At 60.0% G+C, this 57,671-nt stretch carries 42 protein-coding genes, 4 tRNA genes, 1 rRNA gene and 3 pseudogenes (1 of these 50 running past the window's edge); 28 read left to right on the forward strand and 22 right to left on the reverse strand.

The genetic code is table 11. The annotated features are described in order from the left end of the window. The first annotated feature begins 1 nt into the window (after position 1). The 7 genes from rrf (at position 2) to MHJ63_RS00035 (ending at position 8,243) form a co-directional block, all read left to right on the forward strand. A 5S ribosomal RNA gene (gene rrf, locus MHJ63_RS00005) occupies positions 2–116 on the forward strand. A gap of 218 nt (positions 117–334) precedes the next feature. After that, a complete protein-coding gene (locus MHJ63_RS00010) occupies positions 335–2,368 on the forward strand; it encodes a M13 family metallopeptidase (protein WP_035757275.1) in 2,034 nt (677 codons plus the stop codon). 99 nt (positions 2,369–2,467) lie between these two features. Further along, entirely contained in the window at positions 2,468–4,003 is a 1,536-nt protein-coding gene (lysS, locus tag MHJ63_RS00015; protein ID WP_239445759.1) for a lysine--tRNA ligase, read from the forward strand. Positions 4,004–4,005: 2 nt separating this feature from the next. Further along, complete coding sequence (locus MHJ63_RS00020; protein WP_070490856.1) at positions 4,006–4,233, forward strand: hypothetical protein; 228 nt, start codon at positions 4,006–4,008, stop codon at positions 4,231–4,233. A gap of 118 nt (positions 4,234–4,351) precedes the next feature. Then, positions 4,352–4,651, forward strand: a complete 300-nt coding sequence (locus MHJ63_RS00025) for a histone-like nucleoid-structuring protein Lsr2 (protein WP_035757283.1) — start codon at positions 4,352–4,354, stop codon at positions 4,649–4,651. 143 nt (positions 4,652–4,794) lie between these two features. Further along, entirely contained in the window at positions 4,795–7,497 is a 2,703-nt protein-coding gene (locus MHJ63_RS00030) for an ATP-dependent Clp protease ATP-binding subunit (RefSeq protein WP_239445760.1), read from the forward strand. A 173-nt stretch (positions 7,498–7,670) separates the two neighbouring features. Further along, entirely contained in the window at positions 7,671–8,243 is a 573-nt protein-coding gene (locus MHJ63_RS00035) for an amino-acid N-acetyltransferase (RefSeq protein ID WP_052048623.1), read from the forward strand. Between the two features lie 109 nt (positions 8,244–8,352). Here the strand turns inward: MHJ63_RS00035 and MHJ63_RS00040 are convergent, their stop codons facing one another. Next, positions 8,353–9,387, reverse strand: coding sequence for an HhH-GPD family protein (locus MHJ63_RS00040; protein ID WP_239445944.1), 1,035 nt, complete (start codon positions 9,385–9,387; stop codon positions 8,353–8,355). Positions 9,388–9,436: 49 nt separating this feature from the next. On the opposite strand from MHJ63_RS00040, the gene MHJ63_RS00045 reads away from it, so the two are divergent. Then, positions 9,437–10,162, forward strand: a complete 726-nt coding sequence (locus MHJ63_RS00045; protein WP_239445761.1) for a DUF4834 family protein — start codon at positions 9,437–9,439, stop codon at positions 10,160–10,162. Between the two features lie 31 nt (positions 10,163–10,193). Here MHJ63_RS00045 and disA read toward each other — a convergent pair whose 3' ends face one another. The 3 genes from disA to MHJ63_RS00060 all read right to left on the reverse strand — a co-directional run bounded on the left by disA (position 10,194) and on the right by MHJ63_RS00060 (position 14,086). Next, entirely contained in the window at positions 10,194–11,318 is a 1,125-nt protein-coding gene (gene disA, locus MHJ63_RS00050; protein ID WP_269634101.1) for a DNA integrity scanning diadenylate cyclase DisA, read from the reverse strand. A 130-nt stretch (positions 11,319–11,448) separates the two neighbouring features. Beyond that, the gene (gene radA, locus MHJ63_RS00055) at positions 11,449–12,843 is read right to left on the reverse strand and encodes a DNA repair protein RadA (protein WP_035757291.1); all 1,395 of its coding nucleotides are present in this window, start codon (positions 12,841–12,843) and stop codon (positions 11,449–11,451) included. Between the two features lie 97 nt (positions 12,844–12,940). Beyond that, complete coding sequence (locus MHJ63_RS00060; RefSeq protein ID WP_035757294.1) at positions 12,941–14,086, reverse strand: FUSC family protein; 1,146 nt, start codon at positions 14,084–14,086, stop codon at positions 12,941–12,943. 178 nt (positions 14,087–14,264) lie between these two features. On the opposite strand from MHJ63_RS00060, the gene MHJ63_RS00065 reads away from it, so the two are divergent. From MHJ63_RS00065 to pstB, 4 genes are all read left to right on the forward strand, one after another. Further along, complete coding sequence (locus MHJ63_RS00065) at positions 14,265–15,380, forward strand: phosphate ABC transporter substrate-binding protein PstS (protein ID WP_035757297.1); 1,116 nt, start codon at positions 14,265–14,267, stop codon at positions 15,378–15,380. A gap of 98 nt (positions 15,381–15,478) precedes the next feature. Next, entirely contained in the window at positions 15,479–16,426 is a 948-nt protein-coding gene (pstC, locus tag MHJ63_RS00070; protein WP_083285333.1) for a phosphate ABC transporter permease subunit PstC, read from the forward strand. Positions 16,427–16,559: 133 nt separating this feature from the next. After that, a complete protein-coding gene (gene pstA, locus MHJ63_RS00075) occupies positions 16,560–17,639 on the forward strand; it encodes a phosphate ABC transporter permease PstA (RefSeq protein WP_052048627.1) in 1,080 nt (359 codons plus the stop codon). Positions 17,640–17,754: 115 nt separating this feature from the next. Continuing rightward, positions 17,755–18,534 carry a phosphate ABC transporter ATP-binding protein PstB gene (gene pstB / locus MHJ63_RS00080; protein WP_035757300.1) on the forward strand — a complete coding sequence of 260 codons (780 nt, stop codon included), beginning with the start codon at positions 17,755–17,757 and terminating at the stop codon, positions 18,532–18,534. 181 nt (positions 18,535–18,715) lie between these two features. Here pstB and MHJ63_RS00085 read toward each other — a convergent pair whose 3' ends face one another. The 3 genes from MHJ63_RS00085 to MHJ63_RS00095 all read right to left on the reverse strand — a co-directional run bounded on the left by MHJ63_RS00085 (position 18,716) and on the right by MHJ63_RS00095 (position 21,316). Then, positions 18,716–19,729, reverse strand: coding sequence for an inorganic phosphate transporter (locus MHJ63_RS00085; protein WP_052048605.1), 1,014 nt, complete (start codon positions 19,727–19,729; stop codon positions 18,716–18,718). After that, positions 19,730–20,290, reverse strand: a complete 561-nt coding sequence (locus MHJ63_RS00090) for a hypothetical protein (RefSeq protein WP_141739798.1) — start codon at positions 20,288–20,290, stop codon at positions 19,730–19,732. A gap of 390 nt (positions 20,291–20,680) precedes the next feature. Beyond that, the gene (locus tag MHJ63_RS00095; protein WP_239445762.1) at positions 20,681–21,316 is read right to left on the reverse strand and encodes a hypothetical protein; all 636 of its coding nucleotides are present in this window, start codon (positions 21,314–21,316) and stop codon (positions 20,681–20,683) included. Positions 21,317–21,439: 123 nt separating this feature from the next. Here MHJ63_RS00095 and MHJ63_RS00100 point away from each other — a divergent pair. Next, a tRNA-Lys gene (locus tag MHJ63_RS00100) sits at positions 21,440–21,512 on the forward strand. 104 nt (positions 21,513–21,616) lie between these two features. Here the strand turns inward: MHJ63_RS00100 and MHJ63_RS00105 are convergent. Further along, positions 21,617–23,011, reverse strand: coding sequence for a D-arabinono-1,4-lactone oxidase (locus tag MHJ63_RS00105; protein WP_239445763.1), 1,395 nt, complete (start codon positions 23,009–23,011; stop codon positions 21,617–21,619). Next, positions 23,008–24,285 (reverse strand): type III PLP-dependent enzyme domain-containing protein, encoded by a 1,278-nt coding sequence (locus MHJ63_RS00110; RefSeq protein WP_239445764.1) that lies wholly within the window; start codon positions 24,283–24,285, stop codon positions 23,008–23,010. The genes MHJ63_RS00105 and MHJ63_RS00110 overlap by 4 nt, the downstream gene beginning before the upstream one ends. Positions 24,286–24,492: 207 nt before the next feature. On the opposite strand from MHJ63_RS00110, the gene MHJ63_RS00115 reads away from it, so the two are divergent. The 3 genes from MHJ63_RS00115 (at position 24,493) to MHJ63_RS00125 (ending at position 30,549) form a co-directional block, all read left to right on the forward strand. Continuing rightward, positions 24,493–25,824: an endonuclease/exonuclease/phosphatase family protein gene (locus MHJ63_RS00115; protein WP_239445765.1), complete on the forward strand. Its 1,332-nt coding sequence runs from the start codon at positions 24,493–24,495 to the stop codon at positions 25,822–25,824. Positions 25,825–25,855: 31 nt separating this feature from the next. After that, on the forward strand, positions 25,856–26,716 hold the full coding sequence (locus tag MHJ63_RS00120; protein WP_052048611.1) for a hypothetical protein: 861 nt from the start codon (positions 25,856–25,858) through the stop codon (positions 26,714–26,716). A gap of 239 nt (positions 26,717–26,955) precedes the next feature. Then, entirely contained in the window at positions 26,956–30,549 is a 3,594-nt protein-coding gene (locus MHJ63_RS00125) for a DUF7507 domain-containing protein (protein ID WP_239445766.1), read from the forward strand. Between the two features lie 216 nt (positions 30,550–30,765). Here the strand turns inward: MHJ63_RS00125 and MHJ63_RS00130 are convergent, their stop codons facing one another. After that, complete coding sequence (locus tag MHJ63_RS00130; RefSeq protein ID WP_239445767.1) at positions 30,766–32,148, reverse strand: DUF445 domain-containing protein; 1,383 nt, start codon at positions 32,146–32,148, stop codon at positions 30,766–30,768. 90 nt (positions 32,149–32,238) lie between these two features. On the opposite strand from MHJ63_RS00130, the gene MHJ63_RS00135 reads away from it, so the two are divergent. After that, positions 32,239–33,057: a glycerophosphodiester phosphodiesterase gene (locus MHJ63_RS00135; RefSeq protein ID WP_035757310.1), complete on the forward strand. Its 819-nt coding sequence runs from the start codon at positions 32,239–32,241 to the stop codon at positions 33,055–33,057. Between the two features lie 180 nt (positions 33,058–33,237). Then, a complete protein-coding gene (locus tag MHJ63_RS00140) occupies positions 33,238–34,296 on the forward strand; it encodes a D-2-hydroxyacid dehydrogenase (RefSeq protein ID WP_239445768.1) in 1,059 nt (352 codons plus the stop codon). Positions 34,297–34,389: 93 nt separating this feature from the next. Here MHJ63_RS00140 and MHJ63_RS00145 read toward each other — a convergent pair whose 3' ends face one another. The 4 genes from MHJ63_RS00145 to MHJ63_RS00160 form a co-directional block, all read right to left on the reverse strand. Next, positions 34,390–36,192 carry a dipeptide ABC transporter ATP-binding protein gene (locus MHJ63_RS00145; RefSeq protein ID WP_239445769.1) on the reverse strand — a complete coding sequence of 601 codons (1,803 nt, stop codon included), beginning with the start codon at positions 36,190–36,192 and terminating at the stop codon, positions 34,390–34,392. 336 nt (positions 36,193–36,528) lie between these two features. Beyond that, positions 36,529–37,659, reverse strand: coding sequence for an acetate/propionate family kinase (locus tag MHJ63_RS00150; RefSeq protein ID WP_070490835.1), 1,131 nt, complete (start codon positions 37,657–37,659; stop codon positions 36,529–36,531). A 102-nt stretch (positions 37,660–37,761) separates the two neighbouring features. After that, a complete protein-coding gene (pta, locus tag MHJ63_RS00155; protein WP_239445770.1) occupies positions 37,762–39,867 on the reverse strand; it encodes a phosphate acetyltransferase in 2,106 nt (701 codons plus the stop codon). A 297-nt stretch (positions 39,868–40,164) separates the two neighbouring features. Then, positions 40,165–41,301 carry a hypothetical protein gene (locus MHJ63_RS00160; RefSeq protein WP_239445771.1) on the reverse strand — a complete coding sequence of 379 codons (1,137 nt, stop codon included), beginning with the start codon at positions 41,299–41,301 and terminating at the stop codon, positions 40,165–40,167. Positions 41,302–41,498: 197 nt separating this feature from the next. Here MHJ63_RS00160 and MHJ63_RS00165 point away from each other — a divergent pair, with 197 nt between their 5' ends. The 3 genes from MHJ63_RS00165 to MHJ63_RS00175 all read left to right on the forward strand — a co-directional run bounded on the left by MHJ63_RS00165 (position 41,499) and on the right by MHJ63_RS00175 (position 44,126). Next, the gene (locus MHJ63_RS00165; protein WP_070490829.1) at positions 41,499–41,813 is read left to right on the forward strand and encodes a thiamine-binding protein; all 315 of its coding nucleotides are present in this window, start codon (positions 41,499–41,501) and stop codon (positions 41,811–41,813) included. 82 nt (positions 41,814–41,895) lie between these two features. Then, positions 41,896–43,206 (forward strand): GNAT family N-acetyltransferase, encoded by a 1,311-nt coding sequence (locus MHJ63_RS00170; RefSeq protein ID WP_052048620.1) that lies wholly within the window; start codon positions 41,896–41,898, stop codon positions 43,204–43,206. A gap of 98 nt (positions 43,207–43,304) precedes the next feature. Beyond that, positions 43,305–44,126 carry a fused MFS/spermidine synthase gene (locus tag MHJ63_RS00175; protein ID WP_052048621.1) on the forward strand — a complete coding sequence of 274 codons (822 nt, stop codon included), beginning with the start codon at positions 43,305–43,307 and terminating at the stop codon, positions 44,124–44,126. Between the two features lie 376 nt (positions 44,127–44,502). Here MHJ63_RS00175 and MHJ63_RS00180 read toward each other — a convergent pair whose 3' ends face one another. Together MHJ63_RS00180 and MHJ63_RS00185 are read right to left on the reverse strand one after the other, a co-directional pair. After that, positions 44,503–45,477 (reverse strand): hypothetical protein, encoded by a 975-nt coding sequence (locus MHJ63_RS00180; RefSeq protein WP_239445772.1) that lies wholly within the window; start codon positions 45,475–45,477, stop codon positions 44,503–44,505. A gap of 124 nt (positions 45,478–45,601) precedes the next feature. Further along, positions 45,602–46,315, reverse strand: a complete 714-nt coding sequence (locus MHJ63_RS00185) for a DUF6318 family protein (protein ID WP_239445773.1) — start codon at positions 46,313–46,315, stop codon at positions 45,602–45,604. A gap of 79 nt (positions 46,316–46,394) precedes the next feature. On the opposite strand from MHJ63_RS00185, the gene MHJ63_RS00190 reads away from it, so the two are divergent. Further along, on the forward strand, positions 46,395–46,535 hold the full coding sequence (locus tag MHJ63_RS00190) for a hypothetical protein (RefSeq protein ID WP_239445775.1): 141 nt from the start codon (positions 46,395–46,397) through the stop codon (positions 46,533–46,535). A 302-nt stretch (positions 46,536–46,837) separates the two neighbouring features. Here the strand turns inward: MHJ63_RS00190 and MHJ63_RS00195 are convergent, their stop codons facing one another. Then, entirely contained in the window at positions 46,838–48,283 is a 1,446-nt protein-coding gene (locus tag MHJ63_RS00195; protein ID WP_035754401.1) for an NCS2 family permease, read from the reverse strand. Between the two features lie 418 nt (positions 48,284–48,701). On the opposite strand from MHJ63_RS00195, the gene MHJ63_RS00200 reads away from it, so the two are divergent. Beyond that, a complete protein-coding gene (locus tag MHJ63_RS00200) occupies positions 48,702–49,514 on the forward strand; it encodes an SDR family oxidoreductase (RefSeq protein ID WP_239445776.1) in 813 nt (270 codons plus the stop codon). 397 nt (positions 49,515–49,911) lie between these two features. Next, the gene (locus MHJ63_RS00205; protein ID WP_083289475.1) at positions 49,912–51,036 is read left to right on the forward strand and encodes a universal stress protein; all 1,125 of its coding nucleotides are present in this window, start codon (positions 49,912–49,914) and stop codon (positions 51,034–51,036) included. A 182-nt stretch (positions 51,037–51,218) separates the two neighbouring features. Here the strand turns inward: MHJ63_RS00205 and MHJ63_RS00210 are convergent, their stop codons facing one another. Beyond that, positions 51,219–53,210 (reverse strand): C40 family peptidase, encoded by a 1,992-nt coding sequence (locus MHJ63_RS00210; RefSeq protein WP_239445777.1) that lies wholly within the window; start codon positions 53,208–53,210, stop codon positions 51,219–51,221. A 450-nt stretch (positions 53,211–53,660) separates the two neighbouring features. Here MHJ63_RS00210 and nagB point away from each other — a divergent pair, with 450 nt between their 5' ends. Continuing rightward, a complete protein-coding gene (nagB, locus tag MHJ63_RS00215; protein ID WP_035754395.1) occupies positions 53,661–54,452 on the forward strand; it encodes a glucosamine-6-phosphate deaminase in 792 nt (263 codons plus the stop codon). Between the two features lie 141 nt (positions 54,453–54,593). Here nagB and MHJ63_RS00220 read toward each other — a convergent pair whose 3' ends face one another. Beyond that, entirely contained in the window at positions 54,594–54,962 is a 369-nt protein-coding gene (locus MHJ63_RS00220) for a metallopeptidase family protein (RefSeq protein WP_239445778.1), read from the reverse strand. Positions 54,963–55,097: 135 nt separating this feature from the next. On the opposite strand from MHJ63_RS00220, the gene MHJ63_RS00225 reads away from it, so the two are divergent. From MHJ63_RS00225 to MHJ63_RS00235, 3 genes are all read left to right on the forward strand, one after another. Then, positions 55,098–55,170: transfer RNA gene (locus MHJ63_RS00225), tRNA-Glu, on the forward strand. A gap of 74 nt (positions 55,171–55,244) precedes the next feature. Further along, positions 55,245–55,318 (forward strand) — tRNA-Asp (locus MHJ63_RS00230). Positions 55,319–55,367: 49 nt separating this feature from the next. After that, positions 55,368–55,440, forward strand: a tRNA-Phe gene (locus tag MHJ63_RS00235). A gap of 131 nt (positions 55,441–55,571) precedes the next feature. Here the strand turns inward: MHJ63_RS00235 and MHJ63_RS00240 are convergent. The 3 pseudogenes from MHJ63_RS00240 to MHJ63_RS00250 form a co-directional block, all read right to left on the reverse strand. Then, positions 55,572–56,090 (reverse strand): annotated as a pseudogene (locus tag MHJ63_RS00240) (IS1249 family transposase); the annotation flags it as partial. 25 nt (positions 56,091–56,115) lie between these two features. After that, positions 56,116–57,338: pseudogene (locus MHJ63_RS00245) on the reverse strand (IS3 family transposase). 57 nt (positions 57,339–57,395) lie between these two features. Then, positions 57,396–57,671 (reverse strand): annotated as a pseudogene (locus MHJ63_RS00250) (IS1/IS1595 family N-terminal zinc-binding domain-containing protein); its annotated part runs 378 nt beyond the window's last position; the annotation flags it as partial.

Raw genomic sequence — 57,671 nt, forward strand, 5'->3', positions numbered from 1 at the left:
ACGGCGGTTATAGCGTGGGGGAAACGCCCGGTCCCATCCCGAACCCGGAAGCTAAGCCCCACAGCGCCGATGGTACTGCAACCGGGAGGTTGTGGGAGAGTAGGACACCGCCGAACACACTTCACGAACGTGACAGGAGAAGAGACCGATTATCGGTTCCGCTTGAGCCACCCCACCACCACCGGCTCGCGACCGATAGCCCCTTTCGGTCCTTCTCCTGTCACTTTTCTTTTTAACCAATCGCACAAACACAACCACGCAAACACCAACACATCATCCACAGCCCACCGCTGCACTTTGGAGCCCGTGCGCGGTGCCCGGTAGCGTTATATACATGACCGCTACAGCTAACACTCACATCGAAGCCACCGACGTGCCGCGTCCGCAAGACGACCTGTACCGTTGGGTCAACCACGAATGGCTCACCAGCAACGAGATCCCCTCAGATCGCGGAGCTTACGGTGTCTTCCACGAACTACGCGACCGCGCAGAAGCAGACGTGCGGAACATTATCGAAGAAGCTGTAGCACGCCACCATCAACGCCAAGCCAACAACGGCAGTAGCAATACCGCCGAAAGCAACGGCGGCAACACTGCCGATAGCAGCGACGAAGAAGCCGCGCGCGACGCCCGCATCGCTGGCCTATGGGACTCCTTCATGGACGAAGAACGTATCGAAGCGCTCGGAACCAGCCCCGTGGGCGACCTGCTGGAGAAAATCGACAACGTCCACGACGTCGAACACCTTATGAAGCTCGCAGGAGAGTTCGCGACCGTTGGGATCGAGGCGTTCTTCAGCATCGGAGCCTCCAACGACGCCAAAGACACAGATGTAAACCTCTTCACGATCCTCCAAGGCGGCATCGGCCTACCAGACGAGGCCTACTACCGCGAAGACGCCTACCAGGACATCCGCGAGGCCTACCGCGCCCACATCGAACGGATGCTGACCCTCTTCGCATACCCAGACCCAGCAGGTACCGCTATCCGCATCTTCGATCTTGAAACAGCGATCGCCAAGCACCACTGGGACATCGTGAAAACCCGCGACGCCCAAGCCCGCTACAACAAGATGAACAGCGACGAACTGCTCGAGCTGGCCCCGCTGTTGCGGAACTGGTTTGACGGCTCACGCATCTCAGAAAAATACTGGTCCGTTGTAGACGTGTGGCAGCCAAGTTTCCTCGAAGGGCTCAACAAAGAGCTCACCGAACAACCCCTTGAGGCATGGAAGGATCTGCTCGCGTTCAACGTGATGCGCGCACGCGCCCCGTACCTCAATAAAGACGTCGTGACCGAAAACTGGTCCTTCTACTCCCACACCCTCGGCGGGGCCACCGAACAGCGCGAACGCTGGAAACGCGGCGTAGCGTTCGTCGAATCCGGCGTTGGTGAGGACATCGGTCAGATCTTCGTGGCCGAACACTTCCCGCCGGCAGCGAAAGAACGGATGGACCATCTTGTCGACCGTCTGATTGAGGCATACCGCACCTCGATCACCGGGCTGGACTGGATGGGTGAAGACACCCAGAAGCGAGCACTCATCAAGCTCGAGAAATTCCGCACCAAGATCGGCTACCCGAGCGAATGGATCGACTACAGCACCCTCGAGGTCGACCCTGAAAACCTGGCGGGCAACGTCGCCGCGATCGCCCAATCCACGCTCAAGCGAGAACTGAAGAAAATCGAGGACGGCGTGAACCGTGAACTGTGGTTCATGTACCCGCAGACCGTCAACGCCTACTACCACCCGTTGCTCAACGAAATCGCGTTCCCTGCAGCGATCCTGCGGCCACCGTTCTTCGACCTCAACGGCGATGACGCAACCAACTTCGGTGCGATCGGCGCGGTGATCGGCCACGAAATCGGGCACGGCTTTGACGATCAAGGCTCCCGCTTCGACGGCGACGGAACCCTCACCGACTGGTGGACCGAAGACGACCGCAACGCCTTCGAAGCCCGCACCAAGAACCTGGTTGAACAATACGGGGCACTCGTCCCGCCAGAAGCGCCGGAGCACACCGTCAACGGCGAGCTGACCCTCGGTGAGAACATCGGCGACCTCGGCGGGCTCGGAATCGCCCATAAGGCTTATCTTGCCGAAATGAAAGCGACCGGCCGCGACCCTGGGGAAGAGACCGATGGGCTCAGCGGCAACCAACGCTTCTTCACATCGTGGGCAAGGGTGTGGGCGAGCCTCACCCGCCCAGAGTCCATGGTCACCATGGTCTCGACCGACCCGCACTCACCAACCGAGTTCCGGGCCAACCAGACCGCCCGCAACGTGGACGCCTTCCACGAAGCGTTCGGCACCAAGGAAGGTGATGGAATGTGGCTGGCACCCGAAGAACGCGTCAGCATCTGGTAGCCAGTTAGCCGGCAGACTCACGCCCGCCTTGAGTTACGGTCAGCGACTGGGTTCTATACAGCGCTTTGAGTTCTATCTAGCGCAGAGGTGCCAGCTAGAATGGTGGGCGTGACTGCCAACGCTAACTCTTCTGAAACGACATCGACCGTTGACAACCGTGACCAGCGCGCCGTGCGCCTGGCCAAGCGTCAGGAAATCCTTGACTCCGGTAAGCCGGCGTACCCGGTAGGGGTCCGCCGCACCCATTCACTGGCGACCGTGCGCGAATACTGGGCGCATCTTGCAAGCGGTGAAGAAACCGACGATGTGGTTGGTGTCGTGGGGCGCGTTGTGTACCAGCGCAACACGGGTAAGCTCTGCTTCGCTACCCTCCAAGAGGGCGGCGAAGACGGCTCGACCGTGCAGTTGCAGGTCATGATTTCGCTCGCGGAGGTCGGTCAGGAAGCGCTTGAAGACTTCAAGCACCTCGTTGACCTTGGCGACCACGTGTTCTTTGAAGGACGCGTGATCTCATCCCGCCGCGGGGAACTGTCCATCATGGCTCAGCGGTGGCAGATGGCCTCCAAGGCGCTACGTCCGTTGCCTGTTTTGCACGCTGACCTCAACGAAGAAACCCGCGTACGTCAGCGTTACGCAGACCTCATCGTGCGTGAAGAAGCGCGCCAGATGATCTATAAGCGGGCCGCAGTCACCCGCGCGATCCGCCGCGTACTCGATTCCCACGGCTATGTGGAAGTCGAAACGCCGATGTTGCAACTCATCCACGGCGGCGCCGCGGCGCGTCCGTTCGAGACGCACCTGAACGCGTTCGATCAGGACATGACGTTGCGTATCGCGACCGAGCTGTACCTCAAGCGCACCGTGGTGGGTGGGGTGAACCGCGTCTATGAGATGGGCCGTATCTTCCGCAACGAAGGTGTGGATTCGACCCACTCGCCTGAGTTCACGACACTCGAGTTCTATGAGGCGTACGCGGATCAGTTCGTGATGGCCGCACGCCTCAAGGAGATCATTCTCGCCGCCGCCGAGGAAATCGGTTGCGGCCTACAGATCCCCGGACCAAACGGCACCACGATCGATCTTTCCGGTGAATGGGCTTGGGTGAGCGTCTACCCGGCGCTATCTGAAGCTGTGGGCCGCGAGATCACCCCAGAAACCGGCATCGACGTGTTGAAGGAAGTCGCTGCTGAAAAGGATGTGGCCTGGGATGAGAACTGGGATGAGCAGAACGCTGTGATCGAGCTGTTCGGGGAGATCGTCGAACCAACCCTGATCAACCCGACGTTCGTCTACGACTACCCGCCGGCAGCCCAGCCGCTCGCGCGCCAGCACCGCTCCAAGGACGGTGTCATCGAAGCGTGGGACCTCATCATCGGAGGTATGGAGCGCGGCACCGCGTTCTCCGAACTGATCGACCCGGTGATCCAGCGGGAACGCCTCACGCATCAGTCCGAGCTCGCCGCAGGTGGCGACCCCGAAGCGATGCAGCTCGATGAAGACTTCCTGCGTGCACTCGAATACGGTGCGCCACCGATGGGCGGCACCGGCCTGGGTGTGGACCGCCTCGTCATGCTGTTCACCAACGTAGGCATCCGCGAGACCATCCTCTTCCCGCTGCTGAAACCGGAGGCATAGCCATGGCCGAAATCTGGGACGCTATTTACCCATACGTTTCAGTACTGTTGCCGACCATTACCCTCGCCCTTATTTTCTGGTGGGTTATGCGCTCGATTGTCAACGCCGACCGCCGCGAGCGTGAAGCCGCAGCTAAGGGCAAAGAGCTCACGGACGCGCGGTTCGAAGACGCCGTTGAGAAGCGGATGAAAGAAATCGAATCCGAAATGGCTGCTAAGAACCAAAAATAGCGAAAACCCGTCAGAAAATATCTGACACCCTCAACGGCGTAGCGTAGTATTTTTATTCGAAGCTTATTTTGATGACCTTTCAATTTAAGCGAACTCAATAATGAGTGGAGAAGTATTTATGGCACGCCAAGTTCAAGTCACGCTGATCGACGATATCGACGGCACGCCAGCAGAATCGACGGTTTATTTCGGCCTCGAAGGCATGCACTACGAAATCGACCTTTCCCAAGACAACCTCAACAAGCTCCGGGAATTCTTACGCCCCTACATCAAAGCCGGCCGCCGCTCCGCGCCGCACTCATCCGATGAAGCAGCGCGCATCCGCGCATGGGCCAAAGAAAAAGGCTACGACGTCTCCGACCGCGGACGCCTCAGCCACGAGATCATCGTGAAATACCGCGAAGCACACCGCAGCTAAGGCGTCCACAGACTTCGAAGCCAAGGCACAGACTTCTGCTATCTGCGTACACGGTCACAAACTGTTCACCTGATGGTGAACACAGACCAATCGACTGCTTTCGATGCGTAGCATCGGAAATAAGTCATTAAAGGAGTGTGCGCATGTTCGAACGTTTCACGGACCGTGCCCGTCGTGTTGTGGTGCTCGCCCAAGAAGAGGCGCGCATGCTCAACCACACCTACATCGGCACCGAACATATCCTGCTCGGCCTCATCCACGAAGGTGAAGGCGTAGCAGCAAAAGCCCTGGAATCCCTCAACGTGTCACTCGGAGCGGCACGCGAACAGGTCCAGGAAGCCATCGGTCAAGGCTCGCAAGCGCCAACGGGACACATCCCCTTCACCCCGCGCGCCAAGAAAGTCCTCGAACTTTCCCTACGTGAAGCCCTCCAACTGGGCCACAACTACATCGGCACCGAACACATCCTGCTCGGCCTCATCCGTGAAGGCGAAGGCACCGCAGCCCAGGTACTCGAAAGCCTCGGCGCCGACCCACAAGCCGTACGCCAAGAAGTCATCCAACTCATCTCCGGCTACCACTCCTCCAAGGAACCAGCCGGAGCCGGCGGCGGCTCCCGCGACCAGAAAGACGGAACCCCGTCCGGTTCCGCCGTCCTCGACCAGTTCGGTCGCAACCTCACCGCCGCAGCACGCGAGAACAAACTCGACCCCGTCATCGGGCGCGAACACGAGATGGAACGCGTCATGCAAGTTCTATCTCGCCGCACCAAAAACAACCCCGTGCTCATAGGTGAGCCAGGCGTCGGTAAGACCGCGGTCGTTGAGGGGCTCGCGCAAGCGATCGTGCGCGGCGATGTGCCAGAGACCCTCAAAGACAAGCACCTCTACACGCTTGACCTGGGTTCCCTCGTGGCTGGCTCCCGCTACCGCGGTGACTTCGAAGAACGCCTCAAGAAGGTCCTCAAAGAGATCCGCACCCGCGGCGACATCATCCTGTTCATCGACGAAATCCACACCCTCGTCGGTGCCGGCGCCGCCGAAGGCGCGATCGATGCCGCGAGCATCCTCAAGCCGATGCTCGCCCGCGGTGAACTCCAGACCATCGGCGCAACCACGCTCGATGAATACCGCAAACACATCGAAAAAGACGCGGCACTGGAACGCCGCTTCCAGCCGATCCAGGTACCGGAACCATCGGTCGAGCTCACCGTCGAAATCCTGCGCGGCCTACGCGATAAATACGAGGCACACCACCGCGTATCCATCACCGACGAAGCGCTGCAGTCCGCAGCCCAGCTCGCCCACCGCTACATCTCCGACCGCTTCCTGCCGGACAAGGCCGTCGACCTCATCGACGAAGCCGGCGCCCGCCTGCGCATCCAGCGCATGACCGCCCCGCCAGAGCTCAAAGAGATGGACCAGAAAATCGCGGAAATCCGTCGCGAAAAAGAATCCGCGATCGACGCCCAAGACTTCGAAGGAGCGGCCAAGCTCCGCGACGAAGAGCAGCGCCTGATCACCGAGCGCCAAGAAAAGGAAGCCGCATGGAAGAACGGCGACCTCGACGAAATCTCTGAGGTCACCCCAGAGGTCATCGCCGAAGTCTTGGCTTCCTCGACCGGCATCCCGGTTGTGCAACTCACCGAAGAAGAGTCCACGCGACTACTCAACATGGAAGAGGAACTGCACAAGCGCGTCATCGGCCAGGACGAAGCGATCAAGTCGATCGCCCGCTCGATCCGCCGCACACGCGCCGGCCTCAAAGACCCGAACCGTCCAGGCGGCTCGTTCATCTTCGCAGGCCCAACCGGTGTAGGTAAGACCGAGCTCGCTAAAGCGCTCGCCGAGTTCATGTTCGGTGACGAGGACGCCCTCATCACCCTCGACATGTCCGAATACGCAGAGAAGCACACCGTTTCCCGCCTGTTCGGTGCGCCTCCGGGCTACGTCGGGTACGAAGAAGGCGGTCAGCTGACCGAAAAGGTACGCCGCCGCCCGTTCTCGATCGTGCTGTTCGACGAGGTTGAAAAGGCCCACGCTGATCTGTTCAACTCGCTACTGCAGATCCTCGAAGACGGCCGCCTGACCGATTCGCAAGGCCGCGTGGTCGACTTCAAGAACACGATCATCATCATGACCACCAACCTCGGTACCCGGGACATCTCCAAGGGCGTGATGACCGGCTTCCAATCCACCACCGACGTCCAAACCGGTTACGAACGCATGCAGGCCAAAGTCCAGGAAGAGCTACGCCAGCACTTCCGGCCAGAGTTCCTCAACCGTGTTGACGACATCGTAGTCTTCCCGCAGCTGCAGCACAGCGAGATCGTCCAGATCGTGGACCTGTTCACCAACCGGCTTGCCGAACGGCTCGTCGAACGTTCGATCTCGCTGTCCGTCACGCAACCTGCACGCGACCTGCTCGCAGACCGCGGCTTCGACCCAGCGATGGGCGCCCGCCCACTACGTCGCACCATCCAACGCGACGTCGAAGACCCACTGTCCGAGAAGATCCTCTTCGGAGACCTGCTGCCAGGCCAGACCGTTGTTGTAGACGTCGAAGGCGAAGACGACGCTCGCAAGCTGACCTTCACCGCAGTCGACGGGCCAGACCAGCTCGAAGGCAAACCAACCCCAGCCGCGATCCTCGCCGGCTCCACCGAACCAACCGGCTCGGAAGAGACCGGTTCAGGTTCGGACGAGACAGGTTCGGGTTCAGGCGAGTCAGGCTCGGGTACTGGCGAGTCAGGCGCCGGCGCAAATGGCCAGGGTGAGGATGGCACCGGCGAGTCAGGCTCCGGTGAGGCAGGCACCGGCCGCCACGCCTACAGGCCAGGCACCTAGCGCATCGAACGCATGAGTGAGCTGTGCCCCGCGTCCCGTGAGGGAAGGGGGCACAGCTCAGTCAGTTAACAGGGCATAGTCTTAACAGGGCCTAGTCATAATACGGCCCAGTCATAACTGAGCGCAGCCTTAACAGGCCTTTATATTGAGGCCACCAAACTACGATGGACACCATGGCAACCCCAGCAACACACAACCCCAACGCGATCACCGTCCGGCCAGCGCGCTCACAAGACGTGAAATTCATCCGAGACCTCGTACGCCCATACGCCGAACAGCGGATCCTGCTGGAAAAAGAAGCCGTCGCCTACTACGAATCCTTACAAGAATTCAGGGTCGCCGAAGACGCCGACGGGCGCATCATCGGTTGCGGAGCCTTCCACGTCATGTGGGAAGACATCGGCGAAATCCGAACACTCGCCGTCCACCCAGACGCCGCCGGACGCGGATGCGGCGCAATGCTGCTGGAACACCTACTCCAAGACGCCAGAGACCTCGGCATCCACCGGGTCTTCTGCCTCACATTCGAAGTCGATTTCTTCAAAAAACACGGATTCGAAGTTATGGACCAACAAGACGCCGTAGCCCCCGAGGTGTTCCAAGAACTCCTGCGCTCACCCGACGACGGCGTCGCCGAGTTCCTAGACCTCGCACGCGTCAAACAAAACACCCTCGGCAACACCCGCATGATCACCTCGCTCAAAGACGTCGAAGAACGAATCACCCCGCTCATGAGCCAAAATTAAGGTGCGTCAGGGCTGAGCTGCGCGGGAATTGAGCTGGAGTTGAGCGGTGCCGGAATTGAGGGGTGCGGGGCATATATCCACGCTCTCAGCGGTCGCCGCCGGAAGCCACCTAGCCGGGAAGTGACACCTCACCGTAAGTAGTCAGCACCGCCAGCCCATCCTCAATAAGTCCGCGGGCGCACGAAGCCCGCTGCGCATCGTCGGCACCAAGCAAAGCTAACTGAGCCAAAGCAGAACGCAAATGCGCCTCCGCGACTTCCTGCGCGGCCCCTTCCGCACCATCACGCGTAACGAGCACACCGTACGGAACCGGGCCATCGGACTCCCGTAAAACCGCCATCATCCGGCCACGCACCTGTCGGTCCGTCCCATGCCACGCCTGCCCACGCGGAACGTAATCCGCTGCCGGCTTCCCTGCAGCAACCCACGCACACACAGACTCCACGGGGCACTCACCACACCGCGGATCCCGGGCCGTGCACACCAGCGCACCCAACTCCATCGAGGCCGCATTCCACGTATTCGCCTCAGCGACCTCCGCAGACGTGAACGACGCATCCGCCGCATCCCCCGCCTCATTCGGGTGAGCCGGCATCAATGCTTGAGCCTCACGATACTGCGCCCGAGTCATCGAAGGCCCCGGCAGCGCCTTAGCGTGAAAAGCGCGACCCACAACCCGGCGAATATTCGTATCAACCACGGTCGCCGGGACCTGGTATGCGAAACACGCGACCGCCGCGGCCGTGTACTCGCCGATACCGGGCAGAGAAAGCAGGGTCGGAAGATCGCGGGGAACCACGCCAGCGTGCTCCGTGACGATCGCCTGTGCACAAGCATGTAAACGCAACGCACGGCGCGGATAGCCTAAGCGACCCCAAGCGCGCAGGACCTCACCGGCGGGCTCAGCCGCGAGATCATGCGGGGTAGGCCAGCGTCGCATCCACTCCTCCCACACCGGCTGAACCCGCACCACCGGGGTCTGCTGCAACATGATCTCCGAAACGAGGATGCTCCAGGGGCTCGCCTCAGGACGGCGCCACGGAAGGTCACGGCCGTGGGCTTGGAACCATTCGTTGACGCGTGCGCGGACCACGCTGGCGGAGGGCGTTGTGGGGACTGGGTTCTGGATGGACACGTGTGTCATCATACGGCGGCTAGCTCGTCAGGGATGGTTAGCCGATTATCCTGGAGGCATGGCCACCGAGAACCAGAAACCGTCTGCAGCCACGTATCGACGTCGCCGTATTGTGGCACTGATTATTCTGCTGATCCTCCTCACTTTAATAACCTTGGGCATCGTGAGTGTCGTTAAATGGGTTTCCGGAGTCTTCGGTGGAGGCAAAACCCAAGCGCAAGAACAAAGCCAGCAGCAGCAAGCCGCGGAAGGCTCGAAACAGTCGGGCGAAGAAAATAGCAGCACTGGCGATGCTAAAGATAAGAACACTGGTGATGCCGAAGATAATAAGAGCACTGGTGATGCTAAAGATGAGAAAGAGGGGGAGGGGCGGCCCAGCCCTCGGCCCGACGGCAGTCAAGAATGCGCGGACGGCGACATCAAAGTCAGCGCAGCAACCGACAAGAAATCCTATGGCGCGGGTGAAAACCCCGTACTGATCCTCAAAATCAAAAACACCGGTGACGTCCCCTGCACCATGAACGTCGGCACCAGCCAACAAGAGTTCGTAGTGACCTCCGGCTCCGACCGGATCTATTCGACCCGCGACTGCCAAAAAGACGCAGAAGACATCAAGCTCAAGCTTGAAAAAGGCAAAGAGGAAAACGCCCGTTTCACGTGGAACAGAGAACGGTCCCTGCCGGAATGTCAACCGATTTCCGCAAAACCGCTACCAGGTACCTACAAACTCAAAGTCAGCCTAGGCTCCAACGAATCCGAACCGGCCGCGTTCCTGCTGAAGTAGCCACCGCGCCAGCCCCCACCTGCCGGCAGGGTCAGCGGTAGCGCTCCAACAGACTGTCTTCAGCGAAACGGCTGAGCCCCTCGCGTACGCTGCGGGCGCGGCTTTCGCCGACCCCTTCAATCTCTTGTAGCTCATCGACGTTCGCGGCCATGAGCTCCTGCAGGCCATCGAAACGCTGAACCACCCGCTCCACAAGATGCTGAGGCAGCGAAGTAATACCGGACAGCAGCCGGAAACCGCGCGGTTCAACATGACGGTCAAGATCCGAGGCGCCCTCCGGGAAACCCAAAAGCATCGCGATCTGCCCAAGGTCCACCAGGTGTGGAGAGTCCATGGCAGCAAGTTGTTGCTCTACCTGGTTGATGTCCACAAGCGTCTCACCGATACCGGCACGGCGTGCCGCGTTCGCGTAGTCCCGCAAAACAACCGAAAGCGACGGCCCAGCGCCCGTGCTGAGCTCTTCAAGGTGCAAATCAACGAGCCGCCCGTTAACACCCAGTTCAAGGATGTCGTCACGGATCTCCTCTGAAATACGGCGCACCATCTCAAGCCGCTGGAGCACCATCGCGACATCGCGCACCGTGACAACGTTCTCGATCTCCTGATTCGATAACGCGTTCGTCACCTCAACCAGGCGTGCCTTATACCGCTCCAGGGTCGAAAGCGCCTGCGTTGCCCGCGCAAGAATCGTCTCAGAACCCTCAAGCTGGTGACGCTGCCCATCAACATAGATGGTGATGGTGTTCATCGACTGCGATACCGCGATCACCGGATAGCCGGTCTGAACCGAAGTCTGCTCTGCCGTGCGGTGTCGGGTTCCGGTCTCCGTCGCGGGAATAGTCGGGTCAGGAACCAGGTGGATTCCGGCATGCAAGATGCGGGTGACATCCCGGGAGACGATGATCGCGCCATCCATCTTGGCAAGCTCCCGCAGCCTAGTCGGAGAGAACTCAATATCGATCGGGAACCCGCCAGTGATCAGTTGCTCAAGCCCGCGGTCGAAACCCAGCACGATGAGCGCGCCGGTGCGACCGCGCACAATCCGTTCAAGCCCGTCGCGCAACTCAGTGCCGGGCGCGAGCCTGATCATCGTCTGCCGCAGAGCCTCAGCCTGCTCAGGCCGAAGGTCATCGGCCCGGTAGTGCTCGGCTCGCACATGTTCTGAATAACGAGGCGTCACGTGGGTTGGGTACCTTTCACATCGCGATGCGCAGCCCCGAGCCAGCGGAGCGCGCACGAACATTCATCTTTATTCTAGAAGCGCTCGCCGGCGGATGGGGCCTCATTTAGGATGAGCCGGCCGGTGTGAAACCTGCTAAATGTAGAGCTTCCGCGAGGCTCGTTACGGTCCTGACTTCCATTCCGTCAGGGATTTTCCCGGGCCCGTTGGGGGAGGTGGGGACGATCGCTCGCTGATACCCCAAACGGTGCGCTTCAGCGATGCGCCGGTTAACATCCTGTACCGCACGCACCTCGCCTGCAAGACCGACTTCACCGAACACGATCATGCGTTGGTCCAGAGGGTGGTTCGCTACCGCCGAGGCCACGGCGAGGCACGCCGCAAGGTCGATCGCGGGCTCAGTCAACCGGACACCGCCCACGGTTGCTACGAAGCAATCTGTCTGGCCTAAGGCGAGCCCTGCTCGGGATTCCAAGATAGCTAGCAGCATCGAAACCCGGGAAGAATCGAGGCCGGTTGTACTACGACGCGGTGACGGCGTGGTCGCCGCCGTCACTAGCGCCTGGACTTCAGCGATGAGTGGGCGGCGGCCTTCAACGGTCACGGTGAGGCACGTGCCGGCAACGGGTTGGATGGTGCGTGTACGAAACAGCCCGGACGGATCGGCTAGCCCCTCGATACCGGAGTCAGTCAGGTCGAAGCAGCCGACCTCATCGGTGGGGCCGTACCTGTTCTTGACCGCGCGTAGAAGCCGCAGGCGTGAGTGTTTCTCGCCTTCAAACTGACACACCACATCCACCAGGTGCTCAAGTAGACGCGGCCCGGCGATGGTGCCTTCCTTGGTCACGTGCCCCACAACGATTGTGGTGATGCCTTTAGTTTTAGCGGTACCGATCAACGCGGACGCGACTTCACGCACCTGTGAGACCCCGCCCGCTGAACCGGAAACCTCGGCAGATGCCAGGGTTTGAACCGAATCCACGATCAACAAGTCCGGCTCAATCTGTTCAACCTGGCCCAACGCGGTCCCCAGGTCTGTTTCCGAGGTTAGATACAGATCATCCGAGATGGCTCCGATACGCTCAGCCCTCAACTTCACTTGCGCGGCGGACTCTTCACCCGAGATATAGAGGACCTTCAAACCAGAACGGGCAGACCGTGCCGCCGCATCGATCAACAGGGTCGACTTACCCACGCCAGGCTCCCCGGCGAGCAGAATCACCGCGCCTGGAACCAAGCCTCCACCTAAGACCCGGTCGAATTCACCCACGCCAGTAGCCCGATGCACCGCCGGCTGCGAATCGATGTCAGCGATTTTCTGAGCCGGCTTAGCCGCTGAACGCACCTGAGTCAGCTGACCCAGCTCAGGGCCAACTTCTTCAACAGATCCCCACGTCCCGCACTCAGGGCAACGACCAACCCACTTGATGGTCGCCCACCCGCACTCCTGGCACCGAAACTCACTCGACTTTCGGGACGCCTTTTTCCCAGAAGAACTCATGCCCCAACCCTACGCAGATACCCTGACACTTTGTTCACGCAGGCCCGCTCCGCCAAAGCATCCCGCCACAGCAGCAACCCCGCCGCAACAACGCACGCTAGATGCGGGGCAGGTATTCCGATGCGGCGTCGCGCGGGACTCCGGTTGCGTGCAGAATATCCACGGCAGTAGGCCGCAACAGCATAATCAGCGTGGTCAACTGCATGGTCTCGGCACGCCACGAGGCCGCATCCAAGTCGCCCACGACCTCCTCCATGATCGAGCGGGCACGGCGCCGCATCATGTTCGCAGACCCCGTTGAGGTCTCCGCTGCCGAGTTCGCCAAAGCGTTCATCGCATCAGCGAACCCCTCAAACAGAGTGTGTAAGCGTTCCCGTTGTTCCGCATCGGGCGCCAAGGTGTTCAAAAGCCCCGCGGCACGCCGAGCCACCACGTTGAGCCCACGCAGAATCAGGTCAGCAACCTCCAAAAGCTGCTCCTGATCACTCAACTCATGACGGTGCCGCCGCCCCAAAACACTCAACTTCGCGTAATCGTTGGAGGTCTTGATCTCTTGCCGCGCCTGATCAACCAGCGTGCTAGCGTTACGCACCCGCACCAGCGTGTGCCACGCGGCCTGCGAATCTGAACGCTCAAGCGCTTCACCCAACTCACGGAAACACTGACTGACCTCCCGCAGCAGGCCCGAAAGTTTCGCCGCTGGCGCTCGCCGTGGGTCGCGTGGCCACATCAGCATCAAGAGTAGGCCCACGGTGCCGCCGATGATCGCGTCGATGGATCTGGTGAACGGGCCGCCGTAGGGGATGGGTAGCAGCACAACCAGCAGGGATTGGACGCCGAGTTGGGTTGCGAAGATCACGCCGGGGTCAAGGAAGCGTGCAAGCACGAGGGAGAGGAACACGACGATCGCGGCCTGCCATACGCCCCTGCCCAACAGCGTCATCAGCACGTCGCCTAACACGATGCCGAGCGTGCACCCGAGCGCGACCTCAAGGGTTCTGCGCAAGTGGGACGATGTCGCGAAGCCGAGCACGATGAGGGCGCTGGTTGCGGCGAAGATCGGTTGTTGGTGGCCGAGCACTTTTTCTGCGAACCAGAAAGAGAACACTGACCCGACTGTCGCGAAGATGATCCGGGTCATGGAGATCTGTACCCGGCGGAGGCCACCTTTGAGGCGGGCCTTGAGGTGGCGCATGGCTGCGCTCGATGCGCGGGGTAGCTTCCGCTTGCTGCGTGTGCTCATCCCGCGCACCTCCTTACACCCAATGTGATCAATATCTATCCTCCATTCTTACACCACCCCAAATAGTTCACCTGTTGTTCACATAAGGCCACAGGTTCCGTTACCTTGCGTGGTTAGCGTCTAGAGCGTCGCCGCAAAACCGCGGCACTCGCCTCCCCAGGAATGAAAGAGAAAGACCGTGCAGATTAAGCACTTCGGCCGTACGGCTGCAATCCTGTCCATCGCGGCCCTGGGCCTCACCGCATGTGGCCAGGCAAACAACACTTCCGGCTCCTCGGACAAAGACTCCGGCAACGGCGACGCCAAGCAGGTTTCCGGCACCCTTTCCGGTGCTGGCGCTTCCTCGCAGGAATCCGCTATTGGCGCATGGACCGCTGGTCTGAAGGAATCCCAGAAGGACCTCAACGTCCAGTACAACCCAGCTGGTTCCGGTGCTGGCCGTAAGGCATTCCTCTCCGGCCAGGCTTCCTTCGCAGGCTCCGACGCTTCCATCAAGGAAGAAGAAGTTGCTGACGCAGAGAAGATGTGCGGCCCAGAGGGCGCAATCAACATCCCTGCATACATTTCCCCAATCGCGATCGTCGTGAACCTCGAGGGCGTTGACGAGATCAACCTCGATGCCGAGACGCTGGCGAAGATCTTCGCTGAGGACATCACCACCTGGAACGACCCAGCGATCGCCGCACTCAACGAGGGTGTTGACCTTCCAGACACCAAGATCATCCCAGTGCACCGCGCTGACAAGTCCGGTACCACCGACAACTTCACCGATTACCTCGCTGAGAACGCTAAGGACGCTTGGCCAGCAGGTAACGTCGAAGAGTGGCCATCCGACCTCGGCGGCGAAGCGGCACAGGGCACCTCCGCACTGGTTGGTGTTGTCCAGAAGAGCAACGGCGCTATCGGCTACGCCGACAAATCCGCAGCTGGCGACCTGACCCTTGCGAAGATCAAGGTCGGCGAGAACTTCCAGGCCCCAGAGGAAGAAGCAGCAGCTAAGTCTGTTGAAATCTCGGACCGCGTTGAAAGCAAGAACGAGAACGACATGGCTGTGCGCATCAACCGCACCTCCACCGAAGAGGGCACCTACCCACTCGTCCTCGTCTCCTACCACATCTACTGCTCCACCTATAAGGATCAGTCGACCGTGGACATGGTCCAGGCATGGGGCCACTACGTGGTCAGCGAAGACGGCCAGAACGCTGCCCAGGCAGCTGCTGGCTCCGCACCAATGACCGAAGCAATGCGTAAGGACGCCGAAAAGGCAATCGACGCCATCAAGGTCGCCGAGTAACGCATACCTGTGACGGGCGGCCGGCTTGAATGCCGGCCGCCCGACCACGCATCTAAGCCCCCACATCCCACTGGATTCACCCGCACAGGAGCAATCTCGTGACTTCCCCATCGCTGGCACCAAAGAGTGGCCCGCTCGATGAAAAGGCGAAAGGCCGAGTCGGAGACAAAGTATTCTCCGGCACCGCCTTGGTAGCCGGCATCATCATCCTTGTCATCCTCGTCTTCGTCTCGGTCTTCCTGGTCACCCAGTCCATTCCGGCGCTGACTGCAGACCCAGCAGACATCACAGGCGGCAAGGGCTTCCTCAACTACGTCCTGCCGCTAGCGATCGGTACCCTCATCGCCGCCGGCATCGCATTGCTCCTAGCAACACCAGTCGCAGTTGGTGTTGCATTGTTCATTTCCCACTTCGCGCCCCGCCGCATGGCGAAAACGGTCGGCTATGTGATCGACCTTCTCGCAGCGATCCCATCGGTCGTCTACGGTGCATGGGGCATGGCCGTGCTCGGCCCAGCGATGGTCGGGATCTTCAACTGGCTGCACGACAACCTCGGATTCATCCCGATCTTCGGTGACCCATCCCAGACCGGCCGAACACTCATGACCGCATCGGTCGTGCTCGCGGTGATGATCCTGCCGATCATCACCGCGCTCTCCCGCGAAATCTTCGTCCAAACCCCTAAACTTCACGAAGAAGCAGCGCTGGCACTCGGCGCAACCCGTTGGGAAATGATCCGCATGGCAGTCTTCCCATTCGCCCGCGCCGGCGTCGTCTCCGCAATCATGCTCGGCCTCGGCCGCGCCCTCGGCGAAACCATGGCAGTCGCAATGGTGCTCTCCGCAGGTGGCCTTACCATCAACCTCATCGGTTCCGGTAACTCCACCATCCCGGCAGACATCGCCCTGCACTTCCCAGAGTCCTCCGGCCTACGCGCCAACGAACTCATCGCGGCCGGCCTGGTCCTCTTCATCATCACCCTCATCGTGAACCTGATCGCACGGTGGATCGTGTCCCGTCACAAAGAATTCGACGGAGCTAACTAACATGACCCGCCCGAATCACGAACACAGCTCCCAAAAGTCTGAGGTAAAACCAGTGAACGCGACCGAACAGCGCACCAAAACCACACCAGAGGGGGAACGTCGCCACGGCCGTAGCCGCCTCACCTCCGGACAAATGCCACGATGGGGCGAGCCACTCATCGGCGTCATCTCGCTGATCCTCGGCGCCGCCATCGTAGCGCTCATCGGCTTCAACATCGCAGGCTGGCTCTGCGTCTCCGCGATCATCTTCCTGATCGTCGACTACGTTGCAACCCTGCTGGTAGCCAACCGCCGCCAAGCGGCCAACACGCTAGCCCGCAACCTCATCGTCGGCGCGTTCCTCATCGCGCTGGTCCCACTCGTCTCAGTCATCTGGACCGTTGTCGCCAACGGCTCCAAAGCGATCGTCGCGCCAGGGTTCTTCGCATCCGACATGCAAGGACAGATCGCGATCGCCGACATCCAGCACGCCCGCGAAGGCGGCCCGCTCATCGGCGGTATCAAGCACGCACTCATCGGTACGTTGCTCATCACCCTCGCAGCCACCGTGATCTCCGTGCCGATCGGTCTGCTGACCTCGATCTACCTCGTCGAATACGCACGCGACAACTGGCTCTCTAAGGTCATCCGCTTCTTCGTTGACGTCATGACCGGTATCCCATCAATCGTCGCGGGTCTGTTCGCGGCCGGTATCTCCGCCTACGTGATGCTCGACCTGTTCCAGATGCGGCCAGGCTCCCAGCTGATCGGTTTCTCTGCAGCGATCGGTTTGTCAGTGCTCATGATCCCGGTTGTGGTCCGCTCAACCGAAGAAATGCTGCGCGTTGTCCCGAACGAGCTGCGCGAAGCGTCAGCGGCACTCGGCGTACGCAAGTGGCGCACCATCATGAAGGTTGTCCTCCCAACCGCGCTATCCGGTATCGCATCCGGCGTCACCATCGCTATCGCACGCGTCATCGGTGAAACCGCACCGATCCTGGTGACCGCAGGTACCGCATCAGTCGTGAACTTCAACCTGTTCAAGGACTGGATGATGGCGCTACCGGTCTTCATCTACCGCCAGCTGAACTACCCGGCAGCACCAGCCGCGCAAGACGCATCGACCCTACGCGCATGGGGTGCAGCGCTTGTCCTGATCATCATCGTGATGCTGCTGAACCTGCTGGCACGCATCATCGCTAAGATGTTCGCACCGAAGCAGGCCGGCCGCTAAAGGAACCGGGTGGTACGGAACACGCCAGCCACCCCACACACGAGCTCTCATAGACCACTGACCACAGGTCACACCAACCACTGACCACCAGGTCAAAGTGAAGGAAATAAAAACTATGGCAAAGCGCATCGACGTCTCAGACCTCAACGTCTACTACGGCAGCACGCACGCGGTAAAAGACGTCAACATGACGATTGACCCTTGTTCCGTTACCGCGTTCATCGGCCCATCCGGTTGCGGTAAAACCACCTTCCTACGGACTTTGAACCGTATGCACGAGGTCATCCCGGGTGCACACGTCAAGGGCAAGGTGCTACTCGATGGCGACAACATCTACGGTTCAGGTGTTGACCCAGTGCGTGTCCGCACCGAGGTCGGCATGGTTTTCCAGCGCCCCAACCCGTTCCCGACCATGTCCATCCAGGACAACGTCCTCGCCGGGTTCAAACTCAACGGCAAGCGCCTCTCTTCCTCCGACCGTGAGGAGATTGTCGAGAAGTCGCTGCGCGGCGCGAACCTGTGGAACGAGGTCAAGGACCGCCTGGATAAGCCAGGTTCCGGTCTCTCCGGTGGTCAGCAGCAGCGTCTGTGCATCGCCCGCACTATCGCAGTCCAGCCGTCCGTGATCCTGATGGACGAGCCGTGCTCCGCGCTCGACCCGATCTCCACGCTCGCCGTCGAGGACCTCATCAACGAGCTCAAGGACACCTTCACCGTGGTGATCGTGACCCACAACATGCAGCAGGCAGCCCGCGTCTCTGACAAGACCGCGTTCTTCAACATCGCAGGCACCGGCAAGCCAGGCGAGCTCATCGAATACAACGACACCTCGACGATCTTCAACAACCCACAGCAGAAAGACACCGAGGATTACGTGTCCGGCCGCTTCGGCTAAACCACGCCGCGGAGCTACGAGCGTGCAGTAGCGGCGGCGAAACAATAGCCACACCACGATGGTGGCGCCTGCAGACAGCGGGCGCCACCATCGCTGTTTAAGCGGAAGATGTGCTGGCTGGGTGCTGGACGGGTTGGCCGCGGCGCAGGCTGGCCGCTGCGCAAGGCGGGGCAGCGGTGCGCTACCCGATGAGTGGGGACGCGGCGAGGTACAGGACGGCGCTGACGAGGAAGGTCACCACCGGTGTCATGAGCCAGTAAGCCGCGACTTCAACGGCGCGGCGCTGATTCACGGTCATGTGACGTTGTGTGAGGCCGGCACCGAGTAGCGAAGTTGTGACGGACTGGGTTGAAGAGATCGGTAAGTGGAAGGCGATCGAACCGAAGAACACGAGCAGGGAAGAAGAAACTTTCGCCATGCCTGCCCGCAACGGGTCCAGCTGCACGAGCCGCGTTGAGAGGGTATAGGTTATGCGCCAACCTCCCACAAGCATTCCCGCACCCAGGATCACCGCGGTGATGATCTCGAAACCATGCATGTCACCGTAATCGAAATCTAATCCGGCGGTAGCGGTCATAACAAGCAGGAAGACAGCCAAACGCTGGCCGTCCTGCAGCCCGTGAGCGAACGCCACCGCAGCGGTCGCGATCGCCTGGGAAACCCGGCCAATCCGGTCAGCAGATTTCGGTGTCTGATACCGCATGAGCCACGCCGCCGGGATCATGATCAGTATCGACAACAGTGGCGCAACAAGCACCGTGACCGCAAGCGGAATAAGGATCGCCAACAACAAGGTCAGCCACACGCCCGTGTTCTCCATGTGGCCCATCGTTATCGCCGCTACCAAGGCGCCTACAAGCCCGCCGTACATCCCGTGGGTTTGGGAGGTCGGTTGTCCACGCCACCACGTGAACAAAGCCCACATAGCCGCCGATGCCAGCGCCGCCATCGCCATCACGAGGCCCGCAGGACCGGGCGCCAAAGCCAGCTCGAATTGGTCTTGAAACGCGATCCCCAGCCCCGTCGAGAGAAACGTGCCGGCCGCAGCGAAACCGGCCACAACAATCGTTGCGATACCAGGGGTCAAAGCACGTGTACGCACCGAGGTCGCAACAGCGTTGGACGCGTCATGGAAACCGTTGAGGAACGTGACCAAAGCCCACAGCAGGCACGCACACACCAAAAGGAAACCCATTTACGATTCCTTGACCAGGATGGTCCCAAGATGGTTCATCGCCTGAATCAGTTCGTACTGGGCTTCACGCACGTCATCGAGCAACATGGTTTGAGACAAAGCGGTCTGTACGCGAGTGGTTTCGCTGATTTCGAGTTTCCAGGTACGGATCGTGTGGCGGCCGCGGGTCGTGAGCCCCATGAGGTCCAGCCAATCGTCTTCGACGTTGTCCAGCTGCGCCAGATGCGCGAAAACTTTCCGTAACACTTTGGCTTGCTGGCCCAGAAGCTCAAGAAGCTCAGGCAGCGACGTTGAACGCATCGGGATCGCATCCGGGATGAGGCCCGCCGCATTAGAGACAGCACCGATGGATGCGCGAAGGTGGCGAGAGAACGTGAACAGGTCTTCCCGAGGCAACGGGTTGATGAACGAGGTACGCAAATGCGTGAGCAATGTATAGGTTTTGTCATCAACCTCGTTCAGGTTTTCCTTGATCGCTTCACGCAAAGCGGTCCGTTCCGTTGCAGGCGCAGAGATGAGTTGGGCGGCCGAACCGATGGCCTCGTATAACAGCTCAGACATGCCGGCCAGCAACTTGAGGCTTCGAGCCTCAGAAGGAAACAGCCGCAAACGCACGGAAACCTCATTCTCAAAGGGGACGTTACAGCTGGCAGTCTAATGAGTGAAGGTTAACAGACAAACGCGTTGAGCGGCGGGGGATCTGCGCAGGCAGCGATGCGCGAACTAATGTGCGGCGACAAAGATCCCGGACGTTGACAGAAGCCAGGATTTGAAAGACACCGGGCCGGGGGCGCCTCTCGGCGGAAGGCCGCTCGAAGCGGCAGATATTTGGAGCCCGGGGCCTCCTGCGGCCCGGTGTCCCCTCCAGTGTGGCAGACGGGGCCGGGTGCTCGTCAAGCGCTGCGGGGATACCGGTAGTCCTTGCGCCAGGTTGGTGTGGCCGCGGCGGGGCTATTCGAGTTGGTTGCGGCGCCACATTTCAGCTGAGGCGACGAGGTCCGACGCGGTGGAAGCTAAGCGTCGCGAACTTTCAGTGAGTGCGCGGGCATGCTGTGTTGCGTGCGCCTCGGCGCTGTCGGCGTGGGCTGCCTGCCCGGCGGCGACGAGCCGGCAGAACGCGGCGGCGCGCTCGAGCGCGACGGCGAAGTCTCCCGTATAGGCGCCCGTGAGGATCGCGGTGGTGACCTCGACCACCTCGGTAGGCCCCGGCGGGTCCGCGACCCCGGCAACCACAACCGTGACGTCATCCACAGACATACCGGCGCGGAACAGCGCGGACCAGCGGTGCGCATCGTTCATGACAGCCCGGCGCAGCACATACAGCCGCCACAACGTACCCGGCAGCGAAACGGCAGGGGAGGCCGACCACAGTTCGGCGAGCTCAAGCAGACCATCCGAGTCCGCGAGCTTGATGAGGCGGTCCAGAACCTCCGGCTCAACCCCCGAACGGCCCTGATGCACGATAGCGTGGGCAGTCAGGTGTGCCGCCTCGGAATGATGTGCCGGATCCGAGCCGGGCGCCTCACGATCCAACAGCTCGGGAGGCATCACGGCTGGCTTGTGGTGGGTGCGCGCCGAAAAACTCATCCCCTCCAGTGTAGGAACACGCGCGATCGCGGCCGGGTTGGTGCCGGTGGCGGGGGCAGGAGGCAGCGATCGTGACGGGCGGGTTAGGGAAACTGCGGTGGTGTCGTTTACGATAGGGAGCTGGGGCCTATAGCTCAGCTGGCAGAGCACCGGACTTTTAATCCGTTGGTCCCGGGTTCGATCCCCGGTGGGCCCACACAAAGATCAGCCTCGGAACTGAGCAGACGGTACGCCGTCGATGCGTCAGCTCCGAGGCTGATGTGTTTTTGAAGCTCGCGTGTGTTCACACCCTGAGCACGTTCACACCCCGAGCATCGTGGACAAGTGGCTGTTGAGGAGCACCCCGTTGGGGTCTACTTGTTTGCGGACGGTGAGCCAGTCGCCGAAATGTGGGTAGCGCTCGTGGAGGTCCTCTGGCCCGAGGGTGTGGAGTTTGCCCCAGTGGGGGCGCCCGCCGGCGGCTTTGAAGATGTCTTCGAGCACGGCGAAGTATTTTCTGTGGTCTTCGCGGTAGAAGCGGTGAACCGCGATGTAGACGGAGTCGCGGCCGTGAGCGGTTGAAAGCCACACGTCATCGCCTTTGGCAGTCCGGACTTCCAGCGGGAATGTGATCCCTTCCGGGAACGCGTTGACGGCGCGGACCACTTCGCTGAAAACCTCGTGATAGTCGGCAATGTCGATTGCGTATTCCATTTCGCGGAACCGTGTGCGCCGTGGCGAGACAAAGACCTTATGGGAGGTGTCAGCGAAACTGCGGTTGCCCATCGTGCGTGCCGCGAGTTTATTGAGCGCCGGAACGGTTTTCGGCGCGAACCTGCCGAGCTCGCAGATGGCGCGGTGCCCGCCGTTGTTGAGCAGTTCGTCCCCGAGCCAGTGTTTGAACGAAGACAGCGGTTTATCGCCTTCGAGGCCGGGGGAGCGGCGGTTGATTTTGCGGGCCACGACGTCAGTGTGCTGAAACCAGTAGAACTCGACGTGGTCGCGTTCGCGGGAGAGCTCAACGAAGTTCTCGAGCGTGTCGGCCAGCGGCACGGGCCGTTCCTCTGCATGCAGGATGAACGCGGGCACGACGGCGAGGGTTGCGTGGATGATGACGCCGAGCGCGCCGAGACCCACGCGTGCGGCCTCGAAAAGCTCAGCGTTTTGGGTGGGGGACGCGGTGACGATCTGCCCGGTTGGTAGCGCGATGCGCAGTGCACGGATCATGCCCGCGTAGCCGGTGAATCCGAGGCCGGTGCCGTGGGTTGAGGTTGACAGTGCGCCGCCGATGGTTTGCCGGTCGATGTCTCCCATGTTCGCTAACGCGAGCCCATAAGGTTCCAGTAGGGCTGGTAGCTCCCACAAGTGGGTTCCGGCGCCGAGCGCTACGGTCCCGCCCAGTGGGTCGACTGCGTAGAGGCCGTGGAAGTTCCGCATGTCGAGCAGGATCTCGTCGGTGTGCGCTAGCGGGGTGAAGGAGTGGCTTCCACCCACAGGGCGGACGGTGCGTTTCTCTTCTGAGGCGCGCACCAGCAGTGCCGCGAGCTCGGCTTCATCACGCGGGGTGAAAACCTCGGCTGGTTCGCTGCGGTAGAGGCGGCACCAGTTGGTCCACTCTTTACCTCGGGTTACGGCGCGGGCGGTCTTGTTGGAAGCGCGGGCGCTGGCCCGGCTGGCGCGGGTGCCGGCCTTTTTGGTGTGGGGATTGGTTTTCATAGGAATGCTTTCCCTTCGCCACGGTAGGTGGGCCATTCGTCGATGACTTCTGAGCCTGAGATGACTACAACGCTGTTGAGGCGTTCCGATACTTCGCCGGCTTTCGCGTGCCGAAACCACACGACATCGCCGATTGCAAGGCCGCGAGCGCCTCGTCCGGTGAGCGGGGTCTGCACTTCACCGGGACCTTCAGTTGCGCGGTAGGTGACGTTGGGTGGCCACGCGACCCTCGGTAGCCGGCTTGGACCGGGCGGCCCGGAGGCGACCCAGCCCCCGCCGAGCACTGTTGCGGTGTTCTTGTTGGGGCGGCGTACAACATCCATCCCGAACGCGAGGGCCGGCGCTGGTTTGAAAGCGGTGTAGTGGTCGAATAGACCGGGGCCGATGAGCCCGGAGCCTGCCGCTACCTCCGTGATGGCAGCTTCGGTCCCGGTGGTCTCGATCGAACCGGTCCCGCCGCCGTTGACGAAACGCAACGGAGCGATCTCGGAGACAGCATCGACGGTTTCAGCACGCCGTTGCGCGATCTCTTTCGCGGAAGCCGTCTGGATGCGCCGCAAGATCACTTGCCGCGGCGAGCTCCCCGCGTTCGCCTCGCCTGCGATCTGCCCCTCGTAGGCCATGAGCCCATCCAGCGTGAAACCCTTCCTGCCCACGATGTGGGCCGCCAGCCTGGCCACCTCCTCCGGGCTGGATAGCGGCGAACGTGCCGCACCCACCATGACGCCGCGTACGGGACGGTAAGCCGCATCGAGCTCTATAGCGACCTTGAGGTCCGGATGGCCGGGGGCGAGGTGATCGATAATCTCCAGCTGCTGCGGATCATCGACCATGAGGGTCACGTGCTGCAGCGCGGCCTCGCTCGCCGTCCACGCCGCAATCGCTTCGGCATTCACGCTCGGGTACGCAACCACGATGTCCTGATAACCCTTTTCGGCAAGCCACACGGCTTCCGCCAGCGTGAAACCCAGAATCCCAGCGAAACCAGGAGTCTGCAGTGCGGCATCGAGCGCCTTACGGATGCGCAGCGACTTACTCGCAACCCGAACCGTAGGGGACAAGCCGGTGTTAGTGCCGGTGTTAGTGCGGATGTTACTGCGCAGAGTGGAAGCCTTCTTGAGACGCTTGACAAGGCTTTCGGCATTCGCGTGAAAATGATCCGCGAACAAAACACCCACAGGGCGCGAGGCGTAGCCGGCATCAACCAGGATGTCCTTGAGTGCCGGCCAGTCAATCTTCACATCAGAGACGCGACTGTTGCGGAAGCGGTGCATGCTTAGTCCTCCGAACAACGAGACTTCAGGTCACGGAATGGTCACGATTAGATACCGATAACCACCCCTTCAGGTTACGTCGCGCGGGATTGAACACGCCAGATCGGCGCGATTGCAAGGCAAAACGCCGATAACAATCAAACTGTGAACACCCTGTGCAGTCTTAGTTTTTCTTGCATCTGAGCCGAAACCTTCTACCGTGGAAGTATGCGACGTTTCTATGCGGCCGCCGCAGCGGCCCTGTTCGGCATCACGCTGGGCGTCGCCCCACAAGCAACAGCGGCAACGCTGAACCTCAAACCTGAAGTGCTTACCGTTGGGGCGAACGCCTCAATGGTGCACACCGGAAAGCAGCACACCGCAAAACAAGACAGCGGCAAAGCATCGCTTCGTGTAGCTACCGTGAGCGCCGGCCTGAGTGAAGAGCGAGAAGGGGCGCTCGCCGAGCGCCTCGAAGGCGGTAACGACACCGCCGCTCAGATGCTCGCCCGCAGCGTCCAGCAGACGCGCCCGGATGTTCTCCTGGTCACTGACATCGATACGGACAGCCACGTCGCTGACATCTTCAATGAACAGTACCTCGGCCAGGCACAAACCGACGGCGCCGAAGCAAACGCCGATGCGGGTGCTGATGCAGGATCCAAGGAACTTTCCTCGATCGAGTACAAGTACGTCTACTCCGCAACAACGAATGCGGGCGTGCAGGCCGGTGCCGACCTCAACGGAAACGGCACAACAGGGGACCCCGGAGACGCTTTCGGTGCAGGAGACTTTGAGGGACAACGCTCGATGGTCCTGTACTCGCGTTACCCCATCGATCAGGACGAAGTCCGTACGTTCAATGACCTGATCTGGGATGACGTACCGGGCAACAGCCTCGATACTGAGAAGTACTCGAAGCTTGTGAGGTCGGTTCTTCCGCTGAACTCAACGAGCATGTGGGACATCCCGTTGAAAGTTGACGGCGAGACCCTGCACGTGATCGCAACAGACCTCACCCCGGACAATGGCGAAGGCGCTGACCCTGTGCGCAGGCTTGACCAGTTGCGTTTCCTCAGCATGTACCTCAACGACAACGCTAAGTTGCGGGAGCTGACCGATGACGCCGGGCAGTACGGCGGCTTGGATAAGTCCTCTAGCGCGGTTGTGCTTGGCGCCCTCGGTCCGGACGAGGCATCCTTGGGTAACGACGCAGACCAGATGCGTCAAGACGCATCGGCCGAACTTGAAACGCTCATGGATTCGAAATCCCTAGAGGTTGCGAAACCCTCCATGGCTGCTGGGCAGTGTGAGAACACGTTGCCGATACAGATCCGCACGTTCATGGACTTCATGTGCGCAACCCAGTATGCGACCCGCATGGACGGAGTGGCTAGCCGCTCCGACTATGTTGGGGTCACGGCGGGTCCCAAGATCGTAGAATCCGGAATTGAAACCGCGATGAGCGATGCGGGAGACCACCACGAACACGGCTCAACCGATCACCTGAGCGGTGAGCGCCGCATGGTGTGGGCTGACATCACGCTCAAGCGTGACTAAGAGCCCCCGCCCAGCACGTTAGGCTGGGAACATGTCTACTGAGAACACGCCCCGTACTCAAGCGACGCCGCGCCGCGCCCGTAAAGCGCGCCAACGTCGCAGCGCGGAGGTAGTTCTACCGCGTGAAGCAACCGAAATGCTCGCCCGCAGCATCGTGACCGATGGCGGCAAGGTCAATGACGGTTTCGAACGAGGCCTCAAACGCGTCGTTGGGTGGCAGAGGCCGGTAGTCGTCGCCTACATCCGCCGGTTGAGCAAGAAGCACCCCACCGCAACCCCAGCTGAGCTCGCACGCATCATCGAAGTGAACTATGTGCGCACCGTAACAACCATGGGTGCCGCGGGAGGTGCCGCCGCCATCGTGCCTGGGCTAGGCACACTCGCATCACTCGGGCTCTCCGCAGGTGTGGCCATCGGCTACCTGGAAGCGACCGCGCTCTATGCGCAAGGCATGGCAGAACTGCACGGAGTCGCCGTGGATGACCCGGAGCGGGCAGGCGAGCTCGTGATGGCCCTCATGCTGGGCGAAGAGGGCATCAAGATCCTCAAAGACATGTCCGGCGTTATCGCATCCGGCGGCAAAATCGGGATGCGCACCTTCTTCGCCACAGCGATCGGCGCGGGCGGATCATATGCCTCACTCGGCAAGCAACTGCATTCAAAGTTCCTGAAGAAATTCGCCAAACGACAATCCGCGTCCGCGCTGGGCCGCGCGATGCCGTTCGGGGCAGGCGCGGCATTCGGCGGGGTAGCGAACCGGGTTCTTGCCCGCCGCGTGGTGCGAGCCGCCCACGAACTGTTCGGCGATATGCCCACGGTCACGCCGCGTGACGTGAAAGCTACAGAGCCGCGAGACGCACTGGAAGTGGCCCCGGAAGCGATCGAGAAGTGAGCCGTTAACTTCCATCACGGATGTGCTGGTGGCCCACGGTCGATGTAGAATCTTGTGTTGTATTTCACCCATCTCGCGCCACCACTGTGCCCTCGCGGCTCCGCACGTGCAGTATGCCTTAGTCAACATGTACTGGAGCCTGGGTTGAGACCGTCTGCGGGCCTGACATCGGCCGCCCGCAGGTGTTACGCATAGCTATGTGGCGCGGGGTCTCTAACTAGTTCTAGAGCGGAGCGCATATGACCTGGGGTCCTCACCTCACATCTGCACGCAGCGCAAGTCGCAAACGACGTGCACGGGGCGTACTAGCCCTCATCGCTTCATTCGGCCTCATCGGATCGATGGCTACAGGCGCAGTCACCAGCCACGCAGCCCCGGAACAGGCCGTCAACAGCTCCGTGCTTGCCACGAGCAAGCAAGCGGCTAAGCCGCGGCAGATCACCGGGACCGTCTATAACGACGTCAACCAGGACAAGACCCGCAACGAGGGCGAAAAGGTGCTATCCGGCTATGAGGTGGCACTGTTTGAAATGCGGACGCTGGCAAAGGCTGCCGGGGTGCCTAAACCCAAAGATGCTGTAGCCTCCATGAGGTCAGATAGGGCAGGAAAGTACGTCTTCAACGACGTAGCGGACGGCACATACGTCGTCGTCATCTATCCGGTGGAAGCCACCGACGGACTCACCCACGCTGGCAGCTTTGTCCCACAGGAACAGGGCCTGTGGCACACCGGACCCATCGGCATCAATGGCACCACAGGGCACGCGGGCATCGACTTCGGCATCATCAAGCCTCAGCTAGGTTTCAAGGTGACGAAGAAAGTCAACGGCGCCAACAGCGTGACCCTGGAGGCCGGTAAGAAAGCGACGTTCACCACGGAAGGTGAAAACACCTCCAACGTGACGCTGGATCGAGTAACCCTCACCGACACCTGGATGAGCGGACGCGAACCGCTGTCCCACACATGCACGTTCTATAAAGCGGATGGCACCCAGTACAAGGGTCAGGCGCTGCGCGAGACCTACATGGGTTTCCCGAACACCAAGACAACCGTCAAGATGAAGGCGGGCGAATCCTTCAAGTGCTCCGCAACCTACGTTGTGACGCAAGCTGACGTCGATGCGAAACAAGACCTCACCAACGAGGCCAGTGTTCGCGGCGCCTACGACTACCTCGACAACTTCGGTAGCAAACAGAGGCCAAGGGAGACACTGGACGTGAGGGCCACCGACAGCGCAGTGATCCGCCTCTCCGACGAGGAGCCAACGCCGGAGCCAACCGAAAAGCCTGAACCAACCGAGAAGCCTTCGCCGACGACGGAGCCGACTGACAAGCCTGAGCCGACCGAGAAGCCTGAGCCTACTGAGGATCCGACCGAGGAGCCTGAACCGACCGAAGATCCGTCGCCGCAGCCAGGCGGGGACGCGTCGATGAAGCTCGTGACCCTCATCGACGGCGAAAAGTCTGTTGAGAAGAACGTTGGCGATGCCGCGAAGTTCACCATCAAGCTCGAGAATACGGGTGCAGCTGACCTTCACGACGTCGCGTTCACCGGTTCCTGGGTTGACGGTAAGGAACCGCTCGAACTCTATTGCGAGGTCGACGGCGACTACGTTTACGCAGACGACGAGAAGTTCGCGCTGAACGTCGGTGAAGCCCTCAACTGTGAGTCCGAATACCGGATGACGCAAGGAGATATTGACGCGGGCGAGCCTCTCAAGAACACCGTGACTGCTGAGGCCGTGACCCGCCCAGCATCCGGTGAGCCACAAAACCTCAAGGAAACTGACTCCGCGGAAGTCATCCCAGCAGCCGCAGACGCACAGCTTGAGGTAAGCAAAGAAGCGTGGGGCGAATACGGTGACGACAACAGCACGGTCGGCGACGAGATCGAATACTGGTTCACGGTACGCAACACCGGCAACGTGACTGTTTCCGACATCGAAATCAATGACCAGATGCTCGCCGACGCGGGCGAGGACGTCGTCTGTGAAGACGACACACTCGCACCGAACGGCCAGACTGAATGCTCCGCGACCTACACCGTCACTGACGGCGATGTGGCGGACGGTAAGACGGAGATCATCAACACCGCGACCGCGAAGGGCAAGACCCCTGCCGGCGAGGACGTCGAAAGCGATGAAGCGACCGCGACCTCCCCAGTTGGCCTGCCCGCTTTGCAGATCGAGAAGAGCATCCTCGATGAGCCAGCCGAAGGCTTTACCGCTGGCGATACGGTGACTTACAGCATCGTGGTGACCTCCACCGGTACCGGTAGCGTCGAAAACGTTCTGGTCAACGACCAGATGCTTTCCGACCGCGGCTCCGAGCTGACGTGTGAATGGAACGGTCGAGGCATCGCGAACGGGCGGATTTTCCTCGACCCGCAAGACACCGCAACCTGCACGGGTTCCATCACTGTCACTGAGGAAGATGCTGCCGCTGGCAAGCCAATCGTGAACACGGCAGAGGCAAGCGGCGGATACAACGACGTCGAAGCCGACACGGTGACCGCTACCGCAGAATTCACGCCGGCAGCGACGAAGGAACCTAAACCGACGGAGGAGCCGACCGAGGAGCCTTCGCCGACGGAGGCGCCGACTGAGCAGCCTTCGCCGACGGAGGAACCGAGGCCGACGGAGGAACCGACCGAGGAGCCTTCGGGTGAGCCAACGGCTGAGCCGACGGAGGCACCTTCGCCGACTGAAGAGCCGACTAGCGAGCCTACGGAGGAACCGACTGAGGTGCCTGAGCCGACCGAAGAGCCTACGGAGCAACCTTCCCCGACAACGGAGCCGACGGAGGAACCGACCGCAAAGCCGACTAGCGAGCCTACGGACGAACCGACGGGTGAGCCAACGGCTGAGCCGACCGAGGAACCGACGGGGAAGCCTTCGCCGGAGCCTACTGAGGCACCGAAGGCCCCTCAGCTGTCGCTGACGAAACTCCTGAAGGACCCTGCCACGGGCAAGCTCGTAAGCGAAGCGGAGCTCGGCGCGGGTGAGACCGCTCAGTTCACCATCACGGGTATCAACTCCGGTGAGGTCGCGGTTCAGCCTGTCAGGCTCGTTGACACGTGGGTTGAGGGTAAGGCTCCGCTGGACCTCGCATGCCAGATTGACGGCAAGAAGGTGAATGTCAAGGACGCGTTGCTGCGGCTTGAGCCGAAGCAGTCGCTGATCTGCATCACTGAATACACCGTGACCGAAGCCGATGTCGCCAAGCAGGAAGACCTGGTCAACAAGGCAACGATCACCGGCGACGCCGTCAAGAACAAGGCGGGGGCGCGCGCTGCGAAGAGCGTGACGACGTTCAGCGCAACCAAGGCCGATGCTGGCGAGAAGGGCGCGGGCGCGAGCGCGTCTGCTGAAGCTGTCATCAAGATGCCGGCACCAGCATCGACCCCGGAACCGACAGCGGAGCCAGAACCGACAAAGGAACCAGAACCGACAGAGGCGCCAACGAACGAGCCGACCGAGAAGCCGTCGCCGGAGCCATCGGAAAACCCATCCGAGGAACCGAGCGAGAACCCATCGGAAAAGCCTTCCGAGAACCCTTCTGAGGCACCTTCCGAGAAGCCGTCTGAAGCGCCGTCTGAGAACCCATCCGAGGAACCAAGCGAGAAGCCATCTGAGGAATCAAGCGCGGACCCGACGGTGGAAGCATCTGAGGACCCAGCAGGCGATTCAGGTAGCGAAGCCAGCGAGGACTCCGCCGACTCGGGTTCCCTCGCAGCAACCGGTGCGCAAGTAGCGGGTGCCATCGCGATCGCCGTAGGCCTCATCTTCCTGGGGATTCTGCTGACGATCATCATGCGTCGCCGCAATAAATAAGGCGGCCTCGACTAGCCCGGCAGCCGGCCTGCCCCATTAGAGCAGGCCAGCACAACAACAGGGTGGGAACACGAAAACCGTGTTCCCACCCTGCTGTATCTGTATTCACTTCTCACTCGCAGACGGAACTGCCGGCTAGGGCGGCGCTGTCGGTCCAGGTGGAATGACCGGCCAAGAGGGACCCCACATCCGGCCCGCCACAGAACACACTCAACGCTAAGAGAGCCCGGCACTCACCAAACTAGCCAACGCAAAAATAGCGACACCAGCCAACGAACCCACGACAGTACCGTTGATCCGGATGAACTGAAGATCCCTACCCACCATCAGCTCGATACGATCCGTAGCCTGAGACGCATCCCAATCACGCACAGTATCCGTAATCAGCTCAACAGCCTTATCCCTATACCGCACAGCAGCCCACCGGGCAGCCTGAACAGCCCACACATCGACCTTCGCAGCAAACGGATCGCCACCAACCAACCGCCGGCCAAGATCAACCAAGCCATGCGTCAAAGACTCACGCAACGGCGCATCAACAGAAGCCGCAGCATCGGACACAGACCGCTTCATCTGAACCCACACATCGGAGGCAACCTGACGCAACCGCGGATCCGAAGCCAACGAAACCTTCAAAGCCTCAAAACGCTCCTGCGTCACAGCATCCCGCTGCAAACCATCAGCAACAGAGGCCAACCAACCATCCACACTCACACGCAAAGGGTGAGCCGCATCAGACCGCGCCGCCTCCAAAACACTGACCAACTCCCGATGCAAACGCTCACCGATCAACCGATCCACCCGCGACGGCAACCAGCCAGGCGTCCGATCAGCAACCAACCGATGAACAACCTCCGGATGCTCCCGCAACCACCCAGCCGCTTGATCGACCAAAGACTCCACCGCCGCAACATGCTGCCGATCATCCACAACCCGGCCCAAAACCATGCCAACCGTGCTAGCCCACTGCGGCTCAACCACATGCTCACGAACCAAACCCTCAGCGACCCGCTGAAAATCATCATCCGCGACAACCTCCATCAGCCCAGACGCGATCGTCAAAAGCTCGCCCGAAAGCTGCTCAGCCCGCTCACGATCAGCGATCCAGCCACCCAACGGCTGCGCAACACGAAGATTCGCCAAACGCTTCTCAAGAACCTCATCATTCAAGAAATTCTCACGAACAAAAGCGCCCAAACTATCGCCAATCTGATCCTTCTTCCGAGGAATCAAACCCGTATGCGGGATCGGCAAACCCATCGGCCTACGAAACAAGGCCGTCACCGCAAACCAATCCGCCAACGCACCAACCATGCCGCCCTCAGCGCCAGCACGAACATAACCAGCCCACACAAAACGATCCTGCAACGCAAAACCGACCGCAAAAATCACAGCCAGTATTGCGAGCAGTGCCGTCGCGACGAACTTCATTTTGCGAAGAGCCTGGCGCCGCTCTTCATCGGTAGGAGCACTCAGGTTAGGGCTAGTAGCGAGCTGGAACGGGGAGGGTTCCTTGCTAGTTGGCTCTTTGTCGGCCGGTTGTTGATTGAGCGGCTGTTGGTTGGGCGGCTGTTGGTTGAGTGCAGGGGTGGACGGCACGGAATCCTCCTCAATGAAAATGAACAATCCAATCTAAACACCTGCGCCGCATCGTTAACAGCTCAGGGCGTAAGAAGCTAGGCTGAAGGCGTGCCACGCATATTTGCTCACCGCGGATCATCAGGCCGCTATGCCGAAAACACTCGCGCTGCCTTCATGCAAGCAATCCAGGACGGAGCCGACGGGCTGGAATGCGATGTGCGGCTCACCGCCGACGGCGAGGTTGTGGTGCATCACGACGCGAAACTCGGGCGGACATCGAACGGGTCAGGTCCGGTGAGCGAGCATAGCTTGGCGCAACTGCGCGGAATGGACTTCAGCAGCTGGAAGAACCCGAGTTGGCCAGCCGAATACGGGGGAGTACGCGAGCAGCTCTTGACGTTGGATGACCTGCTCGATATCGCGGAGGCGGCTGGCCGGCCGATCGAGGTAGCGATCGAAGTGAAACACACACCCGCACACAACCCGGCCCTCGATGAAGCGGTGTTGGCGATCCTGGAGGCCCGCTCCACCCCCTCCTCTTTAACCTTCGGCAACGTGAGTGCTTCTATTATGAGCTTCAGCCCCACCTCGGTACGGCGCATGATCGAGGTCTGCGGGGCCGAAAAGGTATGTATGCTCATTGAAAATAAGCGACTGACCAAGCTACAAAGGTCGCGACAAAACGCTGCGATGAAAATGCTCAATGAAACTGCTCAACTCATGGCGGGCCCAGGAGTATCGTTCATCCGGGCGCATGAAGAACATGTACGCCGATGGATACGCCAAGGCACGAAGCACCGTGTGTGGACAGTCGACACGCTCGAAGACGCCCACTACCTACTCGATCTAGGGGTCGAAGAGCTCACCGGCAACTACCCAGCCGAGCTGCGGCAAGCACTACAAGACGCACCCACCCCCACGCCCTAACTAACCTTCGGCACCAGGTATGTAACCTTCGGCACCAAAATTGCAGTTATTAACCCCGCAACGATTAATTTCAGCAATTACGTTGCCCAAGATTAAAACGAGGGGCAGACCGCACCGCTGCTCAACACGCCCGCGCACTAGGATGGCAACCAAACCAAACCCCATCCCACAGGAGCTAGCATGCAGAAGGAAACGCGCCCCCGCATCGTTATCGCAACCCCGCTGAACGAAGAGCTCACCAGCCGCATCAGCACCGAACTTCCGGAATGCGAGATCGTCAGCGCACCTGACCTGCAACCGCCAGCGCGATACCCCGGAGACTGGCCCGGTGACCCGAACTTCACCCGCACCGCAGAGCAACAACAACGCTACGAAGAGCTCCTCGCAACTGCCGACGCACTCTTCGCAGTACCAGACGAATCCGGCACTCTCCTCGGCAAAATCGTGGAGAAAAACGACAAACTCCGTTGGGTTCACACCACCGCGGCCGGCGGCGGGGCACAAATCAAACGCGCCAACATCAGCCCTGAACGCCTCGAAACATTCACCGCCACCACATCGGCTGGTGTCCACGCGCAAACCCTCACCGAGTACGCGCTATTCGGGATCCTCGCCGGCGCGAAAGACCTGCCCCGCATCCAGGAAGATCAACGGAACTCTCATTGGCCGGAGCCTCGCTGGACGATGCGTGCACTCGCAGATATGACCGTTCTGGTCCTAGGTTTGGGCGGCATCGGCTCCCGCACGGCAGCCGTGTTCTCTGCTGTTGGCGCCCGAGTCTGGGGTGCTTCACGTTCAGGGCGCCCAGTTGACGGGTTGGACAGGGTCATCCCGATGGATGAGTTGCACGGCGCGCTGGGCGAGGTGGACGCGCTCGTTGTGACGCTACCCGGCACGTCAGCGACCCGCCACCTCGTGGACACTGAGTTTTTGGACGCGTTGAAGGACGATGCGGTTGTGGTCAACGTGGGGCGCGGCTCGGTGATCGATGAGGCAGCTTTGGTTGAGGTGCTTGATCGGGGGAAGATCAGTTTCGCTGCGCTGGATGTGACGGAGCGGGAACCGTTGGCGCCGGAGAGCCCGCTGTGGCGACACGAGAAAGTGATGATCACCCCGCACAACGCCGCGCTGTCGAACAAGGAACCGGAGAGGGTCGTGAACTTGTTCATTGAGAACGCGAAAGCCTGGCTCGCCGGTGAAGAGATGAAAAACGTGGTCGATAAGGTCCACTTCTACTGACAATTTTGTACCTTCGGCATCGCTAGTGCAGAAAAGGCCCCCTCGGGGCCGAATTTCAGCACTAGCGATGCCGAAGGTGGTTAACGGGGGTGGTCAGGCTCCCTGGTCTTCCTCAAAGCCGAGTACATTGCCGGGGATGGACGCCAACAGTTTCCGTGTATACGGGTGCCGCGGGTTCGTGAAGATCTCCTCCGAAGACGCAGCCTCCACCAGTTCACCCGACTTCATCACACACACATAGTCCGAAATCAGCCGCACCACCGCCAGGTCATGCGAAATGAAAAGATACGACAGCCCCTTCTCTGCCTGCAAGCGTCCCAGCAACTTCAAAATCTGGTCCTGAACCAACACATCGAGCGCCGACACCGGCTCATCACACACAATCAGATCCGGCTCCAACGCCAAAGCGCGCGCAATCGCCACACGCTGCCGCTGCCCACCCGACAATTCAGAGGGATAACGCCCCAACAACTCGAGCGGCAACGCAACCTCATCCATCAACGAACGCACCTTCTCGCGACGCTGCCTAGAAGAACCCACCCTATAGGCGTCAAGCGGCTCCCGGATGATGCGGCCAATCGTATACATCGGGTTCAAAGACGAATAAGGGTCCTGAAAAATCGGTTGCATACGGCGCCGGACACCCCTCCAATCCGCCTTCCCCATACGCAACATGTCCCGGCCATCAAACTCAATCCGTCCACTCGAGGGCTCAGTCAACCCCAACAACATGCGCGCCGTCGTCGTCTTCCCAGACCCAGACTCACCCACAAGCGCAACCGTCGAACCACGCGGAATCTCAAACGAAACATCCTTCGCCGCGAAAAAATCCTCACCGCGCCCACCACGCCTCGGATACGACTTCGACAACCCCTCAACACGAACCAACGGGCCACCAGCATCCGCCACAGCCGCCGCATCGGCCGCAGCTGCCGCATCAAGCCCCGACGCCGAATCAGCCCCACCGGAACCTGACCTCGCGCTAGACCCAGCCACCGCATCGTAAGCCCCAGCAACACCAAGCATGCCCGCATACGCGCCCGGCACCAACCGTGCCGCAGCGACCGACGGCGCCGCCGTCACCAACTCACTCGTGTAAGGGTGCTGCGGGCTCTCCAACAACTGGCGCGCAGGGCCCGCCTCAACAACACGGCCACGATGCATCACCACGATGTCCTCGGCGCGCTCTGCCGCAAGACCAAGATCATGCGTAATCAACAACACCGACGTACCCTGCTGAGCCGTCAAAGTGTCCAACTCATCGAGGATGACCCGCTGCACGGTCACATCGAGCGCAGACGTCGGCTCATCAGCGATCAAAAGACGCGGCCGGCACGCAAGCCCGATAGCGATCAAGACACGCTGGCGCAAACCACCCGAAAGTTCGTGTGGATACTGCCGGGCCTTATCCTCAGGGTCAGGGACCCCCGCCTCCCGCATCAGCTCGAGGACGCGCGCATCAACCGTGCTCTTAGTGGCTGCCCTGTTGATGAGCAGCGTCTCCGCGATCTGCGCACCGACCCGCGCCACCGGGTTGAGATTAGACATCGGATCCTGCGGCACAAGCCCGATGTGGTTGCCGCGTAGCCGCTGAAAGTCGTGGTCAGAGTAGGTCGCGAGGTCAACGCCCTCGAAGAGGATCGAACCGGACGTAATGGAGCCGTTCTCGGGGAGTAGGCCGATGACCGCCATCGCGAGGGTGGATTTACCCGAGCCGGACTCACCAACGATCGCGAGCGTCCTGCCGGGCTTCAACGTGAGGTTGGCGCCTTGGACCGCGTTGACTTCGCCATGACGAGTTTTGAAACTGACGGAGAGGTCTTTGACGTCGAGTAGCGGGCCCTCAGCGGTGGTGTTAGGCGCTATATCGTCCTCGCAGGAAGTGACGTGAGGCATAGGCACCATTTTGCCTTATGAGTGTTGTTTTCCCTCAGACGTTAATCTTCGGCACAAAAATTGTAGTTATTCGGTAAAGCTATGCGGGTCAGCGCGATGTCGAGCCGAGGGCGAAGCGGCCGAGCCGCAGCAGGGCGGCGGCATGGTAGCGATTCGCTGGCGGGCCAGTGGCCAGGCGGCACGGTAGCGATTCGATGGCGGGCCAGTTGCCAGGCGGCACAGTAGCGAGACGACGGCTACGCGACAGTTTGGTGGCAGCGTGCCTGTTGGCGAGTCTATTTCAGCAATTTCGTTGCCGAAGGTTCCTTAAACCGTAGTTTTGGAACACTCTTGTTGCTAAAGGTTAGAGAGGAGGTGGGCGGTGGCTTTCGCGATCGCGACCTCCTCGTCGGTTGCTACGACCATGACTGTAATGGTTGAGTGTTCGGTGGAGATGATGGTGGGTTCTGTGCTGGCGTTGTTGTTCGCGTTCTCATCGATCTCGATCCCGAGCGGCGCGAGGCCTTTGCAGACGATGTCACGGAACGGCGCGGAGTTTTCGCCGATGCCGCCGGTGAACACGAGTGAATCTGCTCCGCCGATCGCTACATGGTAGGCGCCGATGTATTTCTGTAGCCGGTACGCGGCAACATCGAGCGCGAGCTGCGCTTCGGGGTTTGTTGCCGCCGCATCGACCACTTCTTTCATGTGTGAACGTCCCGCGAGCCCAAGCAGGCCGGAGCGTTTGTTCAGCATGATATCCAGCTCGTCGGCGGTGTAGAGGCCGCGTTCGATGAGTTGCGTTACCACGGAAGGGTCGAGGTCGCCTGACCGTGTCCCCATTACCAGGCCCGCGAGCGGGGTGTAGCCCATCGAGGTGTCGTAGGACTTGCCGTTGCGGATTGCGGTGACGGATGCGCCGTTGCCGAGGTGGGCGACGATGCCGTTGAATTCAGCACTAGTGATGCCGAGGGTTGCGGCGGCGGTGTTGGCGACGTATTCGTGGCTGGTGCCGTGGAACCCGTAACGGCGGACACCGTGTTCTTTGTAGAGGACGTCGGGGATGGCGTATCGCCAGGCTTTTTCTGGCATGGTCCGGTGGAACGCGGTGTCGAAGACGACGACTTGCGGCAGCTCCGGCCACTGTTCGGATACGGCCCGTAGGCCCGACGCAGCGGCCGGGTTGTGTAGCGGTGCGAGCGGGGAGAGCGCTTCGATTTCTTTGATGACGTCCGGGGTGACGAGCGTAGGCTCTGAGAATTTTTCTCCCCCGTGCACGACACGGTGCCCGACAGCGTCGATGCCGTGGTCGTCGCCGAGTTCCCGCTGCATGTGTTCAGTGACGAGGGTGAGAGCCTCCCCGTGGTCGTCGACGCCGCCGAGCCCGATCTCTTCAACGTTCCCAGAAAGCGCTTCGTGGCCTGTTTCTGGGTCGAGGATCACGTATTTGAGGGACGAAGAACCCCAATTCATCACGAGAATACGCACCGCAACCTGACCCTTCTACACGCTGTCTTGAGGTGAGGCGCATGTGCGAGGCGCCCACCACATCGTAGTCTAACTGGGATTAGAGCACTCCCGTTGCCGAAGTTAATCGTCTTGGTGTGGGGTGCGCTCGCGTGGGGTGAGGCTTTGCGCTTGGATCGCCGTGATGGCGACGGTGTTGACGATGTCGGCGACGGTGGTGCCGCGGGAGAGGTCGTTGACGGCTTTGTTGAGTCCTTGGAGTACGGGGCCGACTGCGACTGCGCCAGCGGATTGTTGCACGGCTTTGTACGTGTTGTTGCCGGTGTTGAGGTCGGGGAAGATGAGGACGGTGGCTTGGCCTGCAACGTTGGAGTCGGGCAGTTTGGATGCGGCGATGCTGGCGTCGACGGCGGCGTCGTATTGGATGGGGCCTTCGACGGGGAAGTCAGGGTTTTGGGCGTGGACGAGTTCGGTTGCTTCACGGACACGGTCGACGTCTTCGCCGCTGCCGGAGGTTCCGGTGGAGTAAGAGAGCATCGCGACGCGCGGGTCGACGTCGAATTGGCGTGCTGTTGCGGCCGATGCGGTGGCGATGGACGCGAGTTGTTGCGCGGTCGGGTTGGGGTTGACGGCGCAGTCGCCGTAGACGAGGACTTTCTCCGGCAGGCACATGAGGAACACGGATGAGACGATGTCTGCGCCTGGACGGGTCTTGATGATTTGGAGGGCTGGGCGGATCGTGTCGGCGGTTGTGCCAACCGCTCCTGCGACCATGCCGTCCGCGCCGCCGGTGTGCACCAGCATCGTGGCCCAGAACGTTTTATCAGACATTTTGGCGCGCGCATCGTGTTCGGTGATGCCTTTGTGTTTGCGTAGTTCGTAGAATTCGCGCGCGAACTCTTCGGTGCGCGGGTCGGTTTCGGGGTCGACGATGGTGACGCCGGTGAGGTTGATGCCTTTTTCACGGGCGAGGGTCTCGACTTCTGGGCCGCCGAGGATGATGAGGTCGCAAATGTTGCGGCGGGTGATGATTTCAGCGGCGCGTAAGATGCGTTCGTCTTGCCCCTCGGGGAGCACGACGGTGCGGCGGTCTTGTTGGGCTTTGGTGATGAGCCGGTGGAGGAACCGGATGGGGGTCACGACGTCGGGGGCGGGCAGTTCGAGGCGGGCGAGGAGCTCGTCTTCGTCGACGGATTCTTCCCACGCGGAGAGTACGGCCGCGTTTTTGCGGGCGATGTTGTCGGTGATGTCGCCGTGGATGTTCGCGACGGTTTGCGCGGTGGTGAAGGTGCCTTGTTCGGTCGCGTAGACGGGGAAGGGCGCTTCGGCGAGGACGGGTAAGACCGCGGAGTCGACGGGGCGCGGCCCGGTGACGAGGACCCCGGCGGTCGAGTAGAAGTCGAGGGTGCGGGAAGCGGCGACGGCGGCGAGGAGGACGTCGCTGCGGTCGGATGGTGTGATGAGGAACGTGTCGTCGGCTATGTAGCGTTCCAGTAGGTAGCCGACGTTCATGCCGGCGATGATGGTGTTGTTGATGGTGCGTTCGGGGTTGTTGGTGCCGGCGATGAGGCGCGCGTCGGTTGCTTTGGCGATGTTTTCGACGGTGGGTGCGGTGACGTCGGTGAGTTCGGGGATGACGTAGACCTTGCGGTGGGAGCGGCCTGGCCGGACTTGGGTGCGGATGTCGTCGAGGAGGGCCGGGTTGGCGCGGTTGACGATCATGGACAGTAGGGACACGTTGGCGTCGTAGAAGGCGTCACGTGCGAGGTCGACGGCTTCGGCGACGTCGTGGGCGGTTTTGTTGGAGCCGTTGACGACCCCGATCATGTGGCTGCCGAGGTGGTTTGCGAGGCGAGCGTTGAGTTCGAATTCGCTGCCGTAGTCGTGGCCGGTGAGGTCGGTGCCTTCGATGACGATGACGTCGGTGTTCGCGGCGAGTGTTGAGTAGGTTTCGAGGGTGCGTGTATAGATTTCTTCGGTGCGGCCGGAGGCGATGAGTTCGTGTGCTTCGCTGCGGGTGAGGCCGACCCCGGAGTTTTCGTTGGTGAGGCTGTAGTTGGCGCGGAAGTACTGGAGCGAGGTGTCGTTTTCGGGTGTGTCGGCTTCGGTGATGGGGCGGAAGAAGCCGACGCGGGTTGCGCGACGGTGGAGGAGTTCGGTCACCCCGACGGCGATGATCGTTTTGGCTGCGCCGGGGGCAGTGGCAGAAATGTACAGGCCGCGGGTCATGAAGTCCTCGCTGTGTGGTGGGGGATGTACGTGTGACCCCTACATTTTCCCACCATTTTTCATCTTCGGCACTTTAACTGCTGCAAAAGTGGCGATAACGACAATGTTGATGCCGAAGGTTAAGAAATGGAGTAACACGGCATGCCTGAACGCTACCGGGTGGCTAGTTTTGCGGCAGCTACGCGAAGATGGCCACCGAGTTTGGTGAATGTCTGGGTCATTGTTGGGGAAATAACAGCACACTCGGTGCCGAAGGTTAGAGATAGGTAGGGTGGGGCGCAGATCATGGAGTTGGTGTCAGGCCGCTAACGCGTAGCCGAGCGCTTTACGGATCTGGCGGATAACAGGTGACTGCGCCAGCGCCGGCGCCAACCCCATTGAGGCTGGCTGCCATACCCGCAGTTTGATCCCGTAATGCCCGATGCGTACCCCGAGCGGCCGCATCGGCCTCTGTTTGTTTTTGCTGAGTTGGTTCCAGGCGGTGAGGCGTTCCCGGGTCAGCCAGCCGAGGCGCTCCTGCGGTGATATGTCTTTTTCTGTGACGATGATTTGCTTCCATCCGAGCCGGGCTGTGAGTGCGTTGCGGCGCGCGTCGGTGACTTGTTTCTTTGCGCTTGTGTGGATTGCGCCGTCGTATTCGCACGCTACTTTCGTTTCGGGCCAGGTGAGGTCGGGGCGCACGATGGGGTGTCCGTCGTGGTCTTGGATCCACCGGTTGACGGCAGGTTCGGGCAGTTGAGCTTCGCGGCAGGCGAGTCGTAGGCGGGTTTCTTGGGGCGAGTCGGCGCCGATGCGTGCGAGGCGTAGTGCTTTTCGCGCGATTCTGATGCCTGGAATGTGGGGGTGCGCGTCGATGAACGCCGCGATTTTCGCGGGCGTGGAGAGTGGTTTTTCGCGGTTTTCGTATTTTGGGTTGGGGATGCGGATGATGTGGTCGAGGGTGATGACCATGTTTTCGAGGTCGAGGATGTTGGCGAGGTCGAACCAGGTGCGTTCGACGGTGGTGATGTGTATGTGGGTGGGGAATTCGGGGTCGGGGAGGGTTGTGACGTCGCCTGGTTTGAGGCGTCGTTTGTTCCATTCGAGGTGGTGGCCTGGGTGGTCGCGGCGCCAGGTGCGTGACCAGAGGCTGATGCGTGGTGTTGGGGTGTTTGGGTCGGTGGTGGGGTTTTCGATCCAGTGGGGTAGTGGGAGTTTGTAGTGTTGGGCTGCTTGTATTCCTGTGATGACGATGCGGGGGCGGCTTCTGCTGTAGGCGCGGGCGATTGCGGTGGGGGTGGGTGTGGTGTTGCGGTGGCAGTAGATGCTTGGGGCTACGCGTGTGTATTGGTGTGAGCGGAGTTGGCCGGGTGTGAGGCCGGCTTGGATGGCTTCTTGGCGCGTGAAGACAGTGTTGTGGAGTGCTTCTGGTGGTGGTGTGAGTTTTCTTCCCATGGATGCATCATGGGGTGTTTTTGTGTGGCGTGGAGGTGATTTCTAGAATCTGTGGATAATTATTCTTTGGCAACGTAATTGCTGGAAAATCTGTGGATAGTGGCCTGGGTGCGCGGTTTTGTAGCACTGGTGTTGCCGAAAGTTAAAGGGTGTCACTTGGGTGGGCTTCGCCGGGTAAACGTGGCACGCTGTTTTTTATGATTGTTGCTTTTTCTGTTGCGCCTTCCGGTGCTGGTGCTGACAGTGATGGTTCGGTCGCTGAGGCTGTTGCCGAGGCGGTGAAGGTGGTCCGTGATTCGGGGCTACCGAACCGCACGTCGAGTATGTTCACGGAGATCGAAGGCACTTGGGATGAGGTGTTTGATGTGATCAAGCGCGCCACCGAGGCGGTGGAGCGGTTCGGTTCCCGTGTTTCGCTGGTCATCAAGGCTGATATTCGTCCAGGGTTCGATGGGGAATTGGACGGTAAGCTTGAGCGCTTGGAGTCCGCTATAAGCAAGTCGGATAGCTGATTGTTGTGGCGACGCGGTACGCACGCGTCGGTCGAGTTCGCGTGGCCGGTTCGGGTTCGCATCGTGGTTGTGGGAGGTTTGAGTGACTGACGTTCCTGTTGGGGGTTTCTCTTTTCAGGGGTTGCTGTCTTCGGTCACCCATGAACCTGAGGCGTTGGCTACTATTCGCCGTCAGTTGGAGGCGGAGGGCGATACTCATGCGAGTGCTTCTTTCGGGAAGTTGTTGGCGTTGTTGACGACGTTGACTCGATCTCGGCGTGTGCTGGATATTGGTGCGGGGCTGGGGTATTCGTCTGGTTGGTTTTTGCAGGCGTTGCCGGCGGATGGGCATTTGCATGCGTTGGAGATTGACCGTGACTGCGCTGCCCGGGCGCGGGAGAATTTGCGTCTGTTGGACCCGGAGGGTGAGGCTTCGGGGCGGTGGACTGTTGATGCGGGGCCTGCGGTTCGTGCGTTGCATCAGTTGACGTGGAATCGTTTGGCTCCGTTTGATGTGGTGTTGATTGATGCTGATCCTGAGTCGGCTGCGACGTATTTGAAGTGGGCTTTGCGGTTGACGACGCCGGGTTCGGTTGTGGTTGTGCGTGGGCTGGATGCGTTGGCGGATGCGGATGTTGAGGCTGTGGAACGGGCGTGGGCTGAGGAGTCAGCGTCATCGGAGTCTTTATATGCCGTTACGGGTAAGAAATCAGCCTCGATAGATGCCGCTACGGGAATGTATGGAGCGTTGCAGCTTTTGCGTGACGATCCGCGGTTCGCTTCAACTGCGTTCGGTTGTTTGAGTGAGCAGGTTTCCTCCGGCACGGCGGTCGCCTTGATTACCGCGGCGAGCCCGCCCGCGTCGGCTGGCACTGATGTGCGCATCGAGCCTATGACTGCGGAGACAGTCAGAGATGCTTTGCGTGTCAAGAATCAGGGCTGGCGTGATACCTATGACAAGTATTTGGGTGAAGAAGACCTGAATGAGATGGATGCGCGCCTAGATAAAGATGTGGCTGCGTGGTCGGCTATGCTGGCGCGCCCAGGTAATCAGTCGCGTTTTGCGGTCGCGCGTACCTCGGATGGTCAGGTGGTTGGTGTGGCGACGGCGGCGCCGATTCTTGATGACCAGGATCGTTTTGAGACGCACGCAAAGTGGCAACTGTTCACTTGCTACGTGGACAAGGCGTGGCATGGCAGTGGGATTGCGTCGCGGCTGGTGGATTTTGTGGTTGGTGAGGATTCCTGCATTTTGTGGGTTCTGGAGGATAATGCTCGTGCGCGCGCTTTCTATACGAAGCTTGGTTTCGTTGCCGATGGGGCGGTGGAGAATCTGCCGGATGAGTGGTCGGGCGCGCGAGAGATTCGCATGATCCGCAATGTTCCAACGAAGAATTTGACGACGCATTCATGAGCGGGGGCTCAACGCGGCGCGTGGGTGTATCGCGTAGGAAGCGGGGGAGGGCTGCCCGTCGATCACGCTTGCTGCAGGGCGAGAATACAGCGTCCGATGTGGGCGCTGATGCTCGCACCGATGTTCCGCCGGCAGGGCCGGAGGATCTGCGGGAAGGCCAGTGGCCTGTTTCGACTGGTGTGGTGGCGCTTGAACGCGACCCGTATACACCGGATACTTGGACAGTTTTGGTGAATGGTGTGCCGTCCTCGAGCATCAATCTTTCTGATCCGTTTCACCTGGATTTCGAGTATATGCGTTGGATGGCATTGATTCTGGGCAATGTTTTTGATGCTGAGGCACGTCTTCGGGTTTTGCATTTGGGTGGCGGGGCTGCGGCTTTTCCACGGTATGTGAATGCGGCGTTCCCGGAGTCGCGACAGGTTGTTGTGGAGTTGGATGCCCGGCTAAACGAGTTGGTGCGGGGCTGGTTCGATCTGCCGCGGGCGCCGATGCTGCGGTTGCGTTCGGGGGATGCTTTGGATGTTGTTCCGACGCTGACGGCGGCTAGCCGTGATGTTGTGGTCCGGGATGTCTTCGTGGGAGATGTGACGCCGTCGGGATTCGTTGATGCCGGGTTCGTTGGTGAGGTTGCGAGAGTCTTGGCGCCGGATGGGTTATATCTGTTGAATGTGGGTGATGGCCCGGAACTGGTGAATGTGCGCCGCGAACTCTCAACCCTTAAAGGAACCTTCGGCAACATAATTGCTGTTTCGGATCCCGCGGTATTTAAGGGAAGGCGCAGAGGAAATATCGTGATGGCGGCGTCGAACCAAGGCTTCGGAGATGCGGCGCGCCTTGTTAAAGGATTGCTTTCCGACCCTTTGCCGGCTCAAGTGTTGGCAGGCAACGAGCTGGAGTCACGCTTCGGCGCGAAGTGAAGGTTGCGTTGATGGCTGACGAGGAACTGCCGCGAACGTGCATAGGTGCCTGATTTCTTCGACAAAGTAGTCCCGCTCGCGTCAAGGACAGTTCTTCCGGATAAGGCGTACTGCACCGCTTAGTGAAACTCAGCTGTCGATGATGGATGGTGTGATCGTACTCGAGTTCAGATTCCCCGCAGGTTACCTGGTGGGTATAGCAAGAGTAGCGTAAACAGCGGCATTGACGCATCGCCGACATTGGTTATTCAACTGAACCCCAGAGGGTATGTTCAGGGCCGGCCGCGAGAAGCGGCCGGCCCGTTTTGTGTGTTGTGTTGTGGGATTGTGGTGCGCGGCGGCTGAGCGGTTATGTGGGGCTCGCGCCGTGTGGGGGTTAGCGTGTTTGGCGGGGTTTGAAGATGGTGAAGTCTTGTATCTTGCAGGTCGGATCATCACTCGGGTTGCCTGGTTGGCAGGGACCGGAGACATTGACGGACCTCATACTCCAAACCCGTATATCCAAGGGTGTAGCTTGGGTTTCCAATGTGCCGGGGATGGTGTCCCAGGTTTCACCGTTATCCAGGGAGTATTTCCCGGTATAGGTCACGGTGGCTTCTACTCGGTAGGTTCCTCGTTTCTGGTACATGTGGGAGGTGGGAGTTTCTTTCTCCCACACATCAGCTTTAGTGGGCAGCATCTTTCCAGCGGTTCTGGAAGTGCGTGCTTCACCGTCGCCGTATTTCCACCGATACTTGATCGGGGTCAGTTCCACGGTGACGTCCTCATCTAGCACGTCGATGGTTTCCCGCACCACACCACCAGCACCAGCATCAGCGGCGGCGGTGTCGCTGTTGTTCTTGTCTTTTTTGGTGAGGTAGAAGTTGGTCCAGGCGGTGGTGAGGGTGTTGGGTTTGATCGCATCCGTAGTCACGGCTCCGGGGTGGATGCGGATGCGTTTGGTTTCGGTCGCGACAAGGGTTCGGATTTCGGTGATGGTCAGCGGAGCCTGCTCAGCCGGAGCCCCGTTCTTAGATGGTTTACTTTTAGCGCGGCAGGCGAGTTGGGTGGTGGCGGTGTTGGTGGTGTAGAGCAGGTCATCACGCTGACCGCACTCATCCACCGCTCGGCGGGTGCAGGCCTGGGTTTTAGCCGCGTTACGAGCTCTAGAGTCCACCATCTCGGCTACATGCAGGTCACTACCAGCGACCTTGGTTGAACCGGTCACAGCCCCGGAGCGATCCAACGCGCCCGCGGTACAAGCCTGGTGCCACACAGGACGGTGAGCAAAAGACTTAGGAGCAGCCGCCGGCGCATGAGAGGGCGCCCCCGCCTTGGAATCCGAGGACGTTTTGGTTACTTTTCTTTGCATTTCGCGAGTCATTAATGTGGACTCGACAGAATGTGAGTCTTGGTCGAAGCCCACATTAGGCGTGGCAGAGGCATATCCTGGCGCTAGTAGTAGCGGGAGGACGCAAAACAAGGCGATATTCCGTCTATTTCGCATCCCGATAGATCCCTTCCAGACGCCATTGCCCGTCGATTCTGCGTAGTTCTAGGAAAGCATCGTGCATCGTTCCTCCGGGAAATTGCTCGACTGGCTTGGGGCTTCCAGGAAAGTACCGTTTACGTGGCTTCTCACTAATGGATAGGTGGACTTCGTAGATGCCGTTGTCGAGTTCTTTCAGGTTTGGGCGAACCTTCTTTGGTATCAAGTCTCCGCCGATGTTCCAGGACCCGTCTTTCTCCATCATTTTCCTGACCCTTTGAACCATCTTGCAGTAGATGCAAGATTTATTGGTCATTTCCCAGAACTCGAGCCGTAGCTTGTTGGTTTCCAGTCCGTAGTTGAATTCTTTGAACCAGTGCTCGATGAACGCGACTTGCCCAGCTTTGCTTTCTTCCTTCGCTACCTCCGGTAGTGGTCCAGGGACAGGCACGTTCTGTGCTGGGCGTTTCGGGGTTGCTGGCTTATAGGGGCCCTTCGGCGACGGACTCGCGGAAGGTTTAGATTTCGCGGGGCTCTTGTCCGTGTCGCTTTCGGACGTGTTCTTATTCTTGGCTTCCTTATCACTCGGCCTTGCAGACGGCGAGACTGAAGTAGCCGCTTCGGCGGGCTTCGTATCGTCATTGGTGCCGCAGGCAGCCAGACCGGAAACAAGCGTGAACGTCAGGGCTGCGGCGATAGTGCTGCGTTTTAGATCTGTCATGGTGTCGCCCCTTAGGCATGTGTTTCTGTTTAGAACCTAAGGTAGCCAAGCGCATCAAAAAGCACCATAGACAAACGAAATGAAATTTATCTTTCACGTTTCGGATGCGAGCAGATTCCTCAAAGTCCCGCATAAACACGGGGAAATCGAATCTTCAGCAATCGAGTTCGCACCCAATCTTCTGTCCGGTATCCCGGAAGCCATCGAGCGTGACCGCTAGCCACAAACATAAAACAAGGCCATCAACACAGGTGTAAGCCAGCTCATAGCAGTGCAAGATCTAGGTCGCCACCGTACGGCAACGCGAAAGCGGGACTGTTGCGACCAGTTCACACTGGCTGCAACAGCCCCGCCCACTTATTCAGGCTAACTTCCTGACCGGCATCGTCCCTGACCGGGCTCGCCCGAGCCCGGCATCGCCCGTGCCCGGTCGAGTCTCTGCCGGCCAGACCAGCCGGGCCTGGCCAGCCCCGGCCCCGTCGGTATTATTTCTACAATTTTTGTGCCGAAGGTTGGGTTTGGTTAGGCGGAGGCGCCCGTCCAGCCGTCTACTAGCCCCATGCCGAAGAACACGAGGAAGAACCCGGCGACGACCCACATGAGTGGGTGGATGTCTTTGATGCGGCCTTGGACGAGGCGCACGAACACGTATGCGATGAAGCCTGCGCCGATGCCGTCTGCGATGGAGTAGGTGAACGGCATCATCAGGATCGTGAGGAACGCTGGTAGTGCGATGCCGATGTCGTCCCAGTCGATGTTGGTGACTTGGCTCATCATGAGGAACCCGACGGTCACGAGGGCCGGAGCTACGGCTTCGAATGGCACGAATTGCACGAGCGGGGTCAGGAACATCGCGAGCAGGAACAGCACACCGGTGACGATGGCCGCGATACCTGTGCGCGCACCTTCAGCAATACCGGCGGAGGATTCGACGAAGATCTGGTTGGAGGAAACGCCCGCGCCACCACCGGCGACGGCGCCTGCCGCGTCGACGAGAAGCACGCGGTCCACGTTCTCTATGTGCCCGTCTTTGTCGATGGTGCCGGCGGCGGTCGCGAGGCCGACCATGGTGCCCATCGCGTCGAAGAAGATGGAGAGCAGGATCACGAACACCAGCAGGATCGCGGCGACCGCGCCGATGGACGACGGGGTGAACGCTTCTACAACGTTTGCTTGGCCGATGAGGGAGAGGTCAGGTAGCTGCCACGTGAAGTTCTGGCCTGGGACGACGAGCGCCCACCCTGTTGGGTTGTCTTCGCCGCCGGCGCCGATTTTGAGGGTTGCTTGCAGGATGTTCGCGAGGATCGCGGAGGCGATGATGCCGATGAGGATGGCGCCGCGGACTTTGCGGACCATGAGGGCGATGGTGAGGAACAGCCCGAAGAGGAAGACGAGGGTTGGCCAGCCGACGAGTCGGCCGTTGATGCCAAGCGTTACGACGGTGCCTGGGCCGGCGCGTACGAAGCCTGCGTTGACGAGGCCGATCAGCGTGATGAAGGCGCCGATACCTACCACGATGGCGGTTTTAAGCCCTGCGGGGACGGCGTTGAAGACCGCTGTTCGGAACCCTGTGAGGACGAGGATGAACATGATGGTACCGGCGATGACGACCAGGCCCATCATTGCTTGCCATGAGAGTCCGGGGTTGGTTGCGACGGTGACGGCTACGAGCGCGTTGACGCCGAGGCCTGTTGCGAGGGCGAAGGGTTGTTTCGCCCAGAGGCCCATGACGATTGAGAGGAGGCCGCCTACGAATGCGGTTGCGGCTGCGACTCGGGCGATGCCGAGTTCGTAGCCGTTGGTGTCGGCGCCTTGGAGGATGAGCGGGTTGAGGACGACGATGTAGCTCATCGCGAAGAATGTTGCGAAACCGCCGCGGATTTCGCGGCCGAGTGTTGAGCCCCGTTCGGTGAGCTTGAAGTATGTGCTGAGCCCACTGGTGGCTTGATTGGTGCGTGCTGATGACATGTTGTGAATTCTACTGTTTGCGCGGGCGCGTGTGGGGCTTGATGTCGCGGGTTTGCGTGGTGTTGGTGGTTCCTTTGGGTTGGTTGCGTCCGATGCGGGGCGGGCTTGGTGCGGTTGTAGGGCCACTCAGGTGAATGGAATTAGTCTCGCTCATTATTCAATTTAGTGTTGATCATGTAGTGATTTCTTCAATGATTTGCCTGTGTATATTTCAGTTCCTTGGGGAGTGAGATCCTCGGCGGGCAGGCGCGGTGCTATAGGCTTCTTTATAGTTTGCGTTGCGGTACATGACCTACTACAGACTCGTGGCCTGATGGGCGTTATTTCGTCACTTTGTTTTCTCTATATTCTCTATACTCGGCTGGTATCATTAAAGCGTTACATCAATCCACGAATCGCAAGAAAAGGGTGGAGTTCAATGGCTCGAGTTATTGTCGTAACAGGTGCTGGGTCTGGGATCGGTAAAGCCACTGCGGATCTTCTGAAGCAGCGTGGCGAAACCGTGATCGGCGTCGATTTGAAGGGTGCTGACCTCGAAGTTGACCTAAGCAACGCAGAGTCGCTGCAGGCCATGGTCAACAAGATCAGCGAGGAACACGACCATATTGATGCGATTGTCGCCAACGCAGGTACCGCATCGCAGACTCCGCTCGACGTCAAAGTGAACTTCTTTGGGGCTATTGACACGATTGAATCGCTCAAGCCTCTGCTTGAGAAGTCGGAGAACCCACGCGTAGCTGTTACCGCGTCGGCTGCTTCCCTCCAGCCAACTGATACCAACCTTGTGAACCTGCTGCTGGAGGGCAAGCGTGAAGAAGCCGTCGAGTACGGCGCTGCGCTCGCTGAGAAGAGCCAGGAGATCGGTTACGCGAACTATTCGGCATCGAAGCGTGCCATCGCGACCTGGGTCCGTAAGGTCGCACCGACCGAGGAATATGCCGGCAAGGGCATTGCAATCAACGCGGTAGGCCCAGGTGTTGTGGAAACCCCGATGACCAAGGATCTTCTGGCAACCGAGGAAGGCCGCAAGGCTGTGCTGGGCGTCATGCCGGCTCCGCTGAACGGTGCTGTCAAGCCGGAAGCGGTTGCTGAAGTGCTCGCGTTCCTCGTATCTGAAGGTAACCGTTCGATGGTCGGCCAGATCATTTACGTGGACGGCGGCTTCGACAGCTTGGATCAGGGCCGCGGCGCGGACCTCTGGCATGCCCCGAAACGCATGGACGAAGTATAAAGCCATCGGAATATAAGGCGTCTAAGCCTGCGCCGCAGTGAGGCTGACGTGCTTCATCTGTCTCGCTGTTGCCGACGCCGTTGTCGCTGGCCGCGGATTCTAGGCGGCAGTTGCCGGCGGCCGCGGATATAGTGGCAGGGGCATCGTCAGTGTCGGGGAGCATCAGCTGTTCCCCGACACTGCGTCGTTAACAGCAAGTCTTTAACAGCATCGCGCGTAAGCCGTGACCAGCATCGCGCGCATCCCTCACACCACCCGCCCCAACTTAATCTTTAGCATCGTGAGTGCTGTTATTAATCTCGGATTTTTATTCAATGGATTCTCCCCGTGAGGTGCGTTTGGCCTGTACGGTGGAGGTAAAGCGTGCAAAGCGCAATGAATCTGTAGGAGTTTCACCATGACCGATACCCCAGAGAACACCCCAACCCCGAACACCGGTGAACCGAACGTTGATACGTCGGCCTTGGATTTGGCTGCGATCCGTCTGGAGGCCCGGAAGCAGGAGGACAGCCGCAACCGTGAGGAGGCGCAGAAGAAAAACACGCCTGGCGCTGGAGCTGTAGTGGTGGGTGTCGATGGTTCCGAGCAGTCGCTGGAGGCCCTTGCGTGGGCGGCGGCTGAAGGTGGGCGTCGTGATCTGCCTGTTGAGGCCGTGATGTCCTACACGATCCCAACGTTCGTTGCTACCGCGATGGATGCCGGCTATTCGGCTTTGGATGATGAGACGTTGCGTTCCGGCGCGGAGACGGTTTTGCGTGAGGCGCTTGCGGATCTGGATCGGCGCCGTCGTGAGAACCCGGAGATCCCATTCGCTCCGGCTGACCGTGTGCGTGCGTATGTTGAGACGGGCGACGCGGCGGGCACCCTGCTGGAGTATTCGCAGCACGCTGAGATGGTTGTGATGGGCGCCCGCGGCCGTGGCGGTTTCTTTGGCCGTATTTTGGGTTCGGTTGCTTCGGCTGTTCCACCGCACGCGCATTGCGCGACCGTTGTGGTTCCGAAAGGTTCGTTGGCTCGTAAGGAGGCATCGGACACGGTGGTGGTTGGTGTCGACGGTTCGACGGCGGCTCGCTTGGCGATGTTGGATGCGGCTCAGGAGGCTGTGGCTCGCGGGTGTGAGTTGAAGGTTGTGTGGGCTTTGCCTCCTCTTTCGGGCACCCAGATGTGGGCGGCGTCTGCGATGGACCAGCAGTCGGTGGTCCGCGAGATGAACACGCAGCTTTCTGCTGCGGCTGATTGGTTGCGTCACCACTTTGATGGTTTGCGTGTTTCGACTGCTGTTGTTGAGGGTGTGCCTGCGCAGGTTTTGATTGAGGAATCGAAGCGGGCACGCTTGCTGATTACGGGTACGCGTGGTCGTGGCGGTTTCGCGGGCATGCTCTTGGGTTCCACATCGCAGTCGGTTTTGAACCATGCGAAGTGCCCGGTTCTTGTGGTTCCTGCGCGTAAGGATGAGCGAATTGAGAACCGTGGAGAGTTCGGTCCGATGCCGCAGGAAGAAGCCGAAGGTGAAAAGAAGTAGCCGTGCGTTCGCGGGCGGTTGCGTGGTTTCTGAAGCCGCGGTTCTGTAGCGGTTTTCTATAGCGGTAGCGGGGCCTGGTCATGCTGATGGCATGGTTAGGCCCCGCTGCTTTTTAAAACCTTTGGCATCGTGAGTGCTGAAATAATTTCAGCACTCACGATGCCAAAGGTGAGTTGGCGGGCTTAGTAGCGGGCCGCTAGCGGGTAGATGTTGTTGACGTAGCTGATTGGGGTTACGCCGATGCCGGCGCGAGGGTTGCGTGCGTGGACTACTTGTCCGTTGCCGACGTAGATCGCTACGTGGTAGATACCGGATGGTGCGCCGTTGTTGGAGGAGAACACGAGGTCTCCGACCTGCAGGTTCTTGAGGCTGACTTGCTGCGGCGCCCCGGTGAACTGTGCGCTCGCTACGCGCTGGGTGGAGATCCCGGACTGGCGGAATGCGTTCTGCACGAAGGACGAGCAGTCGAAGTAGCGTGGGCCGTTCGCCCCGAACACGTAGCCGTATCCCTGCGAGCCTGCGATGTTGAGTGCCCAGTTGAGGGCGGCCTGCTTACCGGCGCCTGCACGTGCAGCTTGCTTCTTCTTCGTAGCTGCCTTCTTAGCGGCAGCCTTCTTGGCCGCGGCTTTCTGCTGGGCTGCTCGCTGCTGAGCCGCCTTCTTGGCGGCTTGTTCCTTGGCTTTCTTCGCGGCAGCTTGCTTTGCGGCGGCCTTGCGGGCTTCTTCAGCTTTCTTGGCTGCGGCACGCTGCTCGGCTGCGCGCTTTTCTGCAGCCTTCCGGTCAGCTTCGGCGCGAGCTGCTTCTTGCTTGGCCTTCTGCTCGGCGGCCTTGCGTGCTTCTTCGGCTTTCTTCGCGGCAGCCTCACGCTCAGCGGCTTCGCGCTCGAGGCGTTCACGCTCTGCCTTCTTCGCTTCTTCAGCCTTGCGCTGGGCTTCTTCCTGCGCCTTGCGGGCCTCTTCAGCCTTCTTGGCGGCTTCGGCTTGCTCAGCTTCAAGCTGCTTACGCTTCTCTTCAGCTTGGCGTTGCTTCTCGGCCTGTTCGGCGGCTTCGCGTTCGGCTGCGGCGCGGGCGGCTTCTTCTTCGGCCTTGCGTTGGGATTCTGCTAGTTCTTCATCGCTTGGCCCGGCAGGAGCTTCAGATTCCGATGGGCTAGCGGCTTCTTCTGTACCGTCACTGTCAGCATCGGAGGCAGCGCCATCATCGCTAGCGCCGGCATCGGCGTCTTGGGTGCCAGTATCGCCGGTGTCCCGGACGCTGGCGGGGCGTTCGATGCCGTCAACGGTGGTGTTTGCCTGTTCAGCGGCTTCGCGTTCCGCTTCAGCGCGGGCGGCTTCGGCTTGGGCGCGGGCTTCTTCTTCACGCTGTGCTGCCTGGGCGGCTTCGAATTCGCGCTGGAGGCGTTCGTCTTCCCGCTTCTGGAACGCTTTGGTTTCTTTCGCACGCGAGGTCCCGTTGAGGTCTGCGAGGCGGTCGAGCAGCTCGTTCTGGTCCGCGGTGGTTTCTAGCACGGTGACGCGGGTTTCCGCGGCGACCTTCTGCGCCTTGGTTTCGGCTTCGGTCTGTTCGCCGAGCGCCTTCTCGGCGGCGCGAGCGGTGGCTTGCGCGTAGGCGTCCCATTGCTTGGCTAGCTCTGTCGCGTTGCGGGCGGTAGCGAGGTCGCGGGCGCGTGCGTCGGAGAGGTGACGTAGCGCGTCGGAGCGGTTCAGGATCTCCTGCGGGTTATCTGCGGCCAGCAGCTCCCCGGGGTCTACGTTGAGGCCGCCGTTGCGGTAGGTCTCGGAGGCGATGCGGCCGAGGTCTTTACCCGCACGCTGTTCGGCTTCGCGTGCGGCTTCGAGTTCGCGCTTGGCCTCAGCGGCTTCTTCGCTCTTGCGTACTGCGCGTTGCTGTGCGGCGCTGAGGGCGTCCCAGGCGAGTTGTGCGTTGGCCTGGGCGGTGTTGAGGTTCAGCGACGTCTGTGTCAGCTGCGTCTCGAGGGTGCGCCGCATTTCCTTGGCGGCAGTGGGGTTGAGTTTTGCGGTTTTGACTTCGTGCGCGGAAGGTACGCTGGCGCGCTGTTTTTGCACAGGCTTTGTGGTGGGGGCGCCAGGGAACGCGGATGCGGTGCCGACGAAGGTGGTTGCGGTGATCGCTACGGCGGTGACCGCTGCGGCAAGGCGGAATCGCTGTGCCATGTAAGAAGTCCTTTTGTCCGGGAAAGCTCTGAATGGACTGAATAGTGAAGCTCGTTTGTCACAGGAAAATCACAATTCAGTAAAGGTCTCCAAGACACTTTACGAAACTTCCATCACGTTGGCAACACTACGAACATAATCCACACTATTCACATGAGTCACACGAGTAACATCCGCCCCATACTTTCATCTTTGGCAACGTAATTGCTGTTATTCGTCGAGGCAGCGGGTGGGTGACTTTCATCCCGGTGTTGCCTCCGTAACGTTTCCGTAACCTCGCAGCGGGGCTGGTGCTTCTCCGCCGCGGGCCACGCGGCAGCGTGGCCAATAGCAGCACTGTTGATGCCGAAGGTTTAGATAGGGGAGGGGCGGGTGCAACCTGGGGCGTTCCTTTGAGTAACGAAAAGGAATGTGTGCAACGGTGGTGCAGTGGGCGCTTAGAGTAGACGTATGGACGTGATCATCTCTAAGACAAGAACAGACGCTGAGAAAAAGGCTGGCGCCGCCGTTGTTGACGCCATCCGCCGTAAGCCAGATTTGGTTCTGGGTTTGGCTACCGGCTCTTCGCCGATCGGCATTTACAACTATGTCGCGGAGCATATTCGTGACCACGGGTTGGATGTTTCGAAGATCACGTGTTTCGCTTTGGACGAGTACATCGGGCTAGAGCCGACCCACCCGGAGTCGTATCACGCTGTTTTGAAGAAGTACGTGATTGATCAGTGGGGTTTGCGGCCAGAGCAGGTATTTGTGCCGAACGGTATGGCTGAAGATCCGCGCGCTGAGGCCGATAATTACGAGGCCGAGATGGCTAAGCGTGGTTTCGCTGACCTTCAGATTGTCGGCATTGGCAGCAACGGCCACATTGGTTTCAATGAGCCGGGTTCGGCGCTGGGTTCGCGTACTCGAGTGAAGACGTTGCATCCGCAGACGCGTCAGGATAACTCCCGGTTCTTCGATAACGATATTGATGCGGTACCGGTGCACTGCATTACGCAGGGTATCGGCACTGTTATGGACGCGGACCGCGTGCTCATGATTGCGACGGGTGCGGCTAAGGCGGTTGCGGTTGCGGGCATGGTTGAGGGGCCTGTGGCTGCGATGGTCCCGGCGTCGGCTCTTCAGTTCCATCGCCGCTGTGATGTTTATGTCGATGCGGTGGCTGGCGCTGCGTTGAAGGCGCGTGATTACTACGATTTCGTTTCCGAGAATGAGGATGCGATTCCGAGCCCGCGCCGCTGAATCTACATAATCCGCTACTCCCTTTTTCATCTTCGGCATCGTGTGTGCTGCTATTTCGGTCGTGGAATAACAGCACACACGATGCCGAAGGTTTTAATGAGGGATGTTTAAGCGGGCGGGCCGCCTGTGTTGCTGGGGCTTTTAGCCCCACCCGAGTTCGTGGAGCTCGGCTTCGCTGAATCCGAGGTGGTGTCCGATCTCGTGAACGAACGTGATGTGGAGTTCCCGGACGATGTCCGTCCAGTTTGAGCATGTCTCTTCGAACGTGTTCTTGAATAGGACGATGCGGTCCGGGAGTTGCCCTATTTCGTTTTCGCCGCGTTCGGTGAGCGGGGTGCCGTCGTAGTAGCCGAAGGTGAGGCCGTGGGGATCTTCACTCAGTTCCGGTTCGGGGGTGTCTTCGATGAAGATCTGGATGTTGTTCATCGCGCGCGTCAACTCCTCCGGGAGCTGCTCGTAGACGGAGTGCGCGGCGTACTCGAAAGCTTCGTTGGTGACACGGAAAGCCATGTTTCCACCATAAGCAACGCAGGCTGGCTGGCCGATTAAGCCCCGGATTTCCGCGGTTCTAGGTTAAATCTTGTGCTCGATTAGTCTACGTGGCGTTTATGCACTACACTGGTATCTCGGTGCACAACGCACTAGGCCCCCATCGTCTAGCGGCCTAGGACACCGCCCTTTCACGGCGGCGGCACGGGTTCGAATCCCGTTGGGGGTACGTTCATAACTTTGGATTTGGACTGCAGGATAAGTCCTGATAGAGTTTTGACCTTGTGAGCGTATTCGCTTCACGGCCCTGTAGCGCAGTTGGTTAGCGCGCCGCCCTGTCACGGCGGAGGTCGCGGGTTCAAGTCCCGTCAGGGTCGCAAGATCTTCGAAAGAAGTATCTGAACGGCCATCGCAAGATGGCCGTTCGGCTCTGTAGCTCAGTTGGTAGAGCGTTCGACTGAAAATCGAAAGGTCACCGGATCGACGCCGGTCGGAGCCACGTTTGAAACCCCCACCCGGCGTGGGGGTTTCTTTTTGTCTGCTGCCCTACCGGCCTAGGCTGCTGCCTACGATGCGGTGCAGGCGGGTTAAGGGTCAAAATGTGTGTCTGGTTTGGGTGTGTTGTGGGGGTTAGATGTGGCCTTTTTGGATGCCGATTGAGTGTGTGTAGGTGGTGTCGATAGCGTTGTCGTAGAGGGCCGGTCGTCCTGTTTGGTGGTCGGCTTGGTTCTTGTTGTGGGTCAGGGCTGGTACTTTGGCGAGTTGGTTTTGGCCCCAGTTGGACTGCCTGGCGATTTCTGTTGGATCGTCAGGCAGTTCTGTTTTCTGGTAGAGCCACCATTCCAGCATTTTACGTTGGTATTCTCCGGCTCTGCCGCGGTGGGTGCGGGTGAGCAGTTTCAGTTCGGCGTTGATCGCGCCTTCAAGGCTGTTGGTGGTGGATTTGATGCGGTGCCGGTGCTGTAGTTCGGTCGGTGGGTTGAGGTAGGTGAACAGGAGGTTGTTACGCCATAGGTGTAGCAGGCTGTTGTAGGCCTTACGGGTGTTCGGGTGTGTCCAGGCCCAGTGGCGTTGTTGGGTGATTGGGTCTGTGGTGAAGGTTTTCTGGTTGAGCCAGCCCCGGTAGAAGGTGCCGTATTCATGGAGTTGCCTTGAAGTGTCCCGGGTTTTGTTCCTAGGCTTGTGCCTTAGTTTCTATTATTTCTTGGGACGGGGTGTTCTCCCGAAATGCTGATTCGACTTCCGCCGGGGTTCGGTATCCCAAGCTTTGGTGGAGTCGGGTTTCGTTCCACCATGACACCCACTCAAACGTCGCGATTTCCACCTCGACTACGTCATTCCACGTTCGAGTATGGATGAGCTCATTCTTGTAGGACCCATTCACGTTTTCAGCTAGAGCGTTGTCGTAGGAGTCACCGACAGTTCCGGTGGAAGCAGCTATCCCATGGGCAGCAAGCCGTTGGTTGTAGACAACGCTGACGTACTGCGAGCCGTGATCAGAATGGTGCACCAAACCTGTTGTTTCTTCAGCGCACACGATCGCCTGGTTGAGGGCTTGCAACGGCAACAGTTCGGTACGCATGGAATCGGATAACGCCCAGCCGAGGATGCGTCGAGAGAACGCATCAGTGACAAACGCGGCATACACAAAGCCTGTCTTCGTGCGCACATAGGTAATATCTGCCACCCACAGCCTGTTCGGGCCTGGGGCTTTGAACTTTCGCTCCACCAAATCCGGACGCACATCCGGCACGTTCGGCTTGCAAGTGGTTACCGGCAAGCGTCCTTTACTCTTGCCGGATACACCGGCCAGGCGCATCAGCCGGGCAGTTTACTCCCGACCAATGCCAATGCCTTCGCGTCGAAGAGCATGCCATATTTTCCGACCGTAATTGTCGCTGTGAACCTTGCGAATATGTTCAACCAGGGCGGTATCGCGAAGAGTACGAGAACTTAGACCACCGGCTTTGGATTGTCGGTAACCACGCGAGGTGATAAAGCCACCTTCACGATTGTTCTTCAACGTCGTACAGATGAACTCGATGCTGAAACGATCCCGATATTCATCGATGAACCGGATCATTTCCGACGTTTTGGGTCGAGTTCTGATGCGAAAAAAGCTGACGCGGCCTTCAACAACTCGTTGGTGTCGCGAAGCTCTTGATTCTCACGACGTAGCCTAGCGTTCTCGGCTGCTAAGTCTTCCGGCATCCTTTCATCAACGCGTCCATCGCGTCGAGCTGCCTGTGTCCACTGCCTGGCAGTGTGCCACGAAACACCCAGTTTCGGCGCCACAATCTTGCACGCATTTTGCATAGAAAGGTTCTCTGCCAAGATGCGATCCTCAACAAGGCGGACCACGCGATCCTTGGCATCTTGGTCAAATTTCTTTGGCATATCCCAGATCTTCCCATCTACTCAAACGGAACAAAACCTGGGACACCTCAGCCTCGCCCAGGTGGCTGCTTCATCCAGGGTGGTGATCCGGGTCAGGTTCCGTGCTAGTTGGTAGATCGCTTTGCCCGCATCGGTACGCGGGTGTGAGGTGGTGTAGCGTCGTACAACTCGTTGTGCATGCACCAGGCAGCGTTGGATCACGGCGGCAGGCCAGCATTTCTTGATAGCGCTGGCGGCTCCTTGCCCTCCATCGATGACAGCGATCACCGGTGCGGGGATACGTTGAAGTAGTCGTTGGTATTCCAGGCTGGTTTCACGCTTGCACCAGTGCCA

It is taken from the genome of Pseudoglutamicibacter albus, assembly GCF_022346425.1.
Taxonomy (GTDB): Bacteria; Actinomycetota; Actinomycetes; order Actinomycetales; family Micrococcaceae; genus Pseudoglutamicibacter; species Pseudoglutamicibacter albus.

What these genes read in the sequence shown, in the direction of transcription:
- MHJ63_RS00190 (WP_239445775.1), top strand. Translation starts at nt 46,395, where the DNA reads ATGAAATTTATCTTTCACGTTTCGGATGCGAGCAGATTCCTCAAAGTC.
- MHJ63_RS00090 (WP_141739798.1), bottom strand. Translation starts at nt 20,290, where the DNA reads ATGTCTGAGCTGTTATACGAGGCCATCGGTTCGGCCGCCCAACTCATC.
- pstB (WP_035757300.1), top strand. Translation starts at nt 17,755, where the DNA reads ATGGCAAAGCGCATCGACGTCTCAGACCTCAACGTCTACTACGGCAGC.
- MHJ63_RS00205 (WP_083289475.1), top strand. Translation starts at nt 49,912, where the DNA reads ATGACCGATACCCCAGAGAACACCCCAACCCCGAACACCGGTGAACCG.
- MHJ63_RS00095 (WP_239445762.1), bottom strand. Translation starts at nt 21,316, where the DNA reads ATGAGTTTTTCGGCGCGCACCCACCACAAGCCAGCCGTGATGCCTCCC.
- nagB (WP_035754395.1), top strand. Translation starts at nt 53,661, where the DNA reads ATGGACGTGATCATCTCTAAGACAAGAACAGACGCTGAGAAAAAGGCT.
- MHJ63_RS00185 (WP_239445773.1), bottom strand. Translation starts at nt 46,315, where the DNA reads ATGACAGATCTAAAACGCAGCACTATCGCCGCAGCCCTGACGTTCACG.
- MHJ63_RS00040 (WP_239445944.1), bottom strand. Translation starts at nt 9,387, where the DNA reads ATGACACACGTGTCCATCCAGAACCCAGTCCCCACAACGCCCTCCGCC.
- radA (WP_035757291.1), bottom strand. Translation starts at nt 12,843, where the DNA reads ATGAGTTCTTCTGGGAAAAAGGCGTCCCGAAAGTCGAGTGAGTTTCGG.
- MHJ63_RS00020 (WP_070490856.1), top strand. Translation starts at nt 4,006, where the DNA reads ATGGCCGAAATCTGGGACGCTATTTACCCATACGTTTCAGTACTGTTG.
- MHJ63_RS00140 (WP_239445768.1), top strand. Translation starts at nt 33,238, where the DNA reads ATGCAGAAGGAAACGCGCCCCCGCATCGTTATCGCAACCCCGCTGAAC.
- pta (WP_239445770.1), bottom strand. Translation starts at nt 39,867, where the DNA reads ATGACCCGCGGCCTGTACATTTCTGCCACTGCCCCCGGCGCAGCCAAA.
- MHJ63_RS00030 (WP_239445760.1), top strand. Translation starts at nt 4,795, where the DNA reads ATGTTCGAACGTTTCACGGACCGTGCCCGTCGTGTTGTGGTGCTCGCC.
- MHJ63_RS00045 (WP_239445761.1), top strand. Translation starts at nt 9,437, where the DNA reads ATGGCCACCGAGAACCAGAAACCGTCTGCAGCCACGTATCGACGTCGC.
- MHJ63_RS00105 (WP_239445763.1), bottom strand. Translation starts at nt 23,011, where the DNA reads ATGAAAACCAATCCCCACACCAAAAAGGCCGGCACCCGCGCCAGCCGG.
- MHJ63_RS00120 (WP_052048611.1), top strand. Translation starts at nt 25,856, where the DNA reads ATGTCTACTGAGAACACGCCCCGTACTCAAGCGACGCCGCGCCGCGCC.
- MHJ63_RS00025 (WP_035757283.1), top strand. Translation starts at nt 4,352, where the DNA reads ATGGCACGCCAAGTTCAAGTCACGCTGATCGACGATATCGACGGCACG.
- MHJ63_RS00035 (WP_052048623.1), top strand. Translation starts at nt 7,671, where the DNA reads ATGGCAACCCCAGCAACACACAACCCCAACGCGATCACCGTCCGGCCA.
- MHJ63_RS00165 (WP_070490829.1), top strand. Translation starts at nt 41,499, where the DNA reads ATGATTGTTGCTTTTTCTGTTGCGCCTTCCGGTGCTGGTGCTGACAGT.
- MHJ63_RS00160 (WP_239445771.1), bottom strand. Translation starts at nt 41,301, where the DNA reads ATGGGAAGAAAACTCACACCACCACCAGAAGCACTCCACAACACTGTC.
- MHJ63_RS00180 (WP_239445772.1), bottom strand. Translation starts at nt 45,477, where the DNA reads ATGCAAAGAAAAGTAACCAAAACGTCCTCGGATTCCAAGGCGGGGGCG.
- MHJ63_RS00060 (WP_035757294.1), bottom strand. Translation starts at nt 14,086, where the DNA reads ATGAGCACACGCAGCAAGCGGAAGCTACCCCGCGCATCGAGCGCAGCC.
- lysS (WP_239445759.1), top strand. Translation starts at nt 2,468, where the DNA reads ATGGTGGGCGTGACTGCCAACGCTAACTCTTCTGAAACGACATCGACC.
- MHJ63_RS00085 (WP_052048605.1), bottom strand. Translation starts at nt 19,729, where the DNA reads ATGGGTTTCCTTTTGGTGTGTGCGTGCCTGCTGTGGGCTTTGGTCACG.
- pstA (WP_052048627.1), top strand. Translation starts at nt 16,560, where the DNA reads ATGCCACGATGGGGCGAGCCACTCATCGGCGTCATCTCGCTGATCCTC.
- MHJ63_RS00125 (WP_239445766.1), top strand. Translation starts at nt 26,956, where the DNA reads ATGACCTGGGGTCCTCACCTCACATCTGCACGCAGCGCAAGTCGCAAA.
- MHJ63_RS00010 (WP_035757275.1), top strand. Translation starts at nt 335, where the DNA reads ATGACCGCTACAGCTAACACTCACATCGAAGCCACCGACGTGCCGCGT.
- MHJ63_RS00195 (WP_035754401.1), bottom strand. Translation starts at nt 48,283, where the DNA reads ATGTCATCAGCACGCACCAATCAAGCCACCAGTGGGCTCAGCACATAC.
- MHJ63_RS00145 (WP_239445769.1), bottom strand. Translation starts at nt 36,192, where the DNA reads ATGCCTCACGTCACTTCCTGCGAGGACGATATAGCGCCTAACACCACC.
- MHJ63_RS00110 (WP_239445764.1), bottom strand. Translation starts at nt 24,285, where the DNA reads ATGCACCGCTTCCGCAACAGTCGCGTCTCTGATGTGAAGATTGACTGG.
- MHJ63_RS00220 (WP_239445778.1), bottom strand. Translation starts at nt 54,962, where the DNA reads ATGGCTTTCCGTGTCACCAACGAAGCTTTCGAGTACGCCGCGCACTCC.
- MHJ63_RS00115 (WP_239445765.1), top strand. Translation starts at nt 24,493, where the DNA reads ATGCGACGTTTCTATGCGGCCGCCGCAGCGGCCCTGTTCGGCATCACG.
- MHJ63_RS00210 (WP_239445777.1), bottom strand. Translation starts at nt 53,210, where the DNA reads ATGGCACAGCGATTCCGCCTTGCCGCAGCGGTCACCGCCGTAGCGATC.
- MHJ63_RS00200 (WP_239445776.1), top strand. Translation starts at nt 48,702, where the DNA reads ATGGCTCGAGTTATTGTCGTAACAGGTGCTGGGTCTGGGATCGGTAAA.